The following is a 44,384-nucleotide window of genomic DNA, read 5'->3' as shown; positions in this document are numbered from 1 at the left end:
ATATTATATAACGGAAATGGGAAGGTTATTTTTAACCTTCCTTTTTTTCTTTTTTGCATAAAAAAATAATATAATGGATATCCATTATACTATTTTTTATTAACTGTCTATTTCCCGACAGCCCCTTACGGTTATTATGATATAATGGATAAAAAGGTAATCAAGTTGGGGGATTGCGAATCCCCCAACAACCTAACAGGGATTGCGAATCCCCCAACAACCTAACAGGGGTTGCGAATTCCCCAACAACTTAACAGGGATTAGGAATCTCCTAATAACTTAACAGGGATTACAAATCCCTCAATAACTAAAGGGACCACAAATCTCTCCAACAACTTAACAGGGAGAACAACTGAATAGAGGAAACACTGAATAGGAAACCTTCCAATGAATTCAAATCTACAATTATGAATTGACTATACATTTTTCCAAGAGAGTCATAGAAGATCTTCAACAAATTAAGTCTACAAAGCTTGAAGGTAATATTTTATATTTAGGGCAACAATATATAAAGAGGTGAAAAAATGAAGATACCATATGGAATTTCGGATTTTAAAACTTTAAGGGAACAGGGGTATCTTTATGTGGATAAAACAAAATACATAGAGGTTTTAGAGAGCTATGATAGTAAGTATATGCTTTTTATGAGACCAAGGAGATTTGGGAAAAGTTTATTTTTATCTACATTGTCCTATTATTATGATGTAAATTATAAAGATGAGTTTAGTGAAATATTTAAAGATTTATATATTAGTAAGAGTCCTACTAAACTTAAGAATAGTTATCTTATACTTAAATTTAACTTTTCTGGACTTAATACTAATGATAAAAAGTCATTAGAAAAATCTTTTAGAACTGAGTTAAAAAGGTCTATTACTAAGTTTCTATATAAGTATAAAGAGTATTTTAACAATATATTAGATATAGAAGAAACAATTAAAAGTACAGAGGATATAAAAGGGATACTAGAGTTGCTGATGATGGAAGTAAACAAGACTGATAAAAAAGTGTACTTAATAATAGATGAATACGATCACTTCGCAAATGATATTATAGCTATGGGAGATAATGATTTTTATAGAGATGTAGTGAGAGCTGCTGGATTTGTAAGGGATTTTTATGAAACTGTAAAGATAGGTACAGAAAGTGTTATAGATAGGATATTTATAACAGGAATATCACCTATTATGTTAGATGATTTGACCAGCGGATTTAATATAGCATCAAATATTACAATGGATTTAGATATGAATGAAAGTTTAGGTTTTACAGGTGAAGAAGTAGAGTATATTATGGATAGCCTAGGATTAAAGAGAAAAGATATAGGTGTTTCATTAAAAGAATATTATAATGGATATTTATTTAATGAAGAAGGTAAAGAAAGAATTTACAATCCTGATATGGTACTATATTATTTTAAAGAGTTTATGAGAAGGAAGAAACCACCCAAAAATCTTATAGATGATAATGTAAAAACTGATTATGGAAGATTAAATAGATTAGTATCTAATGAGGAAAATAGAAGAATGTTAAACGAAATAATATTAAACGAAGGAATTATTGCAGATATAGTTACTAGATTTTCCTTTGATAGAATGTATGATGAGGATTATTTTGTTTCACTATTATTTTATATGGGGCTTCTTACTATGAAAGGAACTAAATATGGTAAGCCTAAATTGGGCATGCCGAACTATGTAATAAAGAAGATATTTTGGGAGTACTTTGAAAAGAGTTTGAAGAGAGAATATGATATAAGGGATAAAACAGAGGAGCTTGCAAAATCCATATGGGAAATGGGGGTTGAAGGAGAGATTAAACCATTTTTAGATTATATAAGTAAAAATGTATTTAAAGTTTTATCCAATAGGGATTTTATAAAGTTTGATGAAAAATATATAAAGGTAGTATTATTTTCATACTTAACAACTAGTAATCTATATAGACCGATAAGTGAACGGGAAGTGGAAAATGGGTATATAGATATTTACCTAGAAAAGGACATAAGAATGGCCGAAGTTAATTATGAATGGATAATAGAGCTTAAGTACCTAAAGAAAAGTGAAAGAAATAGATTAGAAGAAGTGAAAAGGGAAGGATTAAAACAGTTAAAGGGATATGTGGATAGTAGGGAGTTTAAGGATAGAAAAAATGTCAAACATGCCCTTATTGTGTTTATAGGTAAGGATGAGTATGAGGTGGTAGAATATATTTGAAATTTCAATATGGAACAAATACAATAGAATTTGAAGTAGAATATAGAGACAGAAAAACACTAGAAATAGCCATAGAGCCTCCTGACAATATAAAAGTCAAAGCTCCTAAAGCTGCTACGGAAGCAGATATATTAATGGCAGTAAAATCAAAGGCTAAATGGATAACTAAGAAACTATTTGAAATTAAGGATGTAGAGTATAGAAGAAGAAAAAAGGAATATGTAAATGGAGAGTCCTTTATGTATTTAGGAAGGGACTATTCACTACAGATTATAATGAACAAAGATATAAAAGAACCCATAACAAAGCTTTATCAAGGGAAATTTTATATAGAAACAAATACAAATAACCAAGCTAAGCTAAGGCAATCTATGGAAAGATGGTACAGAAAAAAGACATTAGAGAAAGTAATAGAAAAAATAGAATATTATAAACCATATTTTAATGTTAAACCTAACTTAGTTAAAGTAAAGGAGCAAAAAAAAAGGTGGGCCAGTTGCAGCTCAAAGAGGAACTTAAACTTTAACTGGCGTTGTTCCATGGCTCCATCTAATGTATTAGATTATATAGTTGTCCATGAAATGTGCCATATGGTCCATCTAAATCATTCAAAGAATTTCTGGGCTTTGGTGGAGGAAATTATGCCTGATTATAGGGAGAGAAAAGAGTGGCTTAGGAAATATGGCATTAGGATGGATTTGTAACTAGAAAGAAGTTAGAAGATTGTATAAAATAGTAGTGAATCTTGCATTTGCATTCTCCTTTGTTGGGGGTGTCATTGGCACTACAATAAGCAAGGGACAGTTCATTAACAGTTAGTAATTTTTAAATATAGTTTTAGATGATATAGTGTACTTATAGGCTTTGTAGGAAGATACTAGCTCTTCCACAGAGGGAAGAGCTAGGGGCTGAATATATTCAGCCCCTACGGTTATTATGATATAATAGATAAAAAGGTAATCAAGTTGGGGGATTGCGAATCCCCCAACAACTTAACAGGGATTAGGAATCTCCTAACGACTAAAGGGACCACGAGAAAGCTTGAAGATAATATTTTTATATTTAGGGCAACAATATATAAAGAGGTGAAAAAATGAAGATACCATATGGAATTTCGGATTTTAAAACTTTAAGGGAACAGGGGTATCTTTATGTGGATAAAACGAAATACATAGAGGTTTTAGAGAACTATGATAGTAAGTATATGCTTTTTATGAGGCCAAGACGCTTTGGGAAAAGTTTATTTTTATCTATACTGTCCTATTATTATGATGTGAATTATAGAGATGAGTTTGATGATATATTTAAAGATTTATATATCAGTAACAATCCCACTAAACTTAAAAATAGCTATCTTATGTTAGAATTTAATTTTTCAGGGCTTAATACTAGTGATAGAGGGGCATTAGAGGATTCATTTAAGGCAAAATTAAAAGAATCAATAATACGCTTTTTGTATAAATATCAAAAGTATATTTCTGACATATCAAAGGTGGAAAGGGAAGTACAAGAGAAAAATGATGTGGGAGCAATATTAAGTAGATTAATAACTGAAATTCAAAAGATAGATAAGAAGGTATATTTAATAATAGATGAATACGATCACTTTGCAAATGATATTATAGCCATGGGAGATAATGATTTTTATAGAGAGGTAGTGAGAGCTGCTGGATTTGTAAGGGACTTTTACGAAACTGTAAAGATAGGTACAGAAAGTGTTATAGATAGAATATTTATAACAGGGATATCCCCTATTATGTTAGATGATTTGACTAGTGGATTTAATATAGCATCAAATATTACAATGGATAGAAATCTAAATGAGATGATGGGATTTACCGATGGGGAAATAGATGAAATAATAGAAAGATTAGAAATAAAGGATTTATTTAAATATAGGGAAGAGTTAAGAAAAAATTATAATGGATACTTATTTAATAAGCGGGGAAAGAATAGGATATATAATCCAGACATGGTACTATACTTTATTAATCAATATAAGAATTTTAATGAATATCCAGAAAATCTCATAGATGATAATGTAAAGACTGACTATGGAAGATTAAATAGATTGATATCTAATAGAGAAAATAGAAGAATATTAGAAGAAATAATATTAAACGAAGGAATTATTGCTGATATAGTCACTAGATTTTCCTTTGATAGAATGTATGATGAGGATTATTTTGTTTCATTATTATTCTATATGGGGCTTCTTACTATAAAGGGAACTAAATATGGTAAGCCTAAGTTGGGAATGCCAAACTATGTAATAAAGAAGATATTTTGGGAGTACTTTGAGAAGAGTTTAAAGAGAGCATATGATATAAGAGATAAAACAGAGGAACTTGCAAAGGTGATATGGAAAATAGGCATTGATGGAGAGATTAAACCATTTTTAGATTATATAAGTAAAAATGTATTTAAAGTTTTATCCAATAGAGATTTTATGAAGTTTGATGAAAAATATATAAAGGTAGTATTATTTTCATACTTAACAACTAGTAATCTATATAGACCAATAAGTGAACGGGAAGTGGAAAATGGATATATAGATATTTATCTAGAAAAGGATATAAGGATGCCTGAAGTTAATTATGAATGGATAATAGAGCTTAAGTATCTAAAGAAAAGTGAAAGAAATAGATTAGAAGAAGTGAAAAGGGAAGGATTAAAGGAGTTGAAGGGATATGTGGATAGCAGGGAGTTTAAGGATAGAGAAAATATTAAACATGCCCTTATTGTGTTTATAGGTAAGGATGAGTATGAGGTGGTAGAATATATTTAAAATTTCAATATGGAAAAGCAATTCTGTTATGATATTAACAAAAAAATAAAATTACAATATAAATAAAATAACTCCATTCTAGTGCTAGAATGGAGTTATTTTATTTATATTTTTATCGTATAAAAAGCAACTAATTTTATAATTTCTTAAAAAAGGAGAAATAAAGTTAAATATAGAATACAAATAATGACAAGAATATTTTAATGAGTCACAGATGGAAGTTGATTACTGATAAAAGATGTCAAAATAAAATATATATTGGGATAAGAAGAATTAATTACTACAGTAAGTTTATAATAAATACTAGAAGTTTAAAGGATAGAAAGATTGTATAAATATAATAATTATAAATAGTTATATTTCCATATCGTTATATAGATATTGTGATTTTAAGTTGGGAGAGGTAGAAATGAAAGCGATTTTTAGTAAATATAAAGAAAGATTAATAAATCTTAGTAGTAGAAATAGAAGTTTAGTGTTAAAGAAACTATATAAGAAAAGATCCTTTGATTTGTATAGGCTAAATGAGTTTATACCAGAGTTTTTAGAAAATATAGTTAGTACTTTGTTAGATCAAAGTACAAAGAAAGTCTTAATGTTAGAGGATCCTTATGAAAAAAGGATTAGGGAGATCAAAAAATTAGAAAAGAGATTGGATGAAGAAAAGAAAGAAAAATTACTAAAGGCTGAGGAAAAATATAGTGAGCCAATTGAATTAGAGAAAATAAAAAAGAGTATAAATGAAGCACAAGCTAAAGTCTTAACAGAAGAAGTAGAAAAGATTGAAAAGGAAGTAAATAAACTTATTGATTATTCTACAAGTCTTAAATATTTAGATAGAGAAATCAAATCCACTGAAAAAGAATCTGGTCGATATGAGTTATATGTAGGTTATCCTTTTGTTGAAGGACGTTTTCAAGACAATACATTTGTTAGAGCCCCAATACTACTTTTTCCAGTAAAAATATCAAAATCAAATAATAAGTGGTATATACAAAACATTAAGGGGCAAGAGATTTTAATCAATAAAGTCTTTCTTTTTGCTTATGCAAAATATAATGAAATTAAATTGAAGGATTTTGATACGGAATTTAACAAATTAGCTGAATTTGATAATGATATAATAGAAGAACTTTTAAATTATTTAAATGAGAATAAAATTAAGATACAGGATACTGGAACAAGGAAAGTAGAGAAATTTTTAGATTACACAAATAAAAATTTACCTAAATATAACATCGGTGAGTTAATCCTAAAAAATCATATGGTCTTAGGACAATTCCCTATATCTAATTCTATTTATACTGATTATCAATATTTAGAGAAAAAAGATATAAATCATAAGCTACTAAGTAAATTATTATTAAATAGAGATGATGATATATGCTGTGATGATGTAAGAGAAAGAGAGGATAAGCAGGATGAGAAAATAAAGATATCTGAAAAAAACACTTATTATCTAACTTCTTTAGATTATAGTCAAGAAAAGGCTATTGATAAAGTTAACAATACTGACGAGCTTGTTATTTATGGACCTCCTGGAACAGGAAAGTCTCAAACAATAGCCAATCTTGTGACTGATGCACTATGTAAGGGGAAACGGGTTTTAATGGTATCTCAAAAAAGAGCTGCTTTAGATGTCATTTATAATAGGCTATCTAGCTTAAACTCTAAAGTTATTTTATTACACGATGCTAATAAAGGGAAGAAGGCATTTTATGAGAAAGTAGCTCAGGTAATTGAAGACTTTAACATTAGTAGTAATATGGATCCCCAGGAGGATATAACAGATAAATCTGACAAAATAAATAAAGAAATAAAAAGATTAGAGGATATAGCTATAACTTTACATAAGCCTAGAGAGTTTGGATTAACTTTACAACAAATGTATACTAAAACTAAAAAAATTATTTCTAAGGAAGACTTAAGATATGATTTATTTAAATCCTTTAGAAAAAATAATCAGTTTAAAGATTATCGATATGATGAATTAAAAGAAGCTATAGATAAACTAAAAAGGGGATCAATTATAAATACTTATATAGAGTATAAAAATATGAAATTAAAGAATAATATGCTTTCAAAGTTAGACTCTAACTTTGATTATTTAGAAGCTCAAGAGATAAGTGATGTAGTAGAAGGTATTGTTGATAAATCCCGTGAGATATTAAATAAAAGAAAAGAAAAAACTACCTTTGAAAAGCTTGTAAAATTATTTATAAATAATGATTACTCTATTACTGAAAAGGAACTGATGAATTTAGTAAATGAGATAAACAAGTCAGAAAACAGTGGATTATTAGTTCCTCTAAATAATGGAAGATGGTGGAGTTTAAGTTACTGGCTAGACTATCGTAGGAATAAGAAAAAAGAACTTGAAAATAAAGAGGAATATAATAAAAGGGGAAAAAATAAAGAACAAGAGATAAAGAAGTTTTATAAGTTATTAGTTGAAGGAAGGCAAAGTATAGATATAGTGAAAGATATATTAAAAGAAGAAGGGTATTTTAAGGTAATAAAAGAATTTTTCAATAACTCAGAAGAACTAACAAATACTCTTAATAAAATAGTTCAAGGAATAGAAGACTATGAGAGTTATCGTAAAATCTATTACACCCTTAGTACAGTAGGAAATCTTGAAAAAGATATTTTGGAATATGGATTTATTAATTCAAGTAATAAAGAAGAATTAGAAGAGGCTATAGATAGTTTGTTAGAATTTATTATTTTAATAAAAATATCGGATATAGAGAAATCAGAAGAAAAAAGACATCTTTATGATTGCTTAGGATTCAATGAAATAACAAAGGATATAAAGAATCTTATGAATGAAAAAAATAAATTAACTCCTGAATTGTTAGTAAATAAATGGAATAAAAAAATGAACTATTCAATGGAACAAAGAAACTTTAGGGAATTTAAACGTCAAGCCAATAAGAAAAGAGCCCTTTGGCCTATACGTAAGTATGTTACCGAGTTTAGCGATATTGTATTTGATGTTTTTCCTTGTTGGTTATTAGGTCCTGAGACTGTATCAGATATTTTACCTTTGAAATCAAACTTATTTGATTTGATCATATTTGATGAGGCTTCACAAATATTTATAGAAAATGCTATACCAACTATTTATAGGGGAGAAAAGGTGGTTGTAGCCGGTGACGATAAACAACTTAAACCAAGTTCAATGTTTAAATCTAAATATAATGATATTGAGGAAGATGAAATGAGTATTGAAACAGCTGCTGCTTTTGAAGAGGAAAGTTTATTGGATCTAGCCAAAGTTAATTATGATTCAGCCCATTTAAATTATCACTATAGATCACAGTATGATCAACTTATTAATTTTTCTAACTATGCTTTTTACAATGGCAAACTACAAGTATCTCCTAATGTTATAAATACAACATTAGATAATAGACCAATTGAAAGAGTTAAGGTGGATGGTAAGTGGATTGATAGAAAAAATATAGTGGAAGCTGAAGAGGTTGTTGAGCTTATAGGAAAAATATTTGAAAACAGAAAAGAGAATGAAACTATAGGTATCATAACCTTTAATATTAATCAAAAAGATTTAATTGAGGATTTATTGGAGAAAAGGGCAAATGAAGACCCAAAGTTTAAGACTATATATTCATCTGAAATTAATCGAAAAGATGGGGATGAAGATGTTAGTTTATTTGTAAAAAATATTGAAAATGTCCAGGGAGATGAACGGGATATAGTTATTTTTTCTATCGGATATGCCCCTAATGAAAATGGAAAAGTATCGGTTAATTTCGGTGCATTATCACAAGATGGTGGCGAAAATAGGCTAAATGTTGCTATAAGTAGAGCTAAGAAGAAAATATATGTGATTACTTCAATTGAACCTGAGATATTAAAAATAGATCATACAAAAAATATAGGACCTAAATTATTTAAAAAATATTTACAATATGTAAGGGAAATTTCTAACAACAACGGGTCAGAAGCTAAAAAGTTACTGAATAGTTTTATAGATTCAAACATTGAAAGAAATGAGAAAGAAAAATATGATAGTGATTTTGAGATAGAGGTACATGATGCTCTAGTAAATTTAGGATACGATGTAGATACTCAGGTGGGGGTGTCAGGATATAAAATTGACTTAGCAATATATGATGAAAAGACCTCTAGGTATATTTTAGGGATTGAATGTGATGGAGCTACATATCATAGTTCAAAATCAGCTAGAGAGAGGGATATTCATAGACAAAGATATCTTGAATCAAGGGGATGGAAGATAATTAGAATCTGGAGTAGAGATTGGTGGAAAGATTCTAAAGCTGAGATAAAGAAGATAGACAAGTTAATTAAAACCTATTGTCCATCAATTAAAATGGGAGATATTCATAAAACTAATCAAGAACTTATAATCACAAAGAAGGGGAATAGGAAAGTTAAAGAAGTTGATAATATAAGAAAAAATTCAGAGAAGAATAATGTTTTGAATGGGGATAAAATAGTTTCTTATTAAAATTTGGGTTTTGTAGAGGACTTAAAAGTGCAGGGTATTTTTAAAATAACCCTTGAATCTAATCCAGCAAATAAAGATTTAATGAGAGATATTGAATTAAAATTACTAGGACTACAATTAAATGAACAAGTTACATATCTAGATACTGACTATAATCAAGGGGACAGTTCATTAGAAAAAAACTTTAGAAAGGTTAATAAGATAATCAGTATAAATTGAATATTTTAAAATAGAGGGAATAGAGTAATATAATGTCGGCTTAGAAAAGTTAATAAAGAGTGGCTAATTAAATAATGGGGAAGTGATGATATGTATGACAAAGCAATATTCATCAGAAAAACAAATAGATGTCAACGAATAGTGAAAAAGTATATAGATAATATTGAAGAAATAGATTTACAGTATTTAAAAAGGTATAAGGTGATTAGTAATACACTTGAAGATATGAAGAAAACTATAGAAGAAGGTACAGTGTCCAAAAACTTGCCTTATTTACCTACTAACCCAATGATTATTAGAAATGATCCAGAAGATTTATTTGATTGTATGTTAGATTTAAATAAATATTATTGTGAAAACTACAAAAACAGTAAACTTTATTAAAGTGACAGCTAGATAGAAATAAGCTAGTTAAACAAAAAATAACAATAACCCCTTTATTAAAAAATGTAAAGGGGTTATTTGTCAACCTTAATTAAAGGCACAGTTTTATAGAAGTTATTGAAAAAAATAAGAAGAAAAAGTATAGTAAAATTGATAAAAAAACATATACTAGCTTTTAGTATTTAGGATTTATAAGTTAAAATTTGCTATTTTCTGGTAGTATCTTTGATGCTTTTTATATTATCGATTATCATTCAAATACTTGTTTAGTAAATCCTTTATTTTCTCAGCATTATTTAATTGTATATCTGGATTAATATTCTCTACTTTAATGAGACTTTCAACTATTTGTAGGTCTTCAAATTCCAAATCCTTGGTAACGGTTTTTACTACCCCTAATCCTTTTGCATAATATTTTTTTATCTCGTAACCCTTTTTTTCCAATGTTAATTCGAGTGTATTGTAATCTCCAGATGGAGTATTGATTTTTTTGTTAACTCCAGTTATTTCATACTGTGTATTGTTTATGTCTTTCCAACTTGTTCCCTTTTTAATAGGAGACTTTAAAACTATAGTGTCTTTATTATTATCTTTACTAGAGTAGTTTTTATCGAAAACTTCAACTTCCCCTTTAAAATAGATCAATTTAATAAAATCATCTGTTACTCTATAAACCGATATACCGCCGGTTGCAGAGTTTATATTATATATCACATATTCATCTACATCGGCATTTTTAACTATAGATATTGACCCTAAGTTTTCAAACCCTCCATTAAACACTTTTAATAAATTATTTTTAGGTATATAATCTTTTATTTGTAGATTAGATAAATTATTCTTAGTGTTTACTGTATCTTTTGAATATAATGTAAATAGGATAGCTATAACTAGAGTTGCTATAGTAAATAAATATCTAAATTGAAATAATCTTCTCATCAAAAGCCTCCTACAGGTATTTTTTTACATTATACCATATTCTGAAACAAAATAAGGCTATAACTTATATATTTTATTTATATATAACTATATAGGGACAGTTCATTAACAGTTAGTAATTCTTAAATATAATTTTAGATAATATAGTGTACTTATAGGCGTTGTAGGAAGATATTAGATCTTCCACAGAGGGAAGAGTTAGGGGCTGAATATATTCAGCCCTTACATTATTATGATATAATAGATAAAAAGATAATCAAGTTGGGGGATTACGAATCCCCCAACAACTAAACAGGGAGAACAACTAAACAGGGACAATAACTGAACAGGGGAAATGTTGAATAGGGAAGCTTCCAATGAATTCGAAGCTATAGTTATGAATTGACTATATATTTTTCTAAGAGAGTCATAGAGGATTTTTAATGAATTAAGTTTATAAGGTTTGAAGTTAATATTTTTATATTTAGGGCAATAATATATAGATGAAAAATAAAGATACAATATGAATAATAGAGATAATATAAGGAGATGGATAAAATGAAAAAGACAAATATAGATTTTCTAATAAAGATGACAAAATCATATCTAGATGGAGATATAGATTCAATCACATATAGTTTAGATTTTCCATATGAAGTGGAAATGAGATATGAAGAGATTTTAAAGGAAGATAGGGTATTAGGTGAAATTATATATGAGTGTTTGCTTGAAGATGGAGTTGATTTATATTATGATTTAACAGAAGAAGAGTTTAAAGAAGGTATATTGAAGGAATATAATTATGTAAATGGTATTTATAATGAGGAAGTCCATATAATATAGTTGGTGGAGATATAAGTTTTTATATCTTTATCGGTAATATTCTAACAAAAGACTTAAGGAGATGAAAAAATGGAATACGGTATTTATAATATAAAAGAAGTTACTAATATAGTAAAAGAGTTTGATAATTATATTAAGTATATAGAAAATAATGATATTTTATTAACAAAGACAAAAGAGTATGTTTCTAGAAAAGACTTGAAGGTAATCAATGAGTTAATGGCAGAGCCTTGGGAAAAGGCTACTAAAGGCTCAGAACAAAACTATTATCCATTGTTACATCTTTTTTATCATCTATGTATAGGGGGCAAATTATTTAAAAAGATTCCAGCTAAGGCTGGGAAACTTTCTTTAGAAGGTAATAAGGAATTAGATATGTACAAAAAGCTTACAGATACAGAGAAATACATATTTATGTTAAAAACTTTATGGATTGATGTAGATTGGAAAAAAGTTGATTCATTGGATCATAGAGGCTTTGGTATAACACCAGATGTTATGAAGGTTTTAAAGTATATATCTGATTCAAAACCAGGTGATCCAGTAGTAATACACAGTGAAGTAATGAGGGGGCGACTAGATATATCTATTAAAAGATGGAACTATTTTCATCTTTATTTTTCGTATCTAGGGATATGGAATGTTGAAGAAGATGGGGATAGGGGATATAGCATGAAAAAACGATTTGATGCAAAAATAATAACCCCTACTGCTTTTGGAGTGGATTTAGCTAAAAGGCTTTTAAGTATTCCGATAATTAATTGGAACTTACCTTGGAGGAGATCTATGGGAGACTTTGGAGCTATACCAGGTTCCCAATTGCCTAATGAAGTTGAATTTTTTGTAGATGATAGAGAATGTAAAGAGAGTAAATTACAAAATAATAATGATGATGAAGATATATTTGTAAGGGAATTGTCTGATTTATTTCTAAAGGGAGAATTAAATAAATTATTACCAAGGGCTAAAAGGGGAAATACTGGTGGTAACTATATTTTTAAAGTATCGTTAGGTGGAAAGCTATGGAGAAAAATTAAAATATCATCTAAAGCTACATTTTTAGATTTACATGACATGATTCAAAAGGCTTTTAACTTTGATGATGATCATTTGTATGCTTTTTATATGGATGGAAAATTATATTCTGATTATTGCTTTGTGTCCCCTTTTGATAGTAATGGTATTGGGGTAGATGAAGTTAAGATTGGGGAAGTAGGATTATATGAGGGGCAAAAAATAAAGTATTTGTTTGATTTTGGTGATAGTTGGGTTTTTGATATCAAAATAGAAAAAGTTAATAGTGAAGAGCCTGAAATATCAAGTCCTGAGATTATCTCAGAAAAAGGTAAAGCACCGGAACAATATCCTGAATATTAAAGATGTATAGAAGTAACTGGGTTATTTTATTTAAATGTTTACTCAATTAAGAAATAATTAGTTTTGTAACTACAGATACCATGTATGTCATGTATGGCAGATAATTATAAAATGGCATAAGAGGATAGGGATATGGTACAACAAAATTTAAAATGGAGGTAATTATAAAAATGAAAGCATATATTATAAAAATTGAACTTGAAGAATCAAATCCTCTTATATGGAGAAGAGTTATTATTCCAGCTGGAGTAACATTTAATAGGCTACACGACATTATCCAGAATGTGACCAATTTTCAGAGTGGTTATCCCAATAGGGATTATCATTTATTTGAATTTGAACTGATAGAAGAATCTATGGTTGTAACAAATGATGAACAGCGTTATTTGGAACATCATCATTATAAAAGAAATAAGAAGATGTATAAGGAACGGTTAAGAACTATACCTTCAGATATAATGGAATTTGAAAAACAGCATCAAGAAAGATTGAAGGTTGAGGTACGGAAGCCTACAGGATTAAAGGCTGATGATTATCTTAAGAAATATAAAGAAGTCAAGTATACTTATGATTTTGGAGTTGATTGGCGTTTTAAAGTGAAACTTCAAGAGACTGTAGATGATTATTACTTTGGTTTTCCCACACTTCTAGATGGCGCAGAAACGGCTCCCCCTGAAGATGTGGGAGGAATTTGTGGTTTTTATCAATTTCTTGAAGCATATCGCAATAAAAATCATGGAAAACATAAAGAAACTAAAGCTTGGGCTGAGGCATTGTATTTTAGGGAATATGATCCTGATTGGATTAATAATATGCTAAAGGGAATTAAATATAAAAAGACTGAATGGGATAAGATTAATCACAAAGGATATCAGATTATAGAAGATAAGTACAGAAAGAAGTGAAAAGAAGATATAGTTTAGCCACACCTTAGAATGCTGACAAATCTACAATTTTCAAATCGTGGGTTTGATCAGTGTTTTTATTAGTTCTAATTTAATAAAAATAGTATTTTTAAATCTTGAGATAAATTGGAACTCACGGGGGTTTGAGGTGACCTTGATTATGACATTAAAGAGAAATTGGAAGTATTAGATATAATATATACTATAGATGTTATAGATTATAATACCATAGAGAATAGAAGACTTAAAGAATATATTGATAGAGAAGGAAAATTAATTTTTTTAACAAATGGAAAGGGAGAACTGCTCTTTAATATGAACAAGATAAATGATAAAGTTAGTGATCATACTTATGATGAGAGAAGTGCTTATAAAATATTTAATAATATTAAAAAGAATTATATGGATTTATTTGATAAGTCTATACTAAATATGGAGTCAGAAATAGGGAATATGTAATAGAGATAGATTATCACTTAGAGATGTTGAGTTAGTACAAAAATATACATAGTAAAAATAGAGATATAAAAAAAGTTAATAAATATTGACAAAAAAATATGTATATAAGAGTTAGGGGCTTAGTATATTCAGCCCTACCATTGTTTTAAAGAGAAGAGTATTTTAAAAAAGTACCTAAAGAAAAGTGAAAGAAATAGATTAGAAGAAGTGAAGCGGGAAGGATTAAAATAGTTGAAGGGATATGTGGATAGTAGGGAGTTTAAGGATAGAGAAAATATTAAACATGCCCTTATTGTGTTTATGGGTAAGGATGAGTATGAGGTGGTAGAATATATTTGATTTATATGATTAATGAAAGTAATTTTGATAATGACTGGATCTTTAACGTCAAAATTCATTCTACTATATGATTATACTAAGTAACTAAGAAAATGATAAAAGAACTATAAAAATGATATTATTTAATAAAAACTACAGGAGTCGATAATATGGAGATTAAAAAGATAAAGGGAAAAACATATTATATTTCATCGGGAACTAATATAGGTGTATATTTATTTAAAGATAAATACACTTTACTTATAGATTCAGGGAATAACAATCAGCAGGCAAAAAAGATTATAAAATTATTATCTGAAAATAATATGAATGTTAAATATATTATCAATACCCATCACCATATAGATCATACTGGAGGAAACTATTATATAAAGGATAATTTTTCTGGAAGTATACTATATGCTTCAGAAAAAGAAAAGTTATATATAGAAAATGACGAGTTATTTTGCAAACAAATATATGGCTCAGCTCCTATAAAGGTACTACGTAAAGAGTTTATGGTTTCTAAGGATATATCTATAGATAATAAATTAGAAGAGGGTCTAGAAAAGATAAATAATGACAAGTTTGATATTATTAAGCTTCCTGGTCATTGTGATGGACAAATAGGTATAGCTACAAAAGATAGGGTATGCTTTTTAGCAGATTCATTGATGAGCGAAGGGATAATAGATAAATATAATATGCCATTTATTTCTGATATAGATAAACAGTTTAATACATATGATAAGATCTTAGAGCTTGATTATGAGAGTTATCTCTTGAGTCATGGAAGTAAGGTTTATAATAAAGAAGATATGGAAAAATTGGTTAAAAAGAATAAAGATAACCTACATAGATATATTGATATGACAAAGGAGCTTTTAGATCAACCTAAAACTAGGGAAGGGTTATTAGAAGAGATTATAATCTTAGATGAAATAGAGATAGACTATAAGGAATATCACTTTTTAAATACAACTATAGGGGCAATGATAACCTATTTGTATGAAAGGGAAAAGATAAAATATCAAATAGAGAATGGGAGATTGTTTTATTATAATAGATGAGTGTAAATATAATAGGACAAGCAAGGGACAGTTCATTAAAAATAATTATAATGTAATTTTAGTCAAACTTTCCCCTAATCTTCAGATTATTTAATAATAGCTATCCTATAAAGTCAAAAAGTATATATTTCACTAAGTTAGGCTTTAAACAATGATTAATGATTATTTTAAAAAATGAGGGAGTTAAAATGATTTTCTTTAAACATAGAATTCTTTATGTAATAATAATTTTTATATCTATATTCGTTTTCACTGGAAGCTATAGTAGCACAGATGATATATATACTTTAAATATATCTAGTGGCAAAAAAAGTATAAAAATAGATTTAAAAGAAATTCCAGTAATAAAAGAATATATTGATTCGGTTCAAGATATTGAATTTTTCAATGAAACTTTTAAGAATGCAGCCGATCTCCTACAGGCAGAAGTTATATTTACAAATAACAATGAAGCACAAATTCTCGTTTCTTATAATAATGGCGTTTATTCTGGTGATTACATGCTTATTAAAATTGATTTCAATAAGAACGAGTATAAAACTCTTATTTTAGGTAGAGGTGGAATGAAAAATATTGAACTCAATATTTCAAAGGACAAGATTCTGTTCCATATAAATAATAGAGAAGGACAAATATTCCGAAGTAATATTTCAATCTTAGATATTGAAAAATTTATATTAATTACAAATAATGAAGTAAATCAGATTAATAATGTTCGAGTGCCCATAGTAAATCCATATTGGAAGTCAAATGATGTAATTAGTCTACAAGTGGCTGTGTCTGAACCTGATTATGAGTCTCTTCAATCATGGTTTGAAAGGGATGGTAAATATAAAACTCTTAATATTAAGGTTCCCCAGTGAACCCCCACGGAAACAAACAACGGGGGTTTTATGTACTTGTTGCACAAATAAAAGTAATAAAAAACTTTGCTGAAATTATATAATTTCAGCGGGGCTTTTAACGGTCTCAAGAACTGGAATTAACAAGCTATTAAAATTATGTAAAATAAGGATAAATACTTTATATTTAATTATTGTGATAAATGGGCTTATATTTCAACTTAAGCACAAACTTTTTTACACCATCAAAAAAGAAGCCCCATTGGACTTCTTTCATTTTCATTATTCCGGTTTTAAATTATAAACAGGCTTTACAAAGAAATCAATATCAATTAGATCGCTTATATTTTCTAATATAAGCTTTGGTTTTTTATAGGCCATGGGACTTTCAGCTATTGTATTTTTAGATACACTTGTGGTATAAATACCCTTCATTGCTTTTTTATATTGTTCTAAAGCTTTTTTACTTTTATTAACATTAGATCTAGCAAGTATTCTTCCACATCCATGGGGAGCGGAGTAATTATTTTCTTTAGAACTTTTTCCAGTACCTATAACACATCCAAACTGCATATTAAAAGGGATTATTAATCTTTCTCCTTTATGGGCAGATATGGCACCTTTTCTGATAACATTATCTTTTAAATCAATATAGTTATGGATTGTTTCTATCTTTTCCAATGTTTCAAAATGAAGTTTATAGAACTTTTCAATAATAAGTCTTGCCATAGTTTCTCTATTAAGGGAGGCGTATTTTTGTGCCAATTGCATATCTTGTATATATTCTTTTCCACCTTGATCCATGGGTAGATATTCAAGTCCGTGATATGCAGAGCCCCCGTAGATTTTTTTCATTACTTCTTTTGCCTTTCTTTGATGATATTTAGCCACTATAAAGCCAAAGGATCTAGACCCACTATGGATAACTAACCAAAAATTATTGTTATCATCTTTATCGATTTCGATAAAGTGATTTGACCCTCCCAGTGTTCCTAAAGAACCCATAGCCTTTTTATAATCCATATTCATCTTATCAATTAAAGGCTTTATAAAGCTTGGTTCCACAATATATTTATCCCTTGTCCCTGAACCAGTGGGAATATTTTTTCTGATAAACTTATCTAGTTTATCAGCTTTAACTTTCTTTAATCTCCCTAAGTTATAGGCACTTACTCCACAGCCAATGTCCACACCAATAACTGATGGTACAATCATATCCTTCATGGTTGAAGTAAAGCCAACCATTATTCCCTTGCCTATATGGCAGTCGGGCATAACCGATACGTTACACCCTTCAAAAGCAGGATGATTTAATACACTGTAGAGTTGATTTACAATATTACCCTCAAAATTATCTATTAATATTTTTCCCTTTGTATACTTACCTTCATATTCCATCATATATTTTAAACCACCTTTCAAATTTACCATAGGTGGTTACTATGTAATTCCACCTACAGTTTAACTACTTAACTCACTTTTTGTTTGATTTATTATATTTAAATACACTGGTTTAATCACTCCAATCTTTATTTGATTTTTTATTTCTTCGTTACTATACCATATATATTTGAGACATTCAATGGGAGGAAAGGTTCATTAGAAACTATGAATTGATAAAGTTTTAAATTAAACACCCCTCAATCTTATAGCACTATAAGATTGAGGGGTGTTTAATTTATAAACTAAGACTTATCCTTAGGCGGTTTTTCTTCTACATCATCATCCTTTGGGGTTAATTCTTCACTTGTTTCTAAGTCAAACTGTGGTCTTAAATTCCTTAACTTTTCCTTGTTGGTTGATCGTTGTTTTCCAGAAGCATTTTTCCGTTTAAACCATTTTATTATCTCAAAAGATAGTAAGAAGACTCCCCCGGCTGCTAATACCCTTAGCCAATCTATTGGTGGTAATGGTGCAAAGTCAAGATAAGAGTTAAGTCCCGGGACATAAACAACTGCCAATACCAATCCAAAGGAAAGAAGGATGGAATAAAGCATCTTCTTACTACTAAAGAAGTTTTTGTTAAAAATACTAGTAAATCTATAACGTCTTGAAAGTATATTTAAAAGCTGACAAATAACTATGGTCAAATATGTTATGGTAGTGGCACGGGGATATAGGGCACTATTTTCTGTGAAATTCCCTCCAAAACCACCAACAAAGAGACCGTAATTTATAAAAGCTAATCCTCCCATCATAATGCCTAAAAATAGAACCTCCATGGTACTACCTTTATTAATAATATGTTCATCTCGATCCCTAGGAGGAGTAGTCATCAATTCTTTAGAACCGGGATCAAAGGTTAATGCTGTCAAAGGGAGAATCTCTGCCAATAGGTCAATAGCAAGGATTTGAATAGCTAATATAGGTATGGGCCACTCTAGTAAAACTGCTCCTGCTAGACCCAATAGAACTATTAATAACTCAGCTATATTACTTGTTAATGTGGCCAGTACTGTTTTTTTAAGGTTGTTATAGATAGTTCTTCCCTCTTTAATAGCATCAACCAATGTGGGATAGCTATCATCTAGTAGTACCATTTCTGCTGTTTCCTTTGATACATCTGTTCCCATTTGTCCCATGGCAACACCAATATGGGCACTTTTAAGTGCCGGTGCATCATTGACACCATCTCCTGTAACAGCTACAATCTTATCCTCTTCCTTTAGATTTTGTACGATCCTCAGTTTATTTTCTGGAGATACCCGGGAAAAGACTAAAGATCTATTATCTCTCATCTGTTGTTTTAGTTCCTCATCAGAAAGATGGTCTAATTGTTGATTAGTTATAACCGGGGATTTTTTACCACCACCTAGATTAATCTTTTTTGCAATTGCACTGGCTGTTATGGCATGGTCTCCAGTCATTATATAGGTATCAATATGGGCATTATGGGCATCTTCTATGGCTTCTTTCACCCCTTCTTTGGGAGGATCAATCATGGCTACCAGTCCTAAAAATACAACATCCCGTTCAATTTTATTTATGTCATAGGTGGTTTCATCGGAATCAAGATCTCGATGGGCTATAGCTAGAACCCTTAGAGCTTGATTTGAATACTTTTCATTTATTTTATTTAGCTTATCTTTATCCTCCTCAGTGATTTCTACCTTTTCACCATTTTTATAAATATATTTTGATATTGAAAGTATGCTGTTTAAAGCCCCTTTCATAGTTAAAACATTACCATCACTAAACTCCCTTATGGAACTCATTCTTTTACGTACTGAATCAAAGCTAAATTCATGGATCTCAGGGTTCTCTTCATCCTCTTTAGGAGATCTAAGGCCTAATTTAGTAGACAGAGTTATTAAAGCTGCTTCAGTAGGATCTCCAATGGCGTACCATCCAGCATGATCATCATCGGGGGGATGGATTTCAGCATTTGATGACATAGTTCCAGCATCAAGCATAATTTCTAATTCATCTTTTTCTTTTTCATCAACGGCTGTATCATCTTGATGTAGTATATTCCCCTCTGGTTCATAACCAAGTCCAGTGACTTTATACTCCTTGTCATTGAACCAAACAGTTTGAACAGTCATTTCATTTTTAGTAAGGGTACCTGTTTTGTCTGTGGCTATTACATTTGTGGAGCCAAGGGTTTCCACTGAAGAAAGCTTTTTAACTATGGCATTTCTCTCAGACATTCTAGCTACTCCTTGGGAAAGGGAGACAGTAACCTGCATTGGTAATGCCTGGGGAACAACAGCTATAGTTATACCTAGCCCATAAATCAAGGCATAGGATAGATCAAGACCACGATAGATACTAACTCCAAATAGTATAACACCTATTACAATGGCAACAATGGCCAGTTGATTGGCAACTACCCTTAGTTCCTTCTGCAAAGGTGATTCAGATTTTTCCTCGCTTTGTGTTAAAGAAGCAATCTTACCCATTTCGGTTTCTGTACCTGTATATACAACTACACCTTTAGCTGATCCAGAAGCGACATTAGTACCCATATAAGCCATATTGCTACGGTCTCCCAAGGGACTCTCTTTGATAATTTCATTACTTTGTTTCTCTTGAGGCAATGATTCCCCTGTTAATGCCACCTCGTTTGTTCTAAGGTTATTTGATTTTATTATTCTTATATCTGCAGGGACCTTGTCTCCTTCTTCTAAACTAATTATGTCACCGGGAACTAATTTACTTTGTTCCATTTCTTTAAGGGTTCCATCTCGATAAACTTTAGCAGGAGATTGAATTAATTTTTTTAACGAGGACATTATTTTTTCAGACTTAAACTCCTGGAAAAAACCTATTACTACGTTAATAACAACTATTGCTAACATTACAATAGCATCGCGATAATTTTGAATCAATAAGGACATCCCAGCAGCTATCACTAACATTATAGTTAAAACATCTTTAAACTGTAATATAAATAAAAGCCACTTTGGTGTGCCTTTAGAAACCTTTAATTTATTTTCACCGTATTCTTTTAATCTTTCTTGAGCTTCATCCCTTTGAAGTCCCTTTTCACTGGTATTAAGTTCCTTAAATACGTCTTTAATCTGTTGTTGATAGAAATTAATTTTCTCCACCTCCTTTGGCTAATTTTATTTTTTTCTTTTTTGCTACTATTTATACTTTTTCTACTGGTATTGTAGGGAGAAATTTATATAAGTGGACAAGCAAGGGACAGTTCATTATAAAAAATTATATTATTAAATTTAATTAGGTATGGTAAATTGTAAGATTGATTTAGAAGTTTATATAGAGTAAAATCTTATTAAAGGGAGAAAAATTTCATATGTAAAGGGTGATAGTGATGAAGAAGATTAAAAAAGAGGATTTATTGGAAGCAATAGAGTTAGCCAATGACCAAGGAGAATATTATTGTAACAAGGCAACCGGTGAAATTGTTTATATAAGTGAAGAGGACCGAAGAATAGCAGAGGATTGTACTGAGGAAGATTTGGAAAACTATCCCGATTGGCAAAGGGATGGTATTGAGGCCGCTATTGAGGTGGAAGTCAATTGGGATAATTATATATCGTTACCATCAAGTTATGATATTAATGAATATGATATTATGGTTGAATTTTGTTATTTCTTAGATGACAACAAAAGGAGTAATGAATTATTAAGTGCTTTAAAGGGCAAGGGAGCCTTCAGAAGATTTAAAGATATGGTCACAGGGTTTAATATAGATAATAAATGGTACAAGTTTAGGGAAGAAGCTTTAATGAAGATTGCACTGGAGTGGTGTGAAGAAAATGATATGGAAATATAGATTCTATAAAGTTAAGAGGTCTATTATAAAATAGTCATTGATAAAGGTGGAGAATAGTACAAAAGAGATTATTATATAGATTTAGAAAATTAAAAATATTAAAATAAATTTAAAATGGAGGGATTATGAAATGGGTAAAGACTCTGGACATGTTAAGCATAAGATATTATCATTAAAAGAGCAACATGAGATTATGGATATAAGGCTCAAATATAGATTAAATCACATCCTGTCAGAACTTATGAAAAGAGAGGGTATGGATATGTGGGTTATTCTTGCCCGGGAATACAATGAAGACCCAATCTTTTTTACCTTAATTCCTAGTATGATAGAAACAGCTTCACGTCTATCTTGTTTTATATTTTATCTAGGTACAGATGGCCAGTTAGAAACTCTAAGTTTATGTAGAGCAAATGAACATTTAACAAAGTTTTATAAGCAAGTTTGGGATGGCAAGTCAGAGACACAGTGGGAGTGTATAAAAAGGATTGTGGAAGAGAGAAAACCCAATAGAATAGGGATAAACATCTCTAATAAAATAGCTTTAGCCGATGGGCTAACAAAAGGGCTCCATGATAATATTATTAATATATTAGGAGAGGAATATAGCAAGGGATTGGTAAGTGCAGAAAATCTATGCGTAGGATGGTTAGAACGTAGGAGCTTATTAGAACTAGACATGTACCCTCATATATATAAGGTTGCCTGTGATATTATTGATGAGGCCTTTTCGAATAAAGTCATCAAACCGGGAGTGACTACTACTGAAGATGTTAAGTGGTGGATAATGGAGAAAATAAAGGATTTGGGACTTGAGTTTTGGTTTACACCTACAATTGATTTGCAACGTGAAGGGGTTGAGGATAAAAGAATAATTAATACCGTCATTCTACAGGGAGATATATTACATTGTGATGTAGGGATTACATATATGGGGCTTTGCACCGATACACAGAGAATAGCCTATGTGTTGAAGCCAGAAGAAACAGATGTACCGATAGGACTAAAAGCAGCATTAAAGGTGTGCAATCAATTTCAAGATATTGTAACAGAAAATTTTGTTTCTGGTTGTACAGGAAATGAAATCATTGATGTTTCCTTAGCAGAAGCTAAGGTGCAAAATATTAAAGCTATGTTGTATACCCATCCAATCGGTTATCATGGTCATGGAGCTGGCCCGATTATAGGATTGTGGGACAACCAAGGTCGGGTCCCTGGTAGAGGGGACTATCCTATTTATTTTGATACTTGTTATGCATTAGAACTTAACACTACCTCGTCGATACCAGAATGGGGAAATCAAGAAGTATGTATTTTCCTAGAAGAAACAGTAGCCTTTACGAAAGAAGGTGTTAACTATATGAAGGGTAGACAGATGGAGTTTATTACTATTAAAGGATAAAGGGGATATTGAATTTGAGGATCAAACGACTGAATATAGAAGCGTTAATAATGGACAAGCTGTTAAAAGTCCACTGAAAAATAGCAAATAATAATGAAATTAAAAAAATAAACCAAAAATATAATCAAATAATTATAATGAACTGTCCCTTGGTTTTTTTTTGGACTATAAATGTTGGAATTCAACATCTATTTTATTATCCCATATATATAATATGCCCACTGTTAAAGGTAAATTAAATCTTTTTCTACCGGCTCCACCGGGGTTTACATATAGAACCCCATCTTTATAGTGTTTTGAAAATTTATGGGAATGTCCACTGATAACAATATCTATGCCTTCAGCCTTTGGATCTATATCTATTTCCTTTAAATTATGTATTACATATATAGTTATCTTATCTAAATGTATCAGTTGTGTTAAAGGTAATATCCCTTTTAGCTCTCCTTTGTCTATATTTCCTTTAACACAATAGACTGGAGCAATCTCTTTTAAAGAATCTAATATTTTTATATCTCCAACATCGCCTCCGTGGATGATCAGATCGCTTTTGCTTAAATAATCCATGGCTTTTTGTTTTAATACTCCATGGGTGTCTGAAATAAGTCCTATAATTTTTTTCATAAAAATTCTCCTTAAAAATAAGTTTAATTTAAAATACATTAGTATATTTTACCCTAATATAATAGTTAGTACCCTTAAATTTTATATATTAAAAATAATATATTATAAAAATTATAAAGGCTGACATGACGGTGTCAGTCATAGTTATATATAATGTATTTAAACACCAAAAGAAGGGAATTAGAGGTTATTAATGAGGAAGATATTATTAAATGGATTAAGAACTTTGAAGATATAGAAGAGTTAGATAAAAATTCCTATGGAATATTTCTTAAAGAAAATAAACCTGGGACAAGCAAGGGACAGTTCATTTAAAATTATTATAATAAATATTATAAAAAAGTATTGGGATAATAAATTATATATTCAAAAATGAAAGATAAAAGCAAAGGTTTTCTAGTATAAAATATACTTGGAAACCTTTATTTTTATTTAAATAGACACATTATAAAGGAGTTTCAAGGTTCTGTATAGAAGTGTTATTAGTATAGGAATATAAACTAAAGTTAAAATTTATTTTTATATAATTATTTTAGGAGGTATACATATGAAACTTTGTGGAAAAATTGTAAAACATGAAGCTTACGGCAGAGGAAAAATAACGGACTTTGACGATGAATATATAACAGTAGTCTTTGATGAAAGTGAAGAAGAGAAGAAGTTTGTTTATCCGTCAGCCTTTGGTACATTTTTAAAACTAGAAGATGAGTCTTTAGTTGAAGAAATAAAAGATGATAAAAAAGTCTTAGCTGAGGAAAAGGCAGAAGAAAAAAGGGTTCAACATGAACGTATAATGGCTAAAATTGAAAGCAAAAAAACTAAAAAGAAAAGGAAAAGAAAGAAAAAGAAATCTAAAAAATAAGGCTATACTTATATCCACAACTGATAAGAATGCCTGGATTTTATACATTGCAATGTATAAAATCCAGGCATTCTTATTTATCTGTAAAACAAAATTGGAGTATTCCTTTATATTGAAATGGCATATTAATCCAAAGGAAATTGGAAGCATCATGTAGAAATAGTTTAGTATAAAAAGGGAAAATAAATATCTTTAAATCTGATTATTATATATTTTAATATAAGAGGTGAAGTAATGAGAAGTGAAAAAGAAATGTTTGATTTGATACTTAATGTGGCAAAGAAGGATAGTCGTATATTGGCAGTAGTTATGAATGGTTCTCGGGTAAATCCTAATGTGCCTAAAGATATTTTTCAAGATTATGATATTGTGTATGTTGTAAAAGATGTGAAGGATTTCCTTGAAGATAGAAGTTGGATAATTAATTTTGGAGAACTTATGATAATGCAAACTCCAGATGAAATGGGAGATTCATATAATAATCATGATGAAAGGTTCTGTTTTCTTATGCAGTTTATAGATGGTAATCGTATAGATTTAACATTTTACTCAGTAGAGAAAACTGAAGATTTAAAACAGGATAGCTTAAGTAAAATCCTTTTAGATAAGGAGGGGATTCTCGGCACATTTCCTCCTCCAAGTGAAAAAGATTATTTACCAAAGCCTCCTACTAAAAAAGAATTTCAGGATTGCTGTAACGAGTTTTGGTGGGTAAATCCCTATATAGCTAAGGGGATATGGAGAGAAGAGTTATCCTATGCTAAATTTATGTTTGATGGACCAGTGAGGAAAATGTTTATGAAAATGTTAACATGGTATATTGGTATAGAAACTGACTTCAAAAAAAGTCCGGGAAAATTAGGTAAGTATTTTAAGAACTATCTTAAACCTAAGGAATGGAATGAATTTATTTTAACATATTCCGATGGAAATTATGAAAATATGTGGGAATCCCTATTTGCTATGAACAAGCTTTTTAGGGAAACTGCCACAAAGGTAGGGAAACATTTTGGGTATGATTATCCCTGTGGTGATGACAAAAGGGTTACAGCACACCTTAAACATGTAAAAACATTACCTAGAGATGCTAAGAAAATGTATTAAAAATATATGATGTATGAAATGAAATTAGATATTAACTAAATAACTAAAGGAATTAGGATTGGAGGTACTCTATTGATTGAAATATTCATAAAACACAATCCATATAAGATAGAAACAGAATTTAAAATTGATGGTGAAGAGATTGACTATGATAGCAGATTGTTAATGTTTAGAAAAGAGAAGATTGATACATGGATAGATGAATTAATTATAATATTGGAAAATGAATTGAATGAAGATAGTTTTAAAATAACTTTTAATGGAATGAATATACATTGTAAAGAAATGAAAAGAATATGTAAATATTATAATGATAAAGGCTTAGATATAAAGTTAGAATATACTTCCAAAATGAATATAGAAAATAAGTTAAGAGATATTAAAAGTCTAAATTATTTTATCCAGCAGGAAAGTTTTTTTGGTCAACTGGAAAGACAGTATATACAAAATAGTTTGAATAAAGTCATAAGTAGTTTAGATATAGATGAAAAAACTTTTATATCTAGCATAAGGGGAATGGTACAATATATTCTTCAGATTATCCAAAGGTACATTAGATATATAGATGAACTATCAGAGAATATTAGTGAAGATATTAAAGAAAAATTAGAATATACACACATTCAAGTGAAAAGAATGTTAGCAAAAGGACAACAATCGGAGGGTGAAATAATTAGAAAAAATAATTTGTATAATATTAAAAATTTTGAAAATAATACTAATTTTATTAAACAAGAAACTATTCAAGAACTTCAACAGAAATTTGCCAATGAAGGGGAAGAAATGAGAGATGAAATATTAAAAATGAAGAAGATTTTTAATAAAAGGTATTCTAATTTGAAACTTTGTAATTCTTCAGAAGCTGAAGAGTATATATATGAAGAAATACTTCAGGATATTTTAAAATTATTAAAACAATCAATTGAGAATATGGCTTTAGAAGGAGAGAAAACTTTAGAAAATGCTTTTGAAAATATGCTTGAAAATTTAAAAAAATTTGCTAATCATACTATTATAAAAGAAAAGAAAGATTTTTTAGAAAACTTAAAACAAGAAAAGATACAGGGAGAAAAGCATATTGAGGAGATAATAAATGAAAATCGAAAGAAATCTGAATTAATAAGACAGAAAATAGATGTTTTACTAACTAATGAGGAAAAATTTAAATATAATAAAAATGATATAAACAAACAATATGAAATATTTAATACAGATAAAATATTTCATAAAATAAATAAGCTTAAAAATGAATTTAATCAAATAACAAATGAAACAAATAAAAAGCTTAGACAGGATTTTCATTATAATAGGGAGAATTGGTATGCAGTTATAAAGAATGAGAAAGCAAAGCTTGAAGAAATAACACAGAATATCACTAAAAAATGGAAACAAAGAGTAAATCTTTTGATTCAGGAATTTAGAGATATTATACATAGCACCAGTAGTTATATAGGTCTTTATATTGAAATGTATAGTGTTATAGATATACTTATGTTAAAACTTAAGACAAAAGTATTATCTTGTATAGAAGCTATGGAAGAATATATAGAGGGTTTTACCGATGGGATTATTAATGAATTTACATCAATAATTGAGTGTTATGCTATAAACTTTGAAAAGGTACTTGAAGACAAGGCCTATATTGATGAGGTAGCGGAAAATTTAGAAGAATTAAATAGCCTTACTGAAAAAGTAATAGATGTACTAGAGGCATAAAAATAGATATTAAATAACAGTGTAATGGTGGAAGAAAAGAGGGATTTTATGAAGGAATTAGATTTAATAAAAAAGAAAGAGTTGATTGAAAGTATAGATTTAGCTCAGGATTTTGTTAATAAAGACTATTTAGTGAATCTAACTGAGTACAATATAGTTCCAGTACCTGATGATATAAAGGGACTGACTATCAGAAATAATATTAGATTATTTAAGATAAATAAAATAGTATATGATAAAAATGAAAATACTATGGACAAGTTATCAAATGTTTATAATGCTTTAGGGAACATAGGGGGATCATTGATTACTATAATAAATAGTGATGGGGATAATACAGATATGTATGTTGGTACTAGATTAAATACTAAAGGAATTAATTCTCCTAAAGAAGTAATAGAAAAAAGTTTTAAAGGAAATTTTCCAGGGAGTGAAATAGAAAATCTAAAGAATTCTAAAATAGAAGACTTGATAGAAAATATAATGAAACCAGAAATAAGAAAAAATAATAAGGTTATATCCTGTGTATCGGGGATTCCTTCTTTAAAGGATGACAATAAAGATAATTTTATCCAAGGTATAGAGAAGTTAATTGATGCCATGAAAGGAGAGAAATTTTCAGCCATACTTATAGGGGATCCAATAAAAAATATTGATATAAAGAATATAAAATCAGGTTATGAAAATTTGTATTCTAAATTAGCTCCCTTCGCCAGTACAGAAATTAATTTTAGTGAAAGTGACAGTAAGACAATAACCGAAGGCTTGACAGAGGGAGTAACCAATACGATGAATGAAAGCTTAACCAAAACCCAGAGTCATACATCAGGAGCCACAGAAACAATGGGACATACCGATAATAAGTCAAGAAACCGAGGATTCTCATTTTTTGGCAGTCTTGGATCCACAAGGGGAACTACAGATACATATTCAAACACTAAAAATAATTCTGAGACTGAAAGCATGGCAAAACAGAGGGGAAATTCCATTTCAGAATCTGTTCAACAAAATAGAACCATGGCTTCAACAACTGGCAACTCTAAAAATATACAATTGAAGATTGAAAATAAAACTGTAATAGGGTTGTTAGAAAAAATCGATAATCAGTTAAAGAGAATTAGGGATTCGGAAAATTTTGGTATGTGGAACTGTGCCTGTTATTTTATGGCTAATGATGTTCAGACTTCTAAAGTGGCGGCCAGTACTTTTAAGGCTCTTATAAGGGGAGAAAATTCTTCTGTTGAAAGTTCATTTATAAACACCTGGGATAACAATAATAAAAATAATTTAATAGAAGTTTCAAAGTATATGAAAAAATTAAGTCATCCATTAATCAATTTAAATGTAGATATTGGGATGAATCTTCCCAATGTTACTCCAGGTTCATTGGTAAGTGGAAAAGAACTGGCTATTCAATTTGGCTTGCCTAGAAAATCTATAAGTGGAATTCCTGTTATGGAAATGGCGGAATTTGGAAGGAATATAATAACATATAACAATACCTGCAACAGTGAAAAAATAAAGTTAGGAAATATATTCCATATGAGTAATGTTGAAAATACAAAGGTAGAGATAGACCTAAATAGCCTTTCTATGCATACCTTTATAACTGGGTCCACAGGGGCAGGTAAATCCAATGCTATTTATAAAGTTTTAAGTGAATTAGATAGAAATAAAATTAAGTTTTTGGTTATTGAACCGGTTAAAGGAGAATATAAAAGGGTTTTTGGAGGAAGAGAAGATGTTTATGTGTTTGGTACCAATCCTAAATATAGCAAGTTATTAAAGGTTAATCCATTTAGATTTTCACAAGATATACATGTACTTGAGCATATTGATAGGCTTATAGAAATATTTAAGGCCTGTTGGCCCATGTATGCGGCTATGCCTGCTGTTTTAAAAGAGGCAATTGAGATGGCCTATGAAATAAAAGGGTGGGATTTAGATTATTCAGTAAATATAAATGAAAAGTCAATATATCCAACATTTAAAGATTTATTGAACACATTAGATATAGTTATAAACAACTCTAGTTATTCCCAAGAAGTAAAAAGTAATTATTCTGGGGCCCTTATTACCAGAATTAAATCCCTTACAAATGGATTGTTGGGTAGAATATTTACTGATGTAGAGATAAGTAATGAAACTTTATTTGATAAAAATACCATTGTGGATTTAAGTAGAATAGGTTCTATGGAGACAAAGGCATTGATTACAGGTATATTATTTATAAGATTACAGGAGCATAGATTTTGTAATAATGATGTGGAAAACTCCAATTTAAAACATGTAACCGTATTAGAAGAAGCCCACAATCTTTTAAGAAGGACTTCCTTTGATCAAAGCCAAGAGGGTTCTAACCTTCAAGGAAAATCAGTGGAGATGATTTCTAATTCTATAGCTGAAATGAGAACATATGGAGAAGGATTTATAATATCAGACCAAGCTCCAAATTTATTGGATCAATCGGTAATAAGAAATACCAACACAAAGATTATATTAAGGTTACCTGAAGAATTAGATAGACAGACAGTGGGTAAATCTGCTAATTTAAATGAAGACCAAATTTGTGATCTCCCAAAGCTAAAAACGGGAGTAGCAGTAGTTTATCAAAATAATTGGATGCAGCCTATTTTATGTAAGATAGATGAATTTACAACTAGGATACCTTTGATATATGATAAAGATTTAGAAAAAGAATTATCTTATAATAAGAAAATGATAGGAGATCTAATGAAACTTCTTTTAAAATCCAGACTAATGGAAGATAAGAAAATAGATTTAGTTAATATTGATGTTTCTAGACTTCAATATTGGCTAAAGGGTAGGAAGATAAAAGAGGAGCTTAATGATATATTAATAAGGAATTTAGAAAAGTTTAAAGTAGAAAAGACTATGGATTTATGGAATCAAGAAAATTTTGAGTCATTATCAAATATAACATCAGAGTTTATTGATATTAACAAATTAATAAGATTTGCCAAAGAGTCAAAGGATTTTTTTCACTGGAATAGGAAATTTTTAATTGGACTTAGAAAATATGTGGATTTAAATCGTAACAGAGAATTAGAATATGCCCTTATGCAGTGTTTAATTAGAAAAAAGGCTGTGGATGATCAACATTATAAAGAATTTTACTTTAAATGGGTGGAGAATATCAAGATAGAAGGAGGGGCTATAGATGATGGGGTTAGAAACCTTAACTTTTAGGGAACTGGAAAAAGAGGGACTTAAAAATAGCTCCTTTGATATCCCTAAGTTTTCAGAGGAAGTTGAGTCATATAAGATAGATAGTTTTGAAGAAGCAGATAAACCCCTTTATTTAGATTCTAGAAACGAAGAGTTAGAAGGACATAAACACCCGGAAACAGGGATTAAGTTTAATGAAAAGAAGGTAGAGCTTCTTGATGGGAGGGAAGTAACTGGAGTTTTCCCTGAATTTGAAACACCATTTCAAATTCAAATAGACGAATCTTTATATAATGTTTCAGATAGAAAACAATTTGAGGTGTGTAATGATAGCTTGAAGAAAGCTATAGCAAGTGATATGGGATTAAAAAATAAATTTACAAAGGATCAGATAGAGCAGATAATTGGAGATGAGGTTCCCGATGGATATACTTGGCACCATAATGAAGAACCTGGAGTTATGCAATTAGTGGATACAGAAGTCCATGGCCAAACAGGACATACAGGAGGTCGATTTATATGGGGTGGAGGGAGTAAAAATAGATAAAGGATATTTAAGGGTAGGTGTTAACTATGGATAATAAAATTAAATGGAAATTTGTAAAGGATATGCCAAGTTTAATGGATATAGAAAAAGTGGAAAGTAGATTTAATGTTAAGCTGCCACTAGATTATATAGAGTGTGTTAAGAAAAATAATGGAGGAAGACCAAGGCCCAAACTATTTGATTTTGGAGAATATAAAGAGATGGTTTTTAGTTCATTACTTAGTATAATTAAAGACCACAAGGAAAATGTTATAGATGTTTATAAATGGATTGGAGATAGATTACCAGAGAATACTTATCCTTTTGCAAAGGATCCTTTTGGTAACTATTTATGCTTTAAGTATGAGGGGAATGATGTATTTGTAGTTTTCTGGAATCATGAGAAATCTAATGAAGAAGAGGGCATTGTATTTGTTAGTGGAAGCTTTAAGGAACTTTTAGAAAAGTTGCATTAACATAAATTTATAGTAAATTTTGACATATGAAAATTATAATGATATAATATAAAAAATAAATTTTATGAAAAGTGAGGTATGGCAATGAGGATATTATATTTCCCAATAAAGTTACGTTTTTTCGCTATATAATTAGGAACTGAATATTATGTAAAGGATAATACTTAAAAATGCCTATGAAAATAGGTCTAGTTTGTTGTGCTTTACATTAGTTAGCAATAGCGAAGAACAACTTTATCAGCCATACGTTTATTAGTATGTATATTATTATGCTGTGTTGTGACACAGTATTTTTGTTTTATAGAAAAAACTTATTATAAGGATGGGTTTAAAATAACCATAGATTAGTTGTACCTATTTTTAGGGTATAGTTTTATGGAGGTATTTTTAATTTAGTCCCTTTAGTTTCAGGTTTTTTAATTATAAAACATTAAATAATAAGTTTAAAAGGCTGTAAATGAATGTCTGTTCATTTGCAGTCTTTTTGCGTTTGGAAATGAATTTGAAAATACTGATAAAGTTGGGACTTGATTTGCAATTGAAAAGAGATAACGCTTTTTGGGAGGTATATAAAATGGAAAACAGAGAAAAAATAAATGGATTTGTAGATGCTATAAAATGGATGTATAACTTTGGGAGTCAGCATAAAAAGTGGCTATTTATAGCTATTACTGCTTCCATTACATTGATTACAGTTAATATATTTAAGGCCTTTTACACTAAGAAAATTATAACCAGAGCTTTAGAAGGTGAATTTTCACATATGGTTAGAATAATTGTTATCTTTATAGCTATAATGGTATTTGGGATTTTGTCAGAGTATATTTCTAAATATACAATAGGAAAATATGCTTTCTACTCAACTAAAACAATAAAGGAAAGATTAGCTATCCATTTAACGAAAACTACAATGAAAAATGATAGAAAAAATCAATCGGGAGACTTGGCTTCAAGGGTAAATAATGATACCCAGTATGTTACAAATATTATGAAGGATGACTTTGTAAATGTAGGGGTGCAGCCCCTTATGGCCTTGGTTGCCTTGGGATATATTATGATTATCAATTGGAAATTAGGTTTAATAAGCTTAATTCCAGTACCTATTCTTATGGGGATATCTTATTTCTTAAATAAAAGAATGAGAAATATATTTGGCAAAAGTTATCACTATCTTGGTAAAGGAAGTGGTACTGCCCAGGAGGCTATTATAGGTATTGATACATTAAAGACTTATCATCTTGAAAATAGCATTTATAAGAAGGCGAAGAAAAGATATAAACAAAGTTATAAAAAGGAATTAGAGGGATTTAGATATTTGGCCCCGATGCAAGCGGTGGGACTTTCATTAGCATGGTCACCTAGACTGATTTGTGCCTTTTATGGTGGATATATGGCTCTAGATGGGGAATTAGAAGTTGGAGCCTTAGTGGCTGTTCTTCAACTATTAGATTATTTGGCTTATCCAACCGCAGGATTCTCATGGATATTAAGCAATGTAAATCGTGCTATAGGTGCCATAGATAGAATAAATGAAATATTTAATATTCCCAAGAAGGTTACAACTGGGGAAACTATTAAAGTAAATGATAATAAAAGTGCCATTAAATTTGATAGTGTATCCTTTGGATATCATGGAGATAAAAAAGTTATTGATGATTTATCCTTTGATTTACCTCAAGATAAGACATTTGCTTTAGTGGGGGCCAGTGGTAGCGGTAAAAGTACTGTTATAGACCTTATTTCCCGTTTTTACGAGTATGATAAAGGGAAAATTGAAGTTTTTGGCAACAATATTAAAAATATTAATATAGAGTCATTAAGAAATAAAATAGCCGTGGTTTCCCAGGATACATATTTGTTCCCAGGAACAATAACAGAGAATATACTTTATGGGAAAGAAAATGGATCCATGGATGAAGTAATAGAGGCAGCTAAATTAGCCTATGCCCATGATTTTATCCTAGATTTAGACCATGGCTATAACACTGTTTTAGGAGAAGGGGGTATAAACTTATCTGGAGGTCAAAGACAGAGAGTTGCTATAGCAAGGGCTTTTATTAAGGATGCACCTATTTTACTCTTAGATGAGCCCACCTCATCTCTGGATAATTATACTGAAGCTAAGGTTCAACAGTCTTTAGAAAGACTTATGAATCGTAAAACAGTATTAATTATAGCCCATAGGCTATCTACAGTCATTAAAGCAGATAAAATTATCGTATTAAAGGAAGGAAAGGTATTAGAATCTGGAACCCATAGGGATCTAATAGATAAGAATAGTTATTATAGACAACTATATAAAAATAAATATTCTTCTCAAGGGGAAGAAAATAAGGGGGAATTAAATTATGCTTAAGGATTTGCATTTAAAAGAACTTTTAATGGTAATGAGACTTATGAAAGAAAGAAGATGGTATTTTTACTTAGCTATTATGATATCGGCTTTATGTGTAGGGAGTTTTTCCATCATCAATAGCTTTATGTATAAAGATATTATGAACGGTATTGTAAATAAAGATATAGAGCTTTTGGAGCATGCCATAAAACTAGTGGTTATTTCTCTTATATTAGCATGTGTAGTTAATCCAATTTCGAGCTATGTATGTGCCTATTTATCTAAAAAAACAATATGTGACTTAAGGGTTAATTTATTAGACCACGTTTTAAAATTACCTAGAGTTTATTTTGATAAGATCCATAGTGGAGATATATTATCTAAGATCACCAATGATGTGTCAATGATAGACCAAATCTATGATGGTCAGTTATATAACGTATTGTTTCATGCTTTAGTGGGATTAGCTGCTACAATTACAATATTTATATTGGATTTAAGATTAGCTTTTATAATGGTATTTTTCGGCGTGATAACCACATTTGCAAATACAGCCTATGCCAAGCCAGTTAGAAAATCCAGTGATAAATTACAATCCCATTTAGGGAAGGCAACCCAGAGGTTTTTAGATATTGTAGCTGGAGTTAGGGTGATAAAGTTATTTAATATAAATAAAGTTGTAGTTAATAAATTTAGTGACGCAAATGATAGCGTGGTTAAAGAGGGAATAAATCTAACTAAAAAAGAGGCTGAAAAAAGTAGTATCAATATGTTACTGTCATTTTTAACCTTCTTTGGTGTTCTTGGAACTGGATCATTTATGGTTTATTATAACCTAACAGATATAGGGACAGTTATTGCAATATTAACATTGAAGATGCAGGTTTTCTGCTTGTTTGAAGAAGTGGGAGGGAATATTGTAGACATACAAAAGTCTCTAGCTGGAGCTAAAAGGGTTTTTGATTTAATAGATGAAGTGGAAGAAGAGCATATTAGTGGTGTTTATATTGAAGAAAATGAGTTGGGTAAAAGGGATACAGCAATAGCTTTTAATGGGGTTACCCATAGCTATAATGATAGTGAAAAGGTTATAGATGGATTAAGTATGACTATGCAAAAAGATCAGGTTACAGCTTTAGTAGGTTTTAGTGGGGCAGGAAAATCAACAATAATAAAGCTTTTATTAGGCTTATATGTACCACAGAAAGGAAAAATAATGATAGAGGGTAATGATGATAAAGAGCTTGATCTCAAAACATTACGGGGGAAAATAGCCTATGTTCCCCAGGTATCTTATTTATTTGAAGGTTCTATTGAAGAAAACATAAGATTCGGTAAACCTGATGCTACCAAAGAGGAAGTTATTAATGCAGCTATAGCTGCAAATGCCCATGATTTTATAATGGATATGAAAGAGGGATATAACACATCAATTGGAGAAGGGGGTGAAGGGTTATCAGGGGGGCAACGTCAAAGGATAGCAATAGCTAGAGCAATAGTTAAGGATGCATCTATTTTATTATTAGATGAGGCTACATCTGCCTTGGATTCAGAATCAGAAACATTAGTTAAGGAAGCGTTAGATAGATTAATGAAGGGACGTACAACTATTGTTGTAGCCCATCGTCTATCAACAATAGAAAATGCAGATAAGATATATGTTATTGAGGATGGAAAGATAGCTGAAGAAGGGGTCCACGAAGGTTTACTTAAGAGAGCTGGAGTTTATAAACTTTTATATGAGGCTCAATTTAGCTAGGGGACAGTTCATTAGAATAAGCTTATATCTTAAAGTAGTATGAAGGAGGAAGAAAAAATGAAATTATACTTATTAGGTGGTAGACCATGTTCAGGAAAAACAACATTTGCATATCATTTAGGTGAAAAGTTTGGGATAAAAGTTTGGTACTTAGATGTTTTCGCTTATGAGCATATTGAAGCATCAACCATAGAGACACCAAGTATTTATAGGTGAAAGGGGAAGGATTTAATAGATATGTTACAGAAAGAACCACAGATATTATTTAATGAATATATAGAGTTATATGAGGCACTATTTCCCTTATTAATAAAGGAGTTAGATACAGTGGAAGATGAAAAAATTATATTAGAGGGATCAATACTTTTACCTAAATTTATTGAAAAGTTAAAAGAAAAGCATGATGTGGAAATATGCTATATGATAACAGATGATAATTTTGTTAATAAGAAATATATCAAAAGGGATTATGTTCAAGAGATGTTAACCAAACTAAATGGTGAAATTGCATTAAAAAATCTTCTAGCACGGGATCAAATATTTGCAAAATATATCTTAGATGAATTAGAAAAACATCCATTTATCAAAATACATATGGAGGCTGACAATGGTTTTGAAGGTTACTTTATAAAGTTACAGAAGGTTTTAAAGTTGTAATTATTATTATTACAGGGACAAGTATTTATAATGAACTGTCCCTATGGTAAAATTATAGCATTATAAAATATATATTTAAAATTAACATAAGGGAAGTGATTGGAAAGTGAAAAGTCAGTATTTATTTTATGTGGAGAATGATTTATATAAAATTAAAATATATAATAGAGAAGAAGGTTATAATAGATGTCTTTATAGGATCGCTACATCTGACGAAAGGGAGCTAAATGAATCTTCACCTAGAAAAATATTTTCAAGAATTATATATGGCTTTAGTCTATATAAAGATATACTTAGAGAGAATGAATTTAATAATTTGATTACTGATTTAGAAGAAATGTCACAAAAGCTAAAAATTCCAAAGAGTTATGCTAAAGATTATATTTTAGGATTAAAGACAAATAAAAAAAGAGGGGATTTAAATGAATATAAGGATTGCTACACTGGAGGATATAAAAGAAATAAAAAGATTATTAGATAAATTAAATGAATCAAGTGTTGAGCTATTGCCTAATTTTTTTAAGATATCTAAAGTGAAAAATAAAGAAGTCTTAAAGATAATTGAAGATAGGAACTCTGACTTTGTTTTAGCTATAGAAGATGAAAAAGTTATTGGTGTAGGAGAAATATATTTTAAAGAGACTAAAGATGAGCCTGTACTTGTGAAAAATACATATGTATATATTCAGAACTTAATAGTAGACGAAAGGTTTAGAAATAAAGGAGTAGGAAAGGAATTGATTGACGGTATTAAAAATTGGGGGTTAAAACGTAATGCTAAGCACTTTCGATTATCTGTGATTCCATCAAACTACTCAGCTATAGGATTTTATGAAAATGAAGGTTTTGAGGCCTTTATGCATAGTATGGAAATGAAAGTTAGTGATGAAGAATTTTCTGAAGAATATAAGCAAAAAACTTTAAAAGAAATGAGGAAAGTTTTTAAAGGATTCCCTTTACAAATAGACCATACTTTAAATGTTTTAGGATATGCAGAGAAGATAATGGATGGGGAAAACATAAAAACAGAAGATAGGGAGTTTATTTCAATAGTTGCCATACTCCATGATATTGGTATTATAGAAGCTAAAAGAAAGCATGGTTCTTCAGATGCACCATATCAAGAAAGGGAAGGTAAAATAATTGCCGAGGAAATATTAAAGGAAATAGGATATGATCCAAAGGCAATAGATAGGGTCTGTTATATAGTGGGTAATCATCATACTTATTCAAAAATAGATGGAATAGATTTTCAAATACTTTGGGAGGCAGATTTATTAGAAAATTTAAAAACGAGAGATGCTTTAAATGATAAGGAAAAATTAAAGGGAGTTATTGATAAGAATTTTAAAACTAAGACAGGTAAGGGAATGGCTTATAGGGAGTATTTACAGCATAAATAATAGATAAATGTAAAAAATAATATTTAAATCCATTATTATGTTATAATAAATATAATATTGATTTTTATATTATTGTAGAGGAGACTAATAGTATATGATAAATTTGTTTTTAACAGTATCCTTAATATTGGGGCTGGGATTTTGTGTAATTAAATTAGTAGAGTTTATAGTAGACAATAGTAGGGTTAAGTCCGACTTTTATATATTATTTTATTTATATTCAGATGAAATAAAACTTTTATATAATAATTTCTTACTAAAGATATTATTTTATTTGTTTCTACTGTCTGTTTGTGCCCTCAATGGGCTTTCAAAACATTTTTTAGTTTCACTGGATATAATATTTCTATTTAGTATTTTGCTTATTATTTTTATTAATACTTTTAAAATTTCAAGAGACCCTTCTATAGGATAGTTTATAGGTTAATTTAGTAAATTAATGTATAGTTATTTGTCATGTCTAAAAACATGATATTTGTTATTTCCTATAGGAGGGATTTTTATGTTTAAATTATTTAAGAAAAAAGTATCAAGAAAAATGAATGATTCGGTGGAATATAAATTAGATATGTATAAGGAAATATTAAGGGATATAAAAAATATCGATTATAAATCATATAGTGATAAAGAGCTTAAAGAAATATCCATGAACTTAAGGGAGCAGGCTATAAATGGAATGGATCTTGATAAGCTCCTTGTGGAAGCCTTTGCCCTTGTTATGGAGGCTATAAGGCGAACTTTAGACATAGAGCCCTATGATGTTCAAGTTATTGGGGCCATTGGACTTCACATGGGGAAAGTAATTGAGATGAAAACTGGAGAAGGAAAAACCCTAAGTGCAGTGATGCCAGCATATTTAAATGCATTGACTAATAAAGGTGTTCATATTTTAACCTTTAATGATTATCTTGCTAAAAGGGATGGAAAATGGATGGGTCCTGTATATGAATTTTTAGGTCTGACCACAGGTTATATAAATGAAGGGATGGATATAGAAGAAAGACAAAGAGCATATTTATGTGATATAACCTATGTAACGGCTAAAGAAGCAGGATTCGACTATTTAAGGGACTTTTTATGTTATGAAAAAGAAAAGCTATGTCATAGATCTTTAAACTATGTAATAGTTGATGAAGCCGATTCTATACTTATAGATGAAGCCCGTATTCCCCTAGTTATTGCAGGAAATGTAGATGAAAAGGAGAGTAATCTTTTATATTTATCTAAGTTAGTAAAAAAACTTAAAATAAATATCCACTATGAAATTAGCGAAAATGGAAGAAATGTTTCCCTTACAGAAGAAGGGCTTTTATATGCTGAAAAATCATTAGGTTGTAGGAATCTTTATGAAGAAGGGAATCTTGAATTATTAACAAGGCTTAATTCAGCCCTTCATAGTGAAGTGCTATTAGTAAAGGACAGGGATTATATTGTAAGAAATAAAAGAATAGAAATTATAGATGAACATACAGGTAGGATTGCAGAAAAGAGACATTGGCCTGATAATTTACAAATAGCAGTTGAAGCTAAAGAGGGAATAATATCTAAATCAAAGGGGAAAATACTAGGTTCTATTGCATTGCAACATTTTATAGTTCTTTATAATAAGGTATCGGGAATGACAGGGACAGCTAAATCTGTTGCCAAGGAGTTTGATGAATTTTATGGTATAAAAACACTTATAGTCCCCACTAACAGAAACTATATTAGAAAGGACTATCCTGATGTAATATTTACCCACAAAGAGGCAAAGGAAGAGGCTATTGTTTTAGAAATTAGTAAGATACATAAAAGGGGTCAGCCTATTCTTATTGGCACAAGTAGTGTTGAAGAATCGGAAAAATTAGGAGAGAAATTAAGGAAGGTAGGAATTGATTGTAATATTCTTAATGCTAAAAATGATGAAATGGAGGCAGAGATAATTGCCAATGCTGGCAAATTAAAAGCTGTTACTGTATCAACTAATATGGCTGGACGGGGTGTTGATATTAGATTAGGTGGTATGTCACAAGAAGAAAGGAAAAAGGTAATAGCCCTTGGAGGACTCTATGTTATCGGTACCAATAGACATGAAAGTATTAGGATAGATAACCAATTAAAGGGGAGAGCTGGACGACAAGGGGATCCTGGGGAAAGTAAATTTTTCATTAGTTTGGAAGATGATATTATAAAAAAATATGATATTACAAATTTGATTCCTAAAAAGCATCTACCTAAAAAACAACAGGAACCTATTAATGACTCCCCTATAGAAAAGGCCATAGAATTAGGTCAGAGAATTGTTAAGGGGTATAATTCAGATTTAAGAAGACAGCTATGGAAATATTCAAATATAATAGAGGAACAAAGAAAGATTATTCATAAAAAAAGACAGGATATATTACTTGATAATGAAATTCCAACATTTTTGGCCTTAAGAGCTAAGAAAAGATATGATGAAATTTTAAAGAAACAGGGTAAAAAACTATTAGAAAAGATTCAGAAGCAAATAACCCTATATTATATAAATAAAAGTTGGGAAGACTATCTAGATTATATTGAATATGTAAAAGAAGGGATACATTTAGTTTCCATAGGGAAGATAGATCCCCTTGATGAATTTCATAAAAGGGCAATTGAAGCTTTTGATAATATGCTAGACACATTAGAAGATCAAATCGTTGAAAAATTTAATGATGTGGAAATATCAGAAAATGGGATAGATATAGATAAAGAAGGGTTAAAGGGTCCATCCTCAACATGGACATATCTTATGGACGATAATCCCAATAAATTTAGTCATATACAGTTTGTAGTAAAGACTATTGACAAATTGAGAAAAAAGTTTAATTAATAAAGTTAAAAGAGGGATACAGTGTATGCTTGTTATAATGACTTAATGTTAAGGGATATGGACAAATGAAAGCAAGGTAGGATAAGAAATAACAGTTATATTTTAGTACAATTTATACATGGAGGTGAGGAAAATGGATTTTATTCAAAACTTGCAGAAAGCAATTGACTATATGGAAGAACATATATTAGAACCTATTACATATGAAGATGTTGCAAAACATGTTTATATGTCAAACTATCATTTTCATAGAACATTTAGCTTAGTGACCGGTATTACAGCAAATGAGTATATTAGAAATAGAAGACTATCTATGGCAGGACAGGAGATATCTTTATCCGATGTGAAAGTGATTGATATAGCTTTAAAGTATGGCTATAATTCACCGGGAAGTTTTACCAAAGCATTTACAAGATTCCATGGGGTTACACCAAATGTTGCAAGGCGCTCAGGTATGAGATTAAAATCCTTTAATCGCCTTCTAGTTAAAATAAAATTGGAAGGTGGTACTGTTATGGATTATAGAATTGAAAAACGAGAAGGGTTTAAATTACTGGCTAAAGTTGAAAAGTTTAGGAATGAATCAATTTCAGAAGAAGGAAATACTGAAATTCCTGATTTTTGGAAGGCATGTGGTGAAAATGGCACCTTTGATGTTCTAAAACACCATACTAATAAACCCGAAATTTATGGAGCTTGTGCACCAATATCAAAGGAAAGTACACATTTTGATTATGGCATTGGTATGGAGTTTGATGGTGGCGATGTACCAGAGGGATATACTATATGGGAGGTAAAACCAACATTATGGGCAGTATTTAAATGTATCGGTGAAACTGGAGACTGTATAGGAGAAACATGGAGTAAAATTTTTTCAGACTTTCTTCCCGGGTCAGAGTATAGTATGATTGATGATACCGATTTTGAACTGTACTCAGAGAATTTTGAACCAGATTGTTTTTGTGAAATATGGATTCCTGTAGAGAAGAAAGTATTGGATTAGATGATGGGGTATTACTTTTAAACTTTAATCCTATGGAACAGTTTTTATGAAAAAACAATTATAATTTGAAAGGTTTATTTTCTAAGAAACCCTCATTTCAATTTCGAAATGGGGGCTTTTTAGATATTATATATAATTTTTAAAGGAAATTTATTTAAAATATTGAAATACATTTATATGAGGAAATTAAAGAGGAAATTAGAAATGGGAGGAATATAAATGATAAAGACAAGAAAATGTAATGTTGTTGATGATTATCATGGAACCAAGGTTCCAGATCCCTATCGGTGGTTAGAAGATCCTGAAAGTGAAGAAACCAAGCTTTGGAGTAGGAAACAAAATGAATTAAGCTATGAATATTTTCAAAATATAGAAACTAGGAAAGATTATAAAGAAAAATTATCAAGACTTTGGTATTATACAGAGTTTCATGTACCGAAAAAAATTAATGATGGTTTATTGTTTATGGAGAAAGACAGCATGGATAATCAACCAAAGCTATACTTTAAAAAAGATGATAATGCTGAATCTAAGGTTGTTATTGACCCTAATACCTTTAGTGAAGATGGAACAGTGGCATTATCTAACTATTCTATGAGCAGTAATGGTAAATATTTAGCCTATGCAAAATCTTCTAGCGGGAGTGATTGGCAAAATATAAGGGTTCTTGATATGGATACTGGCAAAGACTTAGGGGAAGAAATAAAGTGGTGTAGATTTACTAATATAGTATGGAATCCTGAAAATACTGGATTTTATTATGGGAGATTTCCAAATCCAGAAACTGTATCAAAAGAGGAACAGGGGAACTATAACCATATATGCTTTCATAAAATAGGAACAAATCAATCGGAGGATAGACTTATATATGAGGACAAAGGGGATAAAGAACTAAGTTTCTATCCAAGTATAACTGAAGATGATAGATATCTAGTTTTACATGTGGGTAGGGGAACATCCCCAAAGAATGGATTCTATTATAAAGACCTTAGAGATGATAGTGAATTTGTAAAACTACTTAATGAGGGGGAGTCTGAGTACAATTTTATAGGAAATAAAGAGTCGTTATTTTATTTTAAAACTGATAATAGGGCATCTAAAGGTAGAATAATAGGAATAGATATAAACTCACCAGAGCCTTCTAACTGGGTTGAGTTAATACCAGAAACAGAAGATATTATTGACAGGGTAGATATTATTGGAAATAAAATGGTAGTGGTATATATGCATGATGTTAAGCATAAGATTAAAGTTTTTAATATGAATGGAAAGTTTCAATATGATATAAACCTTCCTATAATTGGTACTATAACTGAGATCACTGGGAAGGAAGAAGATTCAGAAATGTATTTTGGACTGATGTCTTTTACACAGCCAACAAGTATATATAAATTTAATGTAGATACAAGAGAACTTCAACTTATAAATAAAACTGATATTGACTTTGAGGGGTCTCAGTATGAAACGAAACAAATATTCTACAAATCTAAGGATGGGACAAAGGTTCCAATGTTTATAATTCATAAAAAGGGTATCAAGCTCGATTCCAACAACCATACCATGTTATTTGGATATGGAGGATTTAATTTAAGTCTTACTCCATCCTTCCATCCTGGAATATTGGCCTGGCTAGAAAATGATGGAGTATATGCAGTGGCCAATCTACGGGGGGGTAGTGAATATGGTGATCAGTGGCATCGTGAAGGGATGTTAGAAAATAAGCAAAATGTATTTGATGATTTCATCGCCGCTGCAGAGTGGCTTATAGACAATAAATATACTAGAAAAGAAAAATTAGCTATTAGAGGTAGAAGTAATGGAGGGTTATTGGTATCTGCCTGTATGCTTCAAAGACCAGACCTATATGGTGCAGTTATATGTAATGTTCCAGTTACTGATATGCTTAGATATCATAAGTTTACAATAGGTAGATATTGGATACCTGAATATGGAGATGCAGAAAATAATCCTGAACATTTTAAGTTTATGTATGCCTACTCTCCACTTCATAATGTAAAAAGGGGAGTAAAATATCCACCTATATTAATTGCTACAGCAGATACAGATGACAGGGTAGTCCCTGCCCATCCTAAAAAATTAGCTGCCACACTACAAGAGAAAACCGAAGGGAAATCTAAGGTGTTATTGAGAATAGAATCAAAGGCAGGACATGGCCATGGAAAACCAATATCAAAATTAATAGATGAATGGGCAGATTTTTATGCCTTTTTAAGTGAAGAATTAGGTATTTAGGATATTTAAAGGGACAGTTCATTAGAAAAAGCTGTATATTGGTAATGTAAAAAGTTCTATGAAAAACTAATGTTATGGATAATACTGGGATAAACCAGTGGAATTATACTAAGTCCACCGTAGCCGCCCTTGACAAACAGTAATCAAATGATATTTAAAATAT

The 44,384-nt window shown here is 30.0% G+C and carries 34 protein-coding genes; 30 read left to right on the top strand and 4 right to left on the bottom strand.

From position 1 onward, the window contains the following. Positions 1-524 precede the first annotated feature (524 nt). The 6 genes from V6137_RS13860 (at position 525) to V6137_RS13835 (ending at position 10,102) form a co-directional block, all read left to right on the top strand. A complete protein-coding gene (locus V6137_RS13860) occupies positions 525-2,216 on the top strand; it encodes an AAA family ATPase (protein ID WP_425448546.1) in 1,692 nt (563 codons plus the stop codon). Next, a complete protein-coding gene (locus V6137_RS13855; protein ID WP_425448545.1) occupies positions 2,213-2,920 on the top strand; it encodes a M48 family metallopeptidase in 708 nt (235 codons plus the stop codon). Before V6137_RS13860 ends, V6137_RS13855 begins: the two co-directional genes overlap by 4 nt. Before the next feature lie 389 nt (positions 2,921-3,309). After that, the gene (locus V6137_RS13850) at positions 3,310-5,004 is read left to right on the top strand and encodes an AAA family ATPase (protein ID WP_425448544.1); all 1,695 of its coding nucleotides are present in this window, start codon (positions 3,310-3,312) and stop codon (positions 5,002-5,004) included. A gap of 409 nt (positions 5,005-5,413) precedes the next feature. Continuing rightward, positions 5,414-9,499, top strand: coding sequence for an AAA domain-containing protein (locus V6137_RS13845; RefSeq protein ID WP_425448543.1), 4,086 nt, complete (start codon positions 5,414-5,416; stop codon positions 9,497-9,499). Positions 9,500-9,502: 3 nt separating this feature from the next. Next, entirely contained in the window at positions 9,503-9,718 is a 216-nt protein-coding gene (locus V6137_RS13840; RefSeq protein ID WP_425448542.1) for a hypothetical protein, read from the top strand. Between the two features lie 90 nt (positions 9,719-9,808). Further along, complete coding sequence (locus tag V6137_RS13835) at positions 9,809-10,102, top strand: hypothetical protein (RefSeq protein ID WP_425448541.1); 294 nt, start codon at positions 9,809-9,811, stop codon at positions 10,100-10,102. A 240-nt stretch (positions 10,103-10,342) separates the two neighbouring features. On the opposite strand, the gene V6137_RS13830 is transcribed toward V6137_RS13835, so the two are convergent. After that, the gene (locus V6137_RS13830; protein ID WP_425448540.1) at positions 10,343-11,041 is read right to left on the bottom strand and encodes a hypothetical protein; all 699 of its coding nucleotides are present in this window, start codon (positions 11,039-11,041) and stop codon (positions 10,343-10,345) included. A 537-nt stretch (positions 11,042-11,578) separates the two neighbouring features. Here V6137_RS13830 and V6137_RS13825 point away from each other — a divergent pair. The 6 genes from V6137_RS13825 to V6137_RS13800 all read left to right on the top strand — a co-directional run bounded on the left by V6137_RS13825 (position 11,579) and on the right by V6137_RS13800 (position 16,855). Then, positions 11,579-11,863 carry a hypothetical protein gene (locus V6137_RS13825; RefSeq protein ID WP_425448539.1) on the top strand — a complete coding sequence of 95 codons (285 nt, stop codon included), beginning with the start codon at positions 11,579-11,581 and terminating at the stop codon, positions 11,861-11,863. Positions 11,864-11,932: 69 nt separating this feature from the next. After that, entirely contained in the window at positions 11,933-13,240 is a 1,308-nt protein-coding gene (locus V6137_RS13820) for a plasmid pRiA4b ORF-3 family protein (RefSeq protein WP_425448538.1), read from the top strand. A gap of 170 nt (positions 13,241-13,410) precedes the next feature. Further along, entirely contained in the window at positions 13,411-14,145 is a 735-nt protein-coding gene (locus V6137_RS13815) for a plasmid pRiA4b ORF-3 family protein (protein ID WP_425448537.1), read from the top strand. A gap of 177 nt (positions 14,146-14,322) precedes the next feature. Then, positions 14,323-14,604 carry a hypothetical protein gene (locus tag V6137_RS13810; RefSeq protein ID WP_425448536.1) on the top strand — a complete coding sequence of 94 codons (282 nt, stop codon included), beginning with the start codon at positions 14,323-14,325 and terminating at the stop codon, positions 14,602-14,604. 488 nt (positions 14,605-15,092) lie between these two features. Then, on the top strand, positions 15,093-15,992 hold the full coding sequence (locus V6137_RS13805; protein WP_425448535.1) for an MBL fold metallo-hydrolase: 900 nt from the start codon (positions 15,093-15,095) through the stop codon (positions 15,990-15,992). 188 nt (positions 15,993-16,180) lie between these two features. Next, positions 16,181-16,855, top strand: coding sequence for a hypothetical protein (locus V6137_RS13800; protein ID WP_425448534.1), 675 nt, complete (start codon positions 16,181-16,183; stop codon positions 16,853-16,855). A 261-nt stretch (positions 16,856-17,116) separates the two neighbouring features. Here the strand turns inward: V6137_RS13800 and V6137_RS13795 are convergent, their stop codons facing one another. Together V6137_RS13795 and V6137_RS13790 are read right to left on the bottom strand one after the other, a co-directional pair. Then, the gene (locus V6137_RS13795) at positions 17,117-18,265 is read right to left on the bottom strand and encodes an RtcB family protein (RefSeq protein WP_425448533.1); all 1,149 of its coding nucleotides are present in this window, start codon (positions 18,263-18,265) and stop codon (positions 17,117-17,119) included. Between the two features lie 254 nt (positions 18,266-18,519). After that, the gene (locus tag V6137_RS13790) at positions 18,520-21,387 is read right to left on the bottom strand and encodes a cation-translocating P-type ATPase (RefSeq protein ID WP_425448532.1); all 2,868 of its coding nucleotides are present in this window, start codon (positions 21,385-21,387) and stop codon (positions 18,520-18,522) included. Positions 21,388-21,614: 227 nt separating this feature from the next. Between V6137_RS13790 and V6137_RS13785 the strand changes: the two genes are divergently transcribed. Together V6137_RS13785 and V6137_RS13780 are read left to right on the top strand one after the other, a co-directional pair. Continuing rightward, on the top strand, positions 21,615-22,079 hold the full coding sequence (locus V6137_RS13785) for a UPF0158 family protein (RefSeq protein WP_425448531.1): 465 nt from the start codon (positions 21,615-21,617) through the stop codon (positions 22,077-22,079). 130 nt (positions 22,080-22,209) lie between these two features. Next, entirely contained in the window at positions 22,210-23,481 is a 1,272-nt protein-coding gene (locus tag V6137_RS13780) for a M24 family metallopeptidase (protein WP_425448530.1), read from the top strand. Between the two features lie 165 nt (positions 23,482-23,646). Here the strand turns inward: V6137_RS13780 and V6137_RS13775 are convergent, their stop codons facing one another. After that, a complete protein-coding gene (locus V6137_RS13775) occupies positions 23,647-24,105 on the bottom strand; it encodes a metallophosphoesterase family protein (protein ID WP_425448529.1) in 459 nt (152 codons plus the stop codon). A 153-nt stretch (positions 24,106-24,258) separates the two neighbouring features. On the opposite strand from V6137_RS13775, the gene V6137_RS13770 reads away from it, so the two are divergent. The 16 genes from V6137_RS13770 to V6137_RS13695 all read left to right on the top strand — a co-directional run bounded on the left by V6137_RS13770 (position 24,259) and on the right by V6137_RS13695 (position 44,221). Further along, entirely contained in the window at positions 24,259-24,420 is a 162-nt protein-coding gene (locus tag V6137_RS13770) for a hypothetical protein (protein ID WP_425448528.1), read from the top strand. A 232-nt stretch (positions 24,421-24,652) separates the two neighbouring features. Then, a complete protein-coding gene (locus tag V6137_RS13765) occupies positions 24,653-24,967 on the top strand; it encodes a hypothetical protein (RefSeq protein WP_425448527.1) in 315 nt (104 codons plus the stop codon). A gap of 234 nt (positions 24,968-25,201) precedes the next feature. Then, positions 25,202-26,071, top strand: a complete 870-nt coding sequence (locus V6137_RS13760) for an aminoglycoside 6-adenylyltransferase (protein WP_425448526.1) — start codon at positions 25,202-25,204, stop codon at positions 26,069-26,071. 72 nt (positions 26,072-26,143) lie between these two features. Next, positions 26,144-27,787: a hypothetical protein gene (locus V6137_RS13755; RefSeq protein ID WP_425448525.1), complete on the top strand. Its 1,644-nt coding sequence runs from the start codon at positions 26,144-26,146 to the stop codon at positions 27,785-27,787. 48 nt (positions 27,788-27,835) lie between these two features. After that, the gene (locus tag V6137_RS13750) at positions 27,836-30,997 is read left to right on the top strand and encodes an ATP-binding protein (RefSeq protein ID WP_425448524.1); all 3,162 of its coding nucleotides are present in this window, start codon (positions 27,836-27,838) and stop codon (positions 30,995-30,997) included. Further along, on the top strand, positions 30,969-31,523 hold the full coding sequence (locus V6137_RS13745; RefSeq protein ID WP_425448523.1) for an HNH endonuclease: 555 nt from the start codon (positions 30,969-30,971) through the stop codon (positions 31,521-31,523). Before V6137_RS13750 ends, V6137_RS13745 begins: the two co-directional genes overlap by 29 nt. Positions 31,524-31,549: 26 nt before the next feature. Further along, a complete protein-coding gene (locus V6137_RS13740; RefSeq protein ID WP_425448522.1) occupies positions 31,550-31,978 on the top strand; it encodes an SMI1/KNR4 family protein in 429 nt (142 codons plus the stop codon). Between the two features lie 574 nt (positions 31,979-32,552). Then, positions 32,553-34,334, top strand: coding sequence for an ABC transporter ATP-binding protein (locus V6137_RS13735; protein WP_425448521.1), 1,782 nt, complete (start codon positions 32,553-32,555; stop codon positions 34,332-34,334). Further along, positions 34,327-36,072, top strand: coding sequence for an ABC transporter ATP-binding protein (locus V6137_RS13730; protein ID WP_425448520.1), 1,746 nt, complete (start codon positions 34,327-34,329; stop codon positions 36,070-36,072). Before V6137_RS13735 ends, V6137_RS13730 begins: the two co-directional genes overlap by 8 nt. A gap of 57 nt (positions 36,073-36,129) precedes the next feature. Then, entirely contained in the window at positions 36,130-36,288 is a 159-nt protein-coding gene (locus V6137_RS13725) for a P-loop NTPase family protein (RefSeq protein WP_425448519.1), read from the top strand. A gap of 21 nt (positions 36,289-36,309) precedes the next feature. Further along, on the top strand, positions 36,310-36,729 hold the full coding sequence (locus V6137_RS13720; protein WP_425448518.1) for a hypothetical protein: 420 nt from the start codon (positions 36,310-36,312) through the stop codon (positions 36,727-36,729). 106 nt (positions 36,730-36,835) lie between these two features. After that, on the top strand, positions 36,836-37,210 hold the full coding sequence (locus tag V6137_RS13715) for a death domain-containing protein (RefSeq protein ID WP_425448517.1): 375 nt from the start codon (positions 36,836-36,838) through the stop codon (positions 37,208-37,210). Next, positions 37,152-38,132 carry a GNAT family N-acetyltransferase gene (locus V6137_RS13710; protein ID WP_425448516.1) on the top strand — a complete coding sequence of 327 codons (981 nt, stop codon included), beginning with the start codon at positions 37,152-37,154 and terminating at the stop codon, positions 38,130-38,132. The genes V6137_RS13715 and V6137_RS13710 overlap by 59 nt, the downstream gene beginning before the upstream one ends. 502 nt (positions 38,133-38,634) lie before the next feature. Continuing rightward, positions 38,635-40,965 (top strand): accessory Sec system translocase SecA2, encoded by a 2,331-nt coding sequence (gene secA2, locus V6137_RS13705; RefSeq protein ID WP_425448515.1) that lies wholly within the window; start codon positions 38,635-38,637, stop codon positions 40,963-40,965. Between the two features lie 133 nt (positions 40,966-41,098). Then, positions 41,099-41,968 carry an AraC family transcriptional regulator gene (locus tag V6137_RS13700; RefSeq protein WP_425448514.1) on the top strand — a complete coding sequence of 290 codons (870 nt, stop codon included), beginning with the start codon at positions 41,099-41,101 and terminating at the stop codon, positions 41,966-41,968. A 219-nt stretch (positions 41,969-42,187) separates the two neighbouring features. Next, positions 42,188-44,221, top strand: a complete 2,034-nt coding sequence (locus V6137_RS13695; RefSeq protein ID WP_425448513.1) for a prolyl oligopeptidase family serine peptidase — start codon at positions 42,188-42,190, stop codon at positions 44,219-44,221. Positions 44,222-44,384 lie beyond the last annotated feature (163 nt).

Source organism: Dethiothermospora halolimnae (assembly GCF_037577855.1).
Taxonomy (GTDB): Bacteria; Bacillota; Clostridia; order Tissierellales; family VENL01; genus Dethiothermospora; species Dethiothermospora halolimnae.
This window is presented reverse-complemented; position numbering and strand designations above follow the sequence as displayed.

Excerpts from the sequence above, each read along its gene's own strand:
- V6137_RS13860 (WP_425448546.1), top strand. The coding sequence starts at position 525 with ATGAAGATACCATATGGAATTTCGGATTTTAAAACTTTAAGGGAACAG.
- V6137_RS13850 (WP_425448544.1), top strand. The coding sequence starts at position 3,310 with ATGAAGATACCATATGGAATTTCGGATTTTAAAACTTTAAGGGAACAG.
- V6137_RS13845 (WP_425448543.1), top strand. The coding sequence starts at position 5,414 with ATGAAAGCGATTTTTAGTAAATATAAAGAAAGATTAATAAATCTTAGT.
- V6137_RS13835 (WP_425448541.1), top strand. The coding sequence starts at position 9,809 with ATGTATGACAAAGCAATATTCATCAGAAAAACAAATAGATGTCAACGA.
- V6137_RS13830 (WP_425448540.1), bottom strand. The coding sequence starts at position 11,041 with ATGAGAAGATTATTTCAATTTAGATATTTATTTACTATAGCAACTCTA.
- V6137_RS13825 (WP_425448539.1), top strand. The coding sequence starts at position 11,579 with ATGAAAAAGACAAATATAGATTTTCTAATAAAGATGACAAAATCATAT.
- V6137_RS13820 (WP_425448538.1), top strand. The coding sequence starts at position 11,933 with ATGGAATACGGTATTTATAATATAAAAGAAGTTACTAATATAGTAAAA.
- V6137_RS13815 (WP_425448537.1), top strand. The coding sequence starts at position 13,411 with ATGAAAGCATATATTATAAAAATTGAACTTGAAGAATCAAATCCTCTT.
- V6137_RS13805 (WP_425448535.1), top strand. The coding sequence starts at position 15,093 with ATGGAGATTAAAAAGATAAAGGGAAAAACATATTATATTTCATCGGGA.
- V6137_RS13800 (WP_425448534.1), top strand. The coding sequence starts at position 16,181 with ATGATTTTCTTTAAACATAGAATTCTTTATGTAATAATAATTTTTATA.
- V6137_RS13795 (WP_425448533.1), bottom strand. The coding sequence starts at position 18,265 with ATGGTAAATTTGAAAGGTGGTTTAAAATATATGATGGAATATGAAGGT.
- V6137_RS13785 (WP_425448531.1), top strand. The coding sequence starts at position 21,615 with ATGAAGAAGATTAAAAAAGAGGATTTATTGGAAGCAATAGAGTTAGCC.
- V6137_RS13780 (WP_425448530.1), top strand. The coding sequence starts at position 22,210 with ATGGGTAAAGACTCTGGACATGTTAAGCATAAGATATTATCATTAAAA.
- V6137_RS13775 (WP_425448529.1), bottom strand. The coding sequence starts at position 24,105 with ATGAAAAAAATTATAGGACTTATTTCAGACACCCATGGAGTATTAAAA.
- V6137_RS13770 (WP_425448528.1), top strand. The coding sequence starts at position 24,259 with ATGTATTTAAACACCAAAAGAAGGGAATTAGAGGTTATTAATGAGGAA.
- V6137_RS13765 (WP_425448527.1), top strand. The coding sequence starts at position 24,653 with ATGAAACTTTGTGGAAAAATTGTAAAACATGAAGCTTACGGCAGAGGA.
- V6137_RS13760 (WP_425448526.1), top strand. The coding sequence starts at position 25,202 with ATGAGAAGTGAAAAAGAAATGTTTGATTTGATACTTAATGTGGCAAAG.
- V6137_RS13750 (WP_425448524.1), top strand. The coding sequence starts at position 27,836 with ATGAAGGAATTAGATTTAATAAAAAAGAAAGAGTTGATTGAAAGTATA.
- V6137_RS13745 (WP_425448523.1), top strand. The coding sequence starts at position 30,969 with ATGATGGGGTTAGAAACCTTAACTTTTAGGGAACTGGAAAAAGAGGGA.
- V6137_RS13740 (WP_425448522.1), top strand. The coding sequence starts at position 31,550 with ATGGATAATAAAATTAAATGGAAATTTGTAAAGGATATGCCAAGTTTA.
- V6137_RS13735 (WP_425448521.1), top strand. The coding sequence starts at position 32,553 with ATGGAAAACAGAGAAAAAATAAATGGATTTGTAGATGCTATAAAATGG.
- V6137_RS13730 (WP_425448520.1), top strand. The coding sequence starts at position 34,327 with ATGCTTAAGGATTTGCATTTAAAAGAACTTTTAATGGTAATGAGACTT.
- V6137_RS13725 (WP_425448519.1), top strand. The coding sequence starts at position 36,130 with ATGAAATTATACTTATTAGGTGGTAGACCATGTTCAGGAAAAACAACA.
- V6137_RS13720 (WP_425448518.1), top strand. The coding sequence starts at position 36,310 with ATGTTACAGAAAGAACCACAGATATTATTTAATGAATATATAGAGTTA.
- V6137_RS13710 (WP_425448516.1), top strand. The coding sequence starts at position 37,152 with ATGAATATAAGGATTGCTACACTGGAGGATATAAAAGAAATAAAAAGA.
- secA2 (WP_425448515.1), top strand. The coding sequence starts at position 38,635 with ATGTTTAAATTATTTAAGAAAAAAGTATCAAGAAAAATGAATGATTCG.
- V6137_RS13700 (WP_425448514.1), top strand. The coding sequence starts at position 41,099 with ATGGATTTTATTCAAAACTTGCAGAAAGCAATTGACTATATGGAAGAA.
- V6137_RS13695 (WP_425448513.1), top strand. The coding sequence starts at position 42,188 with ATGATAAAGACAAGAAAATGTAATGTTGTTGATGATTATCATGGAACC.